The organism is Pseudoalteromonas sp. SG43-6, from assembly GCF_014164365.1.
GTDB lineage: Bacteria > Pseudomonadota > Gammaproteobacteria > Enterobacterales > Alteromonadaceae > Pseudoalteromonas > Pseudoalteromonas rhizosphaerae.
Genome location: NZ_JACJEZ010000037.1, coordinates 1 through 51,192, shown reverse-complemented (window position 1 = coordinate 51,192; position 51,192 = coordinate 1). Strand labels below are relative to the sequence as shown.

Below are 51,192 nucleotides of genomic sequence, written 5' to 3'. Positions count from 1 at the left end.
ACTGCCGCGCGCTGTATTTAGCCGCTTAGCAATATTCGTTCTGTTTTCACCCTCAAAGAATAATGAAACAGCAAGCAGGCGTATTCGCTTTCTCGCATTAGGCTCTTTACGTGATAAAGCTAAAAAGTTGCTTGGATTTTTCTAAGTTCAATTTAGTAAAAGTAGATAAGTATCAGTGTGCTAATTAGATCACATAATTTGGCAGATTGGTATAATAGAGTCGAACTACTGATCCTTGGACCGGGTGATCAAGAGTAGGTAGTGCGCTAATCAACTGAGCTAAGGTTTACGAATTGAGGATATTAGTGATTAAGATTGGTACGACTGAGTGGATTCGAACCGCTGACCTTTGGACCGGGTGATCAAGAGTAGGTAGTGCTCTAACCAGCTGAGTTGTAGTTTACTTAAGATTTATAAAGCAGGTTAGGATGATTTTTTTACTTGAATTGGTACGACTGAGTGGATTCGAACCGCTGACCTTTGGACCGGGTGATCAAGAGTGGGTAGTGCTCTAACCAGCTGAGTTGTAGTTTACTTAAGATTTATAAAGTAGGTTAGGATGATTTTTTACGTGAATTGGTACGACTGAGTGGGTTCGAACCGCTGACCTTTGGACCGGGTGATCAAGAGTAGGTAGTGCGCTAATCAACTGAGCTAAGGTTTACGAATTGAGGATTTTAGTGATTAAGATTGGTACGACTGAGTGGATTCGAACCAGCGACCTGTGGACCGGGTGATTAAGAGTAGGTAGTGCTTTTTCTTGATATAATTTCTATTTATGAATTGGTACGACTGAGTGGATTCGAACCACCGACCCCTACCATGTCAAGGTAGTGCTCTAACCAACTGAGCTACAGTCGTACAATATATTTGAATGGGACTTTTACTTAAATTTGGTACGACCGAGTGGATTCGAACTACTGGCCTCCGGACCGGGTGATCAAGAGTGGGTAGTGCTTTTTCTTACGATAGTACTTTTATTTAAAATTTCCTTAAATTTGGTACGACCGAGTGGATTCGAACCACCGACCCCTACCATGTCAAGGTAGTGCTCTAACCAACTGAGCTACGGTCGTATCATAAATTTAAGTTTTGCTAATTGCTTAACAACGGTCGCTAATATATAGCGTGCGCTGAAGTGAATCAAGCGAGAAACGCTTTTTTTAGTTCGTTTGCCGTTTTTTTATTCATATTGGGCTGATTTCACACGTTTTATAAAATTTTTGCCACCAAATAACGTGTGTTTTGGTGGAGTCTTTAAATGCTGTGAGTATATTATTTGGCTGTGTTGGGCTTAGTAATGCCGTTAGTTGCGGTTGTGTTGGGCTGGAGTCTTGCCATAATGCTTGATACAACGGCATTAGGCGCTCTAAAGCACCTGATAGTTGAGCCTGATAGGGTTGTAACTGCTGCAAGTAATATTTCTTGAATACGTTGCTGAGGATCTGTGCTTGGCGTTTATTTTTTAGCGGGTTGCATAGTGTGCTTAGCTCAATATTCGCTAAAAAGTTACTAGTACTATTATTTAGCTGTGTTTGTTGGCGTACTGCGCTTATTAAAGCTTGATTGAAGTTAAACTGGCGTAATTGCGCCAGTAGCGGGTAGAGCGCTTGAGAGTCTATTTGTGCATATTGCTGCTGTATTATTTGCTGTTTTAAATTCACTAGGCTTTGCAGCGCAAGTTCGGTTTCTACAAGGCCGGCTAAGTTTGTATCAAGTGTATAGCCGGTTAGCTGCCATGTGCGTTTTAGTTCTGGGTCTTTATAAAGTAGCTGCTTGAACTGATCTAATAACTGTTGTTTTTTATTATGTAATTCGTTACTTATGGCTTGATAACTTTTTGAATCAGGTTCTAGACTATCTAAGCACTGTGGTGCAAATTGAATAAATTGAAGCTGGTATATTAACTGGCTAGCAGGAGAGGCGAGTTTTCCTAGTTGACTATTATGTTCAGCAATAAGGGTATTGAGTTTACAGTGTGAAAGTTGTGCCAGTTGCAATATGCTCAACTGTTGTGCATTTGTTGGTTTGTTGTTGCTAGCAGCTGATAGCGCAACATTGGTAAGTTTTGCTGTATCAGGAGTTGGCTTATCTAACGCATTCGCGAGGCGCTGCTGATATTCTAAATACACATCAGCGGGTTTATCTGTGCATGCACAAAGTAGCAGTAAACAGCACAGTAAACTACAAAGGTAACCAAACTGCGACGTTTGGTTACCTTGTTGGTGCGATTTTTTAAGCGCTTTTAAGTGGTTCATGTTTGAATCTATTCGCGACAGTGAGCATTAATAGCACTGCGGCTACACTTAAGCCGACGATGATACCTACCCAAAAACCATGCGGGCCCATTGCTGGCACTATTAAATCGGTGCGTGCTAAAACAAAACCCAGTGAAAAACCAATCAACCAGTAAGATATAAAGGTTATATACGAAATCGGTGCTGTGTGTTTTAAACCCCTTAATATACCGTTGGCTGCTACTTGTAGGGAATCAGGTAGCTGATAAATACACGCTAGAATCATGATTGACGTTGCTAAGGCAATAACACGTGCATCATCTGTATAAAGTTGACTGATCACGTCACGGCCAAAGAAGGTGATGGCAGCAAGTATAACGGCAATGATCATGGCTAGAATATAGCTTGTTGAAATAGCTTTTTTAAGCTGCTCAAAATGATGTTGGCCGTATAAATTGCCAATCCGAATACTGATCGCAATAGATAAACTCAGTGGCATCATAAACAGCAAGGTTGTGACACTTGCAGCAATCTGATGGCCGGCTACCGCAACCGCACCTAAGTGCGCAATAAATAACGGAATACAGGCAAATAAAGTGACTTCAAAAAATGTAGCAAGTGAGATTGGTATGCCCACCTTAGTAATTGCCCACATGGTTGGTAATTGCGGTGCTTGAAAGTTTGCTAATAGTGTTTTGGCATCTACTTTTTTACTTAACTGGCAATAAATAACTTGTGCGATGGCCATTGCAGTAAATACCAATGCGGTGGCAATCCCACAGCCTGCACCACCGAGTGCTGGCATACCAAACATACCGTGAATAAACACATAGTTGGCTGGGATATTGATGGCTAAACCAATTAAGCTGATATAAAAAGCCGGCTTTGTCATCCCCATGCCTTCGGTAATATTACGATAAACACTGAACACTAAAAATCCAATAATGCCCCATTTTACAAAATGAATATAGTCATAGGCCATATTGGCGATAGCAGGGCTGGTATCGAGTTTGAGAATAATAATATCGGCAAAATAGGCAATAGATAAACCGATAACACTCAATACACCAGCTAGGTACAAGCCTTGTTGAAAGTAATGGCTGATGCCGGTTTTATCGTTAGCGCCGGAAAATTGCGCAATTATGCCAGTCAGGGCTAATAATATGCCTTGCAGAGCCAACATGGCGGGGTTCCATACGCCGGTTGCAATTGACAATGCTGCTAAATCGGTAGGACTCACTTGTCCTGCCATGATGGTGTCGACCACCGACATTAAAACTAAGGTTACTTGTGCTAAAAAAACGGGGATTGCCAGAGAAACTAACCGTTTGGCTTCCCAACTACAAAAAGTCATATCACTTACTACGTAAACTGAAGAGGCAGATAGTGTAATCGATAAAGCACAGAATCAAAAATTATAGCGATGAGTCAATGTTATTGGTTACAGTAATAATAACGTGGATCGGGTAAACCAAAGCGTGAAATAATATGAACAGTATCTACTTTAGGTAATAAAAGGTGAATTGATTTATGTTTACAGGAATTGTGCAAACACAAGCGACGGTGATTTCCACTAACCAGCAGCAAGGTGTGATGCGTTTAGTGCTCGCTGTAGCAAAGCAATATGTTACAAAACTTGAGTTAGGTGCCAGCGTTGCCATTAATGGTTGCTGTTTAACGGTTGTTAAAGTAGAAAATATCTCTGATCAACCGCTTGCTCAGGTTCACTATGATGTAATTGACGAAACATTACAGTTAACTAACTTAGGAAAGCTTATTGCTGGCAGTACCGTTAACTATGAGCGCTCTATGACTTTTGGTACTGAGTTAGGTGGGCATATTGTATCTGGTCACATTCACTGCACCGCCCAGATTGAAAATATTATTCATACACAAGATAATTGTAAAATACAGTTGTGCTTACCAAGTCAATGGCAAAAGTATGTGATGTATAAAGGTTTTGTATCAGTCAATGGCGCTAGTCTCACGGTAGGTGAAACCGATGAGCAGGGCTTTTGGCTGCATTTGATCCCAGAGACATTAGCTATTACCAATATTGGTAAGGCTGTAATTGGTGATGCGCTAAATATCGAAGTTGATCAACAAACTTATACTATCATCAATACGGTCGAAAACTACTTACGGCAGCAGGCTTCGTAGTCAAATATAAATGCTAGGCTAAAATATTTGTTCGTCATCGCTGTCTATATGTAACTCTACCTTACTATTTGCATAGTCAATATGCATATTAAAATGGATAGGGTTACAGCATGCTGCGCAATCTTCGAAGTAATCTTGATCGCCATCACTAGCATCAAGGGTAATATGAATATGATGGCCACAATGTGGGCAGCAGATCCGTTGTGAGAGTTGGTTTTTCATAAATGATTCAACCTTACAAAGCAGAGCAATAAAAGGTAATTATTTATCGCTGCTGATAAATGGTTATGCACCCCACAATTGAACGCTAGTGCCTGTCATTGCTGGGGTTGTTCAACATTAAGCGATACCTAAATATAGTCTGCTTTATTCATTTATGACATCTATTTGACAATAAAAACGACCTTATTTCAGTAGTAGTTCTATTTTTTGTTTAGCTTCAGTAAGATAGTGGCCGGCAAAGATATTTGCATGATTTAAAATAGGGTAAAGCTGGTAAATTAACTTACGTTGCTCATAGCCCTGTGTTAGTGGGTAATGCTTGTTATAGGCGATGTAAAAAGCGTCAGGTAAAGGAGCAAACAGCTCGCTCATGGCAATATCAACTTCCCGATCACCATAATAGCAGCTCGGATCAAATACACTCGGTACTGATTGAATAAATCCCATGTTGCCACGCCAAAAATCGCCATGCAACAATGATGGTTTTACGGTATGACCATGTAGCATGTCTTTTATCAGGGCGACAAAGTAATCTTTGTCAACGAGATCAATGCCTTTTTCATGCAGTAATTGGAGCTGCCAGCCAATGCGCTCTTCGGCAAAAAATATATTCCATTTTTTATGCCAGCGATTGGGCTGAGTTGTTGGGCCAATAAAATTATCCTGATCAAAACCAAACATGGCTTGGCGATGTTTCAGATGCAGGCTTGCAAGGTGGCTACCCATAATATGCCAGTTGGTATGAGGTTGTTGGTCAAGTTCAAGCCATTCTAAAACGATAAATGAAAACTCAATATTAGCACCTGTAGTGATACAATCTGGCACCATAAATAAGCTCTCTTTAGTGAGCAGTTGTAAATTGTGGGCTTCGTTTTCAAATCGCTCTAAGTCACTACGATGAGCTACTTTTACAAAATACTGGTGTATACCATCACTGAGTTGAAATAATTTATCGTTATTAGGGCTTTGCAGTTGGCGTTTTATAGTGTGTTTAAAGTCAAAATGCATAGCTTGGCTTATCTGTTCGTTAACCGTATTCCACATAGCATTGTTCACCTTTTATACAGATAGTTAAACTATGGCAAAAAGTAGTTAAATAAACAAACTCTTGAGAGTAAAATTAATATTTTGTAAGCGCGCGCTTAGATTTATGCAACAACCAAGTGGAGAGAATGATGAATAAAAGCCTTATTACCAATGTAATTGCCGGGATTTTAGTGGTGGCGGGTTTTCTATTTGACCAAGCAATTGTACTGTCAATCGGCTTATTTGCACTCTCAGGCGCAGTGACTAATTTACTCGCAGTGCATATGTTATTTGAAAAAGTACCTTTGTTATATGGGTCGGGCGTGATCCAGCTGAAGTTTGCAGGGTTTAAAGTGGCGATTAAAAATCTTATTTTAACCGAGTTCTTTTCAGAGCAAAAAATATCTCAATTGTTAGGCAACAAAAATATCAATGTTGATCTACAGCCAGTGATCAATGAAGTCGATTTAAATCCTGCTTTTGATAGCTTACTTGACGTTATTGAGCACTCCCAATTTGGTAGCATGTTAGCGATGTTTGGTGGTAGTGCCGCGGTTGAGCCGATGCGCGAAGCATTTATTGACAAAATGCGTGGTTCATTACTTAATATGAGCGAAACCGATGAGTTTAAAAGCTTGGTGAATGAAAAATTAACGCAATCAGGACTCGCAAGTGATTCGTTGTTTAACACGGTTTCTGGCTTAGTTGATGAGCGTTTAGACGAGCTGACACCAAAAATGGTCAAAGATATTATACAAACTATGATCCGTGAGCATTTAGGCTGGTTAGTTGTATGGGGCGGGGTATTCGGTGGTTTGTTTGGCCTGATTGCTGCAATTATATAAATTAATTTTAAGCAGGCCAACGACTCGCCTGCTTAAATTTGATATTGCTTAGCCATACTACTTAGAACCGGCAACAACCATAATTGTTTGTTGGTCTAGTTTTGCTAAATCTTGAATTGAGGTACCCGTTGTCGTTTCAAGGTTTAGATACTTTGCCGTTTTATTAAAACCGTAAGTTCCCGCAAATTTTGCGATACTCAAGTTGTTACAACGTAGTTTATTGGTTACGGTTGTTTTGCTAATACGTAAGTCTTTCATTGTTGCATAAAGTTGCAAACGTTTATTGGAGCTCACAGCCATACAAATTTGAGTGCCAGGGCTATTATCAGCTGCAACAAATTGTGCTGCTTCAGTATTGGTTGTAGTAAGTGCTGCTGAGCTTAAAAGTAACGTTGTACAAAGTGTAGTTGTTAAAGTATTCATCATCATTCTCCAGTGGTTTGGTATGTCTGCTTGTTGACGAGTTAAATATTAGCTTTATTTTTAAATAAAGCTGTAAATGAAAATCGACAAGATGTAACACCGTGTGTGGATGTGTTTTATAATAACTAACTATCTGATAGTAAATGATTTAATGTGTGTTTTTTGACATGTTTCAAACAAATTATTTTTCACTTTTTTTATTGCTTTTGGTTGTTTTTCAATCTGCTTTCATAGGTTTTACATGCTATTTACTTTAGAGTCATTGCACTTTGTTGTGCAGCATTACTGACATATTTTTCAACCCTGTTATGATCGTCTTGATTATCAAATACCTGTCTATTAGGAGACTCTGTGAGTAAAACATTGGCGAGTTATTATCAGCAAGCATACGCCTGTGAACAGCATAATTTTAACCGTTGCTTTTATTGTGGCTGTGAAGCGACTGAGCGCGATCATTGCCCGCCATTGCATATGCTACAAAGCATTATTGATTTAGGTGAAGAAGCTGAGTTTATTAGTATTCCAGCGTGCTATGAATGCTATGCAATATTGCATAACGAGCGCTTAATGACGATTGATGAACGCTTTACTAAGTTAAAAAACAAACTCGGTGCCAAATATGCTAAACCACTGCGGGTTTATAATATGTGGCATGAGAATGAACTTAGCGATATGAGTGATGAGTTTGCACATAGCATTAAAGCGGGTATGGCGTTAGGAAAAGAAGCCGCAGAGCGCTTGGCGTTTAGTGGTTTTAGTTATGCAACCGAAGAAGCCAAGGTCACAGTGCGAGAAAAAACGGCTGAGTTTGATGTCGAAGGCGCCATTTTTACTGATTTTAAAGAAGCTTTAAATTATTGTATTAGCGAATTAAAAGTACAAAAAAGTGATTTTTATAAAATTTTAGTAGAAGACTACCAAGGTGATTTTAATAAAGCCTTGAGTCAGTATCGTCATCGTCACGATAAAGTGACTGCCGCTAAAGATGGCGATTGCCTAATTAAGGATTTTTCAAAATTGCATAAACAAAATTCAGACTTCGTAACTCGAACTGTTAAGCACTTTATTAGTAAAGATCCAAGTTTGACAACAGAAGCTGCACTTGAGCAACTGTATAACAATTATATTAAGAAATAACATTCATCTTATATAAATGCAGCTCTAGCTGATTTTTTAGCTTTATGTTGTGTGTTTATATAAAGTAACAAAAAAACAACAACAGAGACTAATATGATGCAAAAATTTGCTCCTTCATTGTTGGTTGTTGCACTTGGTGTGGCGATTGCCGGCTGCCAAGACAACGGCCCACAAGACGACAAAGTAACAATCAATAAAAATCCATATCCAAGTACCTATAAGGTACTTAAATCAACCACGACGCTTATCACCAATGCAACAGTACTAACAGGTACAGGTGAGCGTTTAGAAGAAGCCGATGTATTACTTGTTGACGGAAAAGTGCAACAAGTCGGTAAAGATCTAACTGCACAAGCTGATTTGACTATTGATGCACAAGGTAAATGGGTTACACCTGGGCTTATTGATGTACATTCACATTTAGGAGCATACCCAAGCCCTTCTGTTGAATCTCATCAGGACGGCAATGAAATGACCAGCCCAAATACTGCCGAAGTGTGGGTTGAGCATTCAATTTGGCCGCAAGACCCTGGCTTTAACCGCGCGCGTGAAGGCGGTATTACCGCATTACAAATTTTACCCGGCTCAGCTAATTTATTTGGTGGTCGTGGGGTTACTTTAAAAAATGTTCCATCGCACACGATGCAGGGTATGAAGTTCCCTGACGCACCGTATGGTTTAAAAATGGCCTGTGGTGAAAACCCTAAGCGTGTTTACGGGCGTAAAGGGGTATTACCATCAACACGAATGGGCAATATGGCCGGTTATCGTGAGGCTTGGATAGGCGCCGCTGAATATAAACGCGCGTGGGATAAATACGATGCTGATTATGCAGCAGGTAAAAATCCAGAGGTGCCGCATCGTGATATTAAATACGATACATTGCGTGGTGTATTAGAAGGCGAAGTTAGGATCCACAATCATTGTTACAAAGCAGAAGAAATGGCAATGATGATTGACCTTTCAAAAGAGTTTGGTTATCACGCGGGTACTTTCCATCACGGTATTGAAGCATACAAAATTGCTGATTTACTTGCAGATAACGGCTCATGTGCTGCGCTTTGGCCTGATTGGTGGGGCTTTAAAATGGAAGCTTACGACATGGTACAAGAGAACGTAGCGATTGTTGATGCGGTTAAAAATTCTTGTGCTGTTGTTCATTCAGACTCTGACACCACTATCCAGCGCTTGAATCAAGAAGCCGGTAAAGTAATGTACCGCGCTAACGATAATGGGTTTAATATTTCAGAACAGCACGCAATTAAATGGATCACTTCGAATGCTGCAAAATCGCTAGGTATAGCTGATAAAACCGGTTCACTCGAAGCTGGCAAACAGGCTGATGTGGTAATTTGGAATCAAAGTCCGTTTAGTGTTTATGCTAAAGCTGAGCAAGTATTTGTTGATGGTGCGAAAGTGTATGATCGCTACGATGATACATTCCAAGCACAAAGCGATTTTATGTTAGGTCAAAAATAAGGAGTAACTAGGATGACAAAATTAACACATTCATTTTCACTCTCGCTAGTTGCTGCTGGTTTGTTAGCAAGTACTGCGGTGAACGCCCAATCAGTCGCGATCATCAACGCCACTGTTCATACCTCAACTGAGCAAGGTATTTTACAAGGCGCTAGCATCATCATGGATGAAGGCAAAATTATTGCTATTAATCCTGCAACAGTCGAAGCTGATACGATTATTGATGCCAAAGGGCAAATTGTTACAGCTGGCTTTATTGGCAGCATGAATCAGTTAGGTCTAGTTGAAGTGGGCGCTGTTGCTGGCTCTCGCGATGCTGGCGATGATAAAGCGGGGATCGATTTTGATCCAAGCCTAGCATTTAATGCTCACTCAAGCTTGATCCCGTATGCACGTAAAGGTGGCATCACCCGTGATGTGATCACCCCACATGGCGGAGAAAGTATTTTTGCAGGCCTTGCCAGCGTAGTTGATTTAAGCGGTGAGTTTGACAGTGTTAAGCAAACGCAAGTCGCGCTGGTAGTTAATTTAGGTGAGAAAAGCAAAGGCTCGCGCGCAATGTCGCTGAAAAACTTGATTGATAAGTTAGCAGCACATCAACAAAAAGCCAGCAAAAAAGATAAAAAAGACGATGCTGTACCAAGCACTGAAGATAAAGTGCTCGATAAAGTATTAGCGGGTGAAATGCCACTATTAGTAACGGCTTCTCGCGCCGCAGATATTATTGAGCTAATCAAAGTAAAACAACAGTTTTCACTTAATTTAGTGATTGCAGGCGCACAAGATGCCGTGGTTGTAAAAGAGCAATTAGCGCAAGCAAATGTTCCAGTCATTGTAAGTTCTATGGAGAGCTTGCCAGGCAGTTTTGATTCGCTACATGCGAGTTTAGATAATGCAGGCAAACTCGAAAAAGCAGGCGTAAAGGTGTTGTTGTCGATCGCAGGCGATGCCAGTCACAATGTTTATCAATTGCGTTTTGACGCGGGTAATGCGGTTTCTTATGGCATGACACAAGCGGGTGCATTAAAAGCGATAACAGCGAATATTGCTGATGTATTTGGAATTAATGCCGGTAGTGTGGCGGTAGGTAAAGCTGCTGACTTAGTGATGTGGAACGATGACCCATTTGATTTTACTAGTCACGTAACTAAAATGTTTATTAACGGCGAAGAAGTTTCAACTGAAGCACGCCAAGATAAACTCCGTAAGCGTTATACTACTGACTCAGATATGCCTCGCGCATATACTAAGTAACTACGTTCAGCTTAGTAACTTGAACAATTTAAAGGCTGCATTTGCGGCCTTTTTGCTTTTTGTATCAGTGAAAAATAAAACATTATTTAAAAACCACAAAAAAGGCGCTCACTTTAACAGTGAGCGCCTTTTAAATTTAAATCGATACTTATACTAGTTTAGCTAAGATATCGTTAAATGTTGTGCTAGGGCGCATTGCTTTAAATGCTGCATCATCATTTGGTTGGAAATAACCACCGATGTTTACAGCTGGGCCTTGTGCATCGTTAAGTTCGTTAACGATTTGTTCTTTGTTGGTTTCTAAATCACTGGCGATTTGTGTGAACTGTGCTTTAAGTTCACTGTCATCGTTTTGCTTGGCAAGCTCTTGCGCCCAGAATAAAGATAGGAAGAAGTGAGAACCACGGTTATCAATTTCTTTCACTTTACGAGACGGTGATTTGTTTTCAGCAAGGAAAGTACCTGTTGCTTTATCAAGTGTATCAGCTAGCACTTGTGCTTTGTTGTTACCAGTATTGACAGCTAGGTGCTCAAGTGATGCCGCAAGTGCTAAAAACTCACCTAACGAATCCCAACGTAAGTGGTTTTCTTTTTCGAATTGTTGAACGTGCTTCGGTGCTGAACCACCCGCGCCAGTTTCAAATAAACCGCCGCCATTCATAAGTGGTACGATTGAAAGCATTTTTGCACTCGTACCAAGCTCAAGAATTGGGAATAAATCAGTTAGGTAATCACGTAATACGTTACCTGTTACTGAAATAGTATCTAGGCCATCTTTAATGCGTGCAAGAGAGAATAGGGTTGCTTCAAGTGGTGCAAGTATTTGAATATCAAGGCCAGATGTATCGTGGTCTGGCAAGTATGCGTTAACTTTTTTGATTAACTGTGCATCGTGCGCACGGTTTTCGTCAAGCCAGAAAATAGCAGGGTTACCGGTAGCGCGTGCACGGTTTACAGCTAATTTAACCCAATCTTGGATTGGTGCATCTTTAACTTGGCACATGCGCCATACATCGCCTTGCTCAACAGTGTGTTGTAGCAATACGTTGTCAGCACTATCAACAACACGGATCACACCGTTTGCTGGTGCTTCAAAGGTTTTGTCGTGTGAACCATATTCTTCAGCTTTTTGTGCCATTAGGCCAACGTTAGGAACGCTACCCATAGTGGTTGGATCAAATGCACCGTGTTCTTTACAGAAATCAATTGTTGCTTGATAAACACCAGAGTAACAACGATCAGGAATGACAAAGCTAGTATCTTGTAATTTACCTTCACTGTTCCACATTTGACCGCTTGAACGAATTGCAGCAGGCATAGACGCATCGATAATCACATCACTTGGTACGTGTAAGTTAGTGATACCACGATCAGAATCAACCATCGCAATTGCAGGGCGTGTAGCGTATACAGCGTCAATATCAGCTTCGATTTCAGCGCGTTTAGCATCGTCTAATGTTTGGATTTTAGCGTAAACATCACCAAGGCCATTATTAACATCAACACCTAGCTCAGCAAATAAAGCGCCGTGCTTAGCAAAAACGTCTTTATAGAATACCTTTACCGCATGACCAAAGATGATTGGATCAGATACTTTCATCATGGTTGCTTTCATATGTAATGAAAACAGAATGCCTTTTTCTTTTGCAGCATCGATTTCAGCCGCTAAGAAAGCTTGTAGTTTCGTAATACTGATTGAAGATGCGTCAATCACTTCACCAGCAAGTAATGGCGTGCTTGCTTTAAGAACAGATACGTCGCCATTTTCAGCAACGTGCTCAATACGTACATCAGTAGCAGTATCGAGTGTTACTGATTGCTCAGAGCCAAAGAAATCGCCTTCGCTCATGCTCGCAACATTTGAAGCAGAATCTTTGCTCCATGCACCCATTGAATGTGGGTTGTTACGTGCATATTCTTTTACAGAGCCAGGAGCACGACGATCAGAGTTACCTTCACGTAATACTGGGTTTACAGCACTACCTTTGATTTTGTCGTAAGTTGCTTGAATTGCTTTTTCTTCATCTGTTTTAGGTTCAGCAGGGTAGTCTGGCAGTGCGTAACCTTTTGCTTGTAATTCTTTGATAACAGCACGTAATTGTGGAACTGATGCACTGATATTTGGTAATTTAATGATGTTTGCTTCAGGTTTTTTAGCCAGCTCGCCTAATTCAGCAAGCGCATCACCAATACGTTGTTCTTCAGTTAAATACTCAGAGAAGTTAGCAATAACACGACCTGCTAAAGAGATGTCACGTGTTTCAACTTCAACGCCTGCGGCATTAGTGTATGCTTGGATGATCGGCAGCAAAGAGTATGTTGCTAGTGCCGGAGCTTCGTCTGTTTTAGTGTAGATAATTTTTGATGTCATCATCATTCCTAGATAGTAGGCGTAAGAGCCATATTCAACAATGCAAAGAAATATCATCGCCATCATGCGTGCACGACGTGACAATGATCAGTCAGTTAGGTGTTAATACTGTTGATTAAATAATCACACCTGACGAACTGTATTTAATTTTATGTTATTTATAAACTAAGTAAATTAGCCATTAGCCTAATTATTAGTGTTTAAAGGGCCTTTTGAGGCTGCTTTTAAGCACCTAAGAGTGTAACAAGCTTGGCAACAAAGGGCTAATAACAAATATATACCCAAACCATCTCAAGATGCGAGTTTCAGTTGGAATTAAAAGCGATTTAGGCAAGGCATTGATTGCAAATAATAGTGGTTCTATTGTTAAAATCAATAACGCAGTATAAATCGCTTTTAAACCAACCCGTTGGGCGTTTCACAGGCACTTACTCTCATCGTTGTTACTTCTTAAAAGGGACTGCCATTGTTGCAAAGTAACGCCTTGATATTAAGCCCCTGTGAAACGCTGGATTCTGCATCTTGAGGTGGTTTGGGTATAACATGGGGGTATTAAAAAAGAATTTCAAGAGGAAGGACAGTTTTTGTTCATTCTGTACGTTTAATTTCTAATAGATTAAAAATGCCAGCTTTGAATCTGAATGTACAATTTAGTTGGGATTAAATAAATTTAGAGGAATTAAGCGAGGATCTTTACAGGTCGCTCGCTTTAGTCGAACGTCTAAACAACTACACTAACTCTTCGTTAGGCGCTATATTAGTCGCATGCATGCCTTTAGGGCCTTGCTGCAATTCGAATGTTACATCTTGACCAGCTTTAAGTGTTTTATAACCGTCCATTACAATCGTTGAGTAATGGGCGAATATATCATTCTCGCAGCCGTCTTCTACGATGAAACCAAAACCTTTGGCATTATTGAACCATTTGACTTTACCACAAGCCATACTTCTACATCCTTCTATAAGTTGACTAATTTAGTTATTCTAAACCGTATAGTTTGATAGACTGACTAAGGTTTAATCAATCTACAACTGACTGTAGTTTATTTCGCCGATCAGTCAAGTGTTTTAAACTATTTTTTTAACATTTAATTTATTTTTTATTCAAGTTTGCTTGAGTTCCAAAGACAAGACTATATTTAATTATGAGTGGCATGAAAGATTCAGGTGTTTTAGATACGGTTCGCGATAGTGAGAAGCAAAAACTGCAACCACCGCGAAAATACAAAGTCATTTTAAATAATGATGATTACACGCCAATGGACTTTGTGATAGAAGTACTAACGACGTTTTTTAATATGGATAGCGATAGAGCAACAGATGTGATGCTGCAAGTTCATCAAAATGGTCGCGCAATTTGCGGTGTTTATACCGCAGATGTAGCGTATACCAAAGTTGAACAAGTTAACCGTTATGCACGAGATAACGAGCATCCACTGCTATGTAGTTGTGAGCAGGAATAATACCAAGGTAGGGTGATCAAAATACCCATCACAACGGTATAAAAATATTATCTCAGTAAGGGGTTGCTAATGCTAAACAAAGATTTAGAACTAACTTTAAACGCGGCGTTTCGCGAAGCGCGTACACGTCGCCATGAATTTATGACTGTAGAGCACCTATTACTTGCCCTACTTGATAATCCATCGGCTGGAGAAGCGCTACACGCCTGCGGGATTGATATGGCAGCATTAAAAGCTGAGCTATCAGAGTTTATTAATGAGACCACTCCAGTCATTCCTGACTTAGAAGAAGAACGTGAAACTCAACCAACACTTGGTTTTCAGCGGGTATTGCAACGCGCAGTATTTCATGTGCAATCATCGGGTAAAAACGAAGTAACAGGCGTCAATGTGCTGGTTGCCATTTTTTCAGAACAAGAAAGCCAAGCGGTTTACTTGCTGAAAAAAGCTGATATTTCGCGACTAGATATTGTGAACTTTATATCTCATGGTATCTCTAAAGCAGACGATGACATGGGCGGTGAAGATGCTGATGACATCCATGAAGAAGTACAAGCCGTTCAAGGCGAAGAGCCAAGTAAATTAGAAAACTTCACGTCTAATTTGAATGTACTCGCCCGTGAAGGGAATATCGACCCATTGGTGGGCCGTGATAGTGAAGTAGAACGCACGGTGCAAGTACTGTGTCGTCGTAAAAAGAATAATCCGTTATTAGTTGGCGAAGCTGGGGTAGGTAAAACCGCTATTGCTGAAGGTCTAGCGTATCGCATAGTGCATGAACAAGTACCCGAAGTGATTGCCGATGCTGTGGTGTACTCGTTAGATATGGGGGCATTACTTGCAGGTACTAAATACCGCGGTGATTTTGAAAAGCGCTTTAAAGCATTACTAAAAGAGCTTCAGGCGAAACCAGGCGCTATTTTGTTTATTGATGAGATCCATACCATAATTGGTGCCGGCGCAGCCTCTGGTGGCGTTATGGACGCATCTAACCTGCTTAAACCACTGCTTTCGAGCGGTAAGTTACGTTGTATGGGCTCAACTACCTATAATGAGTATAAAAATATCTTTGAAAAAGACCGTGCGTTAGTGCGTCGTTTTCAGAAAATTGATGTACTTGAACCAAGTGTCGCTGATACCACTAAAATACTTAATGGTTTAAAAGAACGTTACGAAGAGCATCATGGCATTCGCTATACGCAAAAAGCGTTAAAAGCGGCGGCAGAGCTCAGTGCTAAGTACATTAATGAGCGTCACTTACCTGATAAAGCCATTGATGTTATTGATGAAGCGGGTGCTAGCCAACGATTACAACCGATCTCTAAACGCAAAAAAACCATTGGTGTGGCAGATATCGAATTGATCGTGGCAAAAATGGCGCGTATTCCGCAGCAAAGTGTGTCATCAAGCGATAAAGAGACTCTTAAAAATCTTGATCGTAACTTGAAGATGTTGGTATTTGGCCAAGATCAATCAATCGATGCACTAACCTCGGCCATTCGCTTATCACGTTCAGGCTTATCAAATGAAGATAAACCAGTCGGTTCGTTCTTGTTTGCAGGACCAACGGGTGTAGGTAAAACGGAGGTAACTAAACAGCTTGCAAAATGTATGGGTGTTGAGTTTATCCGTTTTGATATGTCTGAGTATGTTGAGCGCCACGCGGTAAGCCGTTTAATTGGTGCGCCTCCAGGCTACGTTGGTTTTGAACAAGGTGGTTTGTTAACTGAGGCTGTGATTAAAAATCCACATTCGGTTGTCTTACTGGATGAGATTGAGAAAGCTCACTCAGATATTTACAATATCTTACTGCAAGTGATGGATCATGGCACGCTGACCGATAATAACGGCCGTAAAGCTGACTTTAGAAACGTTGTGGTGGTGATGACTACCAATGCGGGCGTACAAGAAACAGTACGTAAATCAATAGGCTTTACTGATCAAGATCATTCTCATGATGCGATGAGCGAAATCAATAAAGTATTTTCGCCAGAATTTAGAAACCGCCTAGATAACATCATTTGGTTTAACCACCTTGATCGTGATGTAACTTTACTGGTTGTTGATAAATTTATTGTTGAGTTACAAGCGCAGCTGGATAAAAAGTCAGTTAATCTTGAGCTTACTAATAAAGCGCGGGAATGGTTGGCAGATAAAGGCTACGATAAAGCTATGGGCGCACGTCCAATGGGCCGCGTGATCCAAGAGCAATTGAAAAAGCCGCTGGCAAACGAGATCTTATTTGGGCAACTTATCGACGGTGGCACAGTGAAAGTGTCTATCAAAGATAAAAAATTGCGTTTTGATTATGAAACGAATTTAACACCTGCATAATTACAGCGTTAAATAGAAAACAAAAAGCCCAGCAATTGCTGGGCTTTTTGTTTATTAAATGTAATTGTTAGTTTAGCTATCAATTACATTTAATAAACGCTTCAAGCTAATGTAGAAAGTAACTAAGTTACTCAGACAACTTAGCTAAAAACTTGATATTTCGTTAACGCACTAACTTAGCGAGCACGGAATACGATGCGACCTTTTGATAAATCGTATGGGGTCATTTCTACGGTAACTTTATCGCCGGTTAAAATGCGGATATAGTTTTTACGCATTTTACCTGAAATGTGAGCCACAACTACGTGACCATTTTCAAGCTCAACTCGGAACATTGTATTTGGTAAAGTATCAAGGACCGTCCCTTGCATTTCGATTACGTCTTCTTTCGCCATGTTTAGCGTAACACCTCTTTAATAGTTAAACGATGCAGATTCTGCCGAAAATACACCAATAAGTAAAGCCGCAGTAGGCATTTTTGTAAATTAAATAGCCAGCCACTGGTCTGCAACCCTATTTTGGGCAGGTAAAAATTGGGTTTTGTAACGCATTTTTGCACATTCATCAATTTGATAACCTAAATAGACAAATTCTTTATCGTATTGTTTGGCGAATTTGAGCTGCTCTAAAATCATAATTGTGCCCACACTGAAGTGCTCATAATCAGGATCAAAAAAAGTGTAAATAGCAGAAACAGCGTTGTGCATACAATCAGTTACCGCCACTGCAACCAGTTTCTCTTGGTCCCATAATTCAATAAAAGTAATTGGTAACCAGTGACAAAATATAAAGCTGTTAAACTGACTTTGTTCTGGTGGGTACATAGAACCGTCTTGGTGACGCTCGGTAATGTATTTACTGTATAACGGAAAGTATTCAGGGCGTTGTTGGTCTGAGTATTTCACGCAAAAGGCATTTTTTGCTTTATTAAGTTTACGTTTTTGTGATTTTGTCGGTAAAAATGCCTTAGCTAATACACGCACAGACTTACATGCGCTGCAAACAGGGCAGTGTGGTCGGTAAATTTGGTCACCACTACGGCGAAAACCGAGGGCCAGTAATTGCTCAAATTTGCCCGGGGTATAACAACTTGGATCCAAAATGACTAATAATTGCTCTTGGCGATCGGCTAGGTAGCTACAATCAAATTGTTGGCTTAAACCTAAACGAGCAGGTAAGTGTTCAGTCATAAATAGCGATAAGCTCCTGAGGTTGCCACATTGTTGTTGGAATAATAAACTCTTCTGCTTGTTTTAGTTTAGTTAAAAATTCTGAGCGCGGTAGCACTTTTTCACCTAAAGTGACTAAATAAGGATTCTCAAGCTGACAGTCAATAAAATGCGCATGGTGACGTTTCAACCAATTGACCAATGCCCACATGGCTAATTTTGAACAATTAGCTTGATGATGGAACATTGATTCGCCGCAAAATACGCCATGCTGCATAATACCGTACAAGCCACCAACAAGTTTGTCGTCTGACCAGATTTCTAAACTATGCGCTAAGCCTGCTTTATGTGCATCTTTATAAGCGTTGAGCATTTTTTTTGTGATCCAGGTGCCATCGGTTTCTAATCGTTGTTGGCGACAGGCTTCAATCACCTGAGTAAATTCGGTATTAATAGTCACTTTAACCGGATTTTTTTTCAGATGCTTGCGTAAGCTTCGGCTAATATGAAATTCATCGAGTTCAATGATGCCGCGCATACTTGGCGACCACCACATAATTGGCTCGTATTCACTAAACCATGGAAAAATACCGTAGCGATAGGCATTTTTTAATCGCGTTACAGATAAGCATCCACCAATGGCAAGTAAACCATCTGGATCATCTAATGCATGGGTGGGATCAGGAAAAGCAAAGTGGCTTTTAGCGAGTTGATAAAGTTGTTTAGTCATAACACCGATTGAATAACTGAATGATCAAGATAAAGTGTAACCTGTTGCTTTAAATTCACAAACCACAAATTATTGTGTTATCCATAGCCTCGTACAGGGCTTACTTCTGATAGGCAAATTGTAGGCATAAAAAAGCGCGTTAAAAAACGCGCTTAATTGAACCATTAACTAATCGAATTAGCTAACCACTTTTACGGGTACTGCTTGACCTGCGTTGAACTTAGTTGTCATCGCTTCTTCAACAGGTACAAACGATGTAAGGTCAATACCTTCAACTGCAGACTTATACTCTTCGATAGTCGGGAAACGACCAAGAACAGAAGAAAGTACTACAACTGGCGTTGAACCCAGTAGTGACTCACCTTTTTTCTCAGATGTATCAGCTACTACACGGCCTTGGAACAGACGTGTTGACGTTGCGATAACAGTGTCACCAGGTTCAGCTTTTTCTTGGTTACCCATACATAGGTTACAACCAGGGCGTTCTAGGTATAAGATATTTTCATACTTAGTACGTGCAGCCGTTTTTGGTTTTGCATCGTCAAATTCAAAACCTGCGTATTTAGCAAGGATATCCCAATCGCCTTCCGCTTTAAGCTCATCAACAATGTTATATGTTGGTGGCGCAACGACCAATGGCGCTTTGAATGAGATAGAACCGTTTTTCTTCTCAAGGTTACGTAGCATGTGAGCAATAATTTTCATATCGCCTTTGTGCACCATACACGAACCAACAAAAGCTAAATCAACAGGTTTGTCGTTGTAAAAAGAAACAGGGCGGATCACATCGTGAGTATAACGCTTAGAAACATCATCGTTATTTACATCTGGATCGGCAATCATTGGCTCAACGATTTGGTCTAAATCAACCACAACTTCTGCGTGGTATTTAGCGTTGTCGTCTGGAGAAAGTGCTGGCTCTTCACCAGATTGAATACCTGCAATACGCTTGTCGGCTAAGTCGATTAGACCTTGTAGCGTTTGTGCTTCGTTTTCCATACCTTTGTTGATCATGATTTGGATACGTGACTTAGCAAGTTCAATTGACTTAATTAACGTTTCATCATTTGAAATACAGATTGACGCTTTCGCTTTCATCTCTGCAGTCCAGTCAGTGAAGGTAAACGCTTGGTCAGCCATAAGAGTACCAATATGCACTTCAATGATACGACCTTGGAACACGTTTTCGCCACCAAATTGCTTAAGCATTTGCGCTTGCGTTGCATGTACAACGTCGCGGAAATCCATGTGCTTAGCCATTTTGCCTTTAAACGTCACTTTAACTGAATCAGGAATTGGCATCGCTGATTCACCCGTTGCAAGTGCAACAGCAACCGTACCCGAGTCGGCACCAAAGGCAACACCTTTAGACATACGTGTATGCGAGTCACCACCGATGATGATTGCGCGGTCATCAATAGTAATGTCGTTCAATACTTTGTGAATAACGTCAGTCATTGCATGATAAACGCCTTTCGGGTCACGTGCTGTGATCAAACCAAACTTATTCATGAACGCCATTAGTTTTGGAATATTTGCTTGTGCTTTGCTATCCCATACTGATGCAGTGTGACAACCAGACTGATATGCACCATCAACAAGTGGTGAAATCGTTGAAGCAGCCATGGCTTCTAATTCTTGTGCTGTCATTGGACCCGTTGTATCTTGCGAACCAACGATGTTCACTTTAACGCGAACATTTGAGCCTGCATGAAGTGGCGTATCTGATAGTACACCTACTGCATTACGGTTAAAGATTTTTTCAACCGCTGTTAAGCCTTGGCCTTCATGTGAAATTTCTTTTGAAGGTGCATACACAAGTGGAGTTTCAATGCCGAGTGTTTCAGCAGCAAACGTTTGTAGTTTTTTACCGAATACAACAGCGTAAGAACCACCGGCTCTCATGAATTCAACTTTTTGAGGTGTGAATGCTGATGAAATATCAACAAGTTCTTTATCACCGTTATAAAGCTTTTTCTCTTTAGTATTGATTGTTAACACAGTACCTGTAGCGACAGAGTACGCTTCTTCAAGCACTGCATCACCATTGTCATCAGTCACTGTATTGCCGTTTGCGTCTACTTTTTTAACCCAGTTTTTAAGGTCAAGACCAATACCGCCAGTTACATCAACCGTTGTTAAGAAGATTGGCGCAATACCATTGGTACCTGCAACAACAGGTGCAATGTTGATGAAAGGAACGTATGGACTTGCTTGTTTACCAGCCCAAAGTGCTACGTTATTCACACCAGACATACGAGATGAACCAACGCCCATCGTGCCTTTTTCAGCAATAAGCATTACTTTAGCGTTAGGGTGTTTCTTTTGAAGCGCAACAATTTCTTGCTGTGCTTCTTCAGTGATCATGCATTTACCGTGTAGTTCACGGTCAGCACGTGAATGTGCTTGGTTACCTGGAGATAGTAAATCAGTTGAGATGTCGCCTTCACCGGCAATATAGGTTACTACATCGATTTTTTCTTCGATGTCAGGTAATTTTGTGAAGAATTCAGCTTGTGCGAAACTCTCTAGTAACTCTTTAGCAATAGCATTGCCTGCTTCGTATGCCGCTTTTATGCGCGCCATATCTGCATCGTATAAGAATACTTGAGTCTTAAGTACTTCAGCCGCTTGTGCTGCGATTGCTGCGTCATCAGCAAATACTAAATCAATTAGCATTTCAATTGACGGGCCGCCTTTCATGTGTGAAAGCAGTTCAAATGCGAATTCTGGAGTGATCTCTGCAACTTGCTCTTCACCCAAAATAATTTCTTTTAGAAACTGTGCTTTAACGCCCGCAGCACTGGTTGTTCCTGGTAATGTATTAAAGATAAAGAAATGCAGTGAATCTTTACGGTGCTCGTTATTAGTATCTTTAATTTGATTAATGATTTCTGATACTAGTTCAGCGCTATCGATTGGTTGTGGGTTTAATCCAAGCTCCGTTTTACGGGTTTGGATTTCTTCCATATATTTTGTATACAAACTCATAGAAAACTCTCGGTATTTTACTTGATATGAAGTTAAGCATTTTAACTGATTTTACAGTCTCTAGTAATGCCTAAATGAATAAAGCTTTTCTGCCTAACTATAATTATAGCTAGTTTTACTTACTATACTTTGACGATATTCATTGCTCGGACTTAGATCCTATCGCACCTAAGCCATTAATTGTATAAATATGATTGATTCCGAGTATAAGTGTGGTGAATGTTGATGCGACTGCAATGAGTACTTTTCGGTGTTGGATGAGCCTTTATAATTTTTGGCCAAAAAAAAGGGCTGAAAATTCAGCCCTTACTATATGTTGTGTAAACTTATAGGTTATCTAAGAAACGCTCAGCATCAAGTGCTGCCATACAGCCAGTACCAGCAGAAGTGATTGCTTGACGGTAGATATGATCAGACACATCACCTGCAGCAAAAACACCTGGTACACTTGTTTGTGTTGCATTGCCGTTTAGGCCTGACTCAACCACTAAGTAGCCATCTTTCATTTCAAGTTGGCCAACAAACATATCAGTATTTGGTTTATGACCAATTGCAATAAATACGCCCGCTAAATCAATTTCTTCAGTGGCTTCTGAGTTTGCATCCTTGATACGAACACCGGTAACACCCATTTGGTCGCCCAGTACTTCATCAAGCGTACGGTTATAATGCATGACTACGTTACCGTTTGCTGCTTTTTCAGCGAGGCGATCGGCTAAGATTTTTTCACTGCGGAAGCTATCACGACGGTGAATTACATGTACTTCATCAGCAATGTTCGATAAATAAAGCGCTTCTTCAACCGCGGTATTACCACCGCCAACAACCGCAACTTTTTGACCTTTATAGAAAAAACCATCACAGGTTGCACATGCTGACACACCACGGCCTTGGAAGTTAGTTTCAGACTCTAGGCCCAAGTACTTAGCAGATGCACCCGTTGCAATGATCAGCGCATCACACGTGTAAGTACCTTGGTCGCCAGTTAGCGTGAAAGGGCGCTTAGATACATCAACAGTGTGTATGTGATCAAAGACAATTTCAGTTTCAAAACGCTCGGCATGCTCTTTCATACGATCCATTAATGCTGGACCTGTTAAACCGTGAGCATCGCCCGGCCAGTTTTCAACTTCAGTCGTTGTTGTAAGTTGACCGCCTTGTTGCATACCGGTGATCAATACCGGGTTTAAATTTGCGCGTGCTGCGTAAACTGCTGCAGTGTAACCCGCAGGTCCAGATCCTAAAATTAGCAACTTACAATGTTTTACTTCACTCATGTTTTTATATCCTAAACGTTTAATAGCGTATTAATGCGCTCGATTTTAAGAGAAACAAGAGGGAAGTAAATAAAAGCGGCGATTATTTTTTTTTCTAAATCACAAAGCTGTCAAATATTGTGTACTAGAATCATGATAAGTGTACGATTTGTATGATATCTGAGCTATTAATTCAGTATTAACTCAGCATGCGACGTTAATTCATGACCAAGCTGTGTTTTTTTGATATGTTTTAACTAATTTTGATTTGTGACCCTGATTAAGGGTGACCTAAGTGAATAGGCAATTATGTTATTTTGGCAGGAAAAACCCGCGTACGGGTTGACTTCAAAAGACGTTAACGTCTTAACCAATGCACAAGAATATCGCACGCATTTACTAGCACTGATTGCGCAGGCAAAAACACGTATTTATATTACGACACTTTATCTGCAAGATGATGAAGCAGGGCGTGAAGTGTTAGCAGCGTTACATCAGGCTTCATTAGCAAACCCCGCATTAGATGTAAAAGTGTTGGTTGACTTTCATCGTGCCCAACGCGGTTTAATTGGTGCGGCAAAGTCAGATGGTAACGCCAGTTTATATTGTGAATATCAAGAAAAATATCAATCAAATGTACAAATTTTTGGCGTACCAGTAAAAGCAAAAGAACTTTTTGGGGTGCTGCATTTAAAAGGTTTTGTAATTGATGATACGCTGCTTTACAGCGGTGCGAGTTTAAATAATGTGTATTTGCAGTATCAAGAGCGCTACCGGTTAGATCGCTATTTTTTAGTCGAGCAGGCCTCACTATGTGATTCTGTGATTGACTTTATTGAACATGAATTGTTGAGTTCTGAAGCCGTTCCACGCATTGATGTGCGGCCTTTAACAAAGTTTAATGATATTAAAATCGCACAAAAACAATTGATGCGTTCATTAAAGCAAGCTAACTACGCTCACAGTGTGGAGCAAAATGAGCAAGCACTTGGCGTGCGACTATTTTTAGGACTGGGACGACGTAATAACGAGCTTAATCGTGTGATCAAATCCTTATTTGATGCCACCGAGCAAGAGTTAGTGCTGTATACCCCATACTTTAATTTTCCTGCACCGTTAATGCGTTCCTTGCGCCGCTTACTAAAACAGGGCAAGCAAGTAACAATCGTAGTAGGCGATAAAACGGCGAATGATTTTTACCTGCCACCAAGTGAACCATTTAGTAAAATAGGTGCTTTGCCATACTTGTATGAAACGATTTTGCATAAATTTTTAAAATCGCAAAAGCGCCATATTATTAACGGTAATTTAAATGTGTATTTGTGGCAGCATGAAAGTAACTCATTTCATTTGAAAGGTATTTGTGCTGATCGTAAATATCATTTATTGAGTGGCCATAATTTAAATCCTCGTGCCTGGGGATTAGATATCGAAAATGGCATTTTATTAGAAGATCCTGAGCAAAGTCTCATGCCAGCAATCGACAATGAAAGAGCCGAGATATTACAACACTGTCGTCGTTTAAACGGTGCCGAAGATTTAGAAACCATGGACGATTACCCGCCAGCGGTTAAAAAACTGCTGGGGCAAGCTAAGCGTGTCAAAGTTGATTTTATTATTAAGCGTTTTATTTAACGCAAAGTTAGAGACTAAAATGTAAGTACTATAAAAGCAGCGGTTACGCTGCTTTTTGTTGATTTAGCCTCGGAGCTGTTGCCCAATTCCGCTACAATATTTTGCAAAACTGATGATGGTTATTTTAATATTCAAAGGAACTAACAATGCTTATTAAATCCGCCGAGAAAAAAGATTACGCCTCTTTAATTGAGATCTGGGAAGCTTGCGTTTCTCATACTCATGACTTTTTAACCCAACAACACATTGATGAACTGAAACCATTGATTTTGGCACATTATTTTGATGCTGTTAGTCTTTTTTGTTGTAAAGACAACAGTGGAAAAATAATCGGGTTTATTGGCGTTGCTGGCGGCAATATTGAAATGCTGTTTGTTGAGCCGACTTTCTTTGCGAAGGGGGTTGGCACGTTATTAATTAATTACGCGATTGATAATTTAGCGGCAACTCATGTTGATGTTAACGAGCAAAACCCTAAAGCCCAAGGTTTTTATTTAAGTAGAGGGTTTGAGCAAATAGGGCGCTCTGAATTAGATGGTCAAGGAAAGCCGTTTCCGCTGCTACATATGCGTTTAGCAAAAGTAGCTGAGGCTGACTAAATGGAACTGGTGATTTCAGATTCAATAACTTTAAAGCCATTAGATATTAGTCACGCAGTTGAACTTTACCAAGTTATCGCCGATAGTCGGGAAAATCTGAGTCAATTTTTACCTTGGGTGGATGACGTAATAGATGTTAATTCAACTAAACGTTATATATATGAACGACTACATAGCGGTAAAGCAGGTTCTCAGTGGTTTGCGGTATATATAGAGGATCGCTTAAGCGGTGTATTTGGTATTAAACACATTGATCCTGACAGTAAGGGTGCTGAATGCGGTTATTGGTTAGCTGATTTTGCACGCGGGCAAAGAGCCATGAATCAAGTGCTTACTAAAATAGTGCCTTATATAAAAAATAATAGTCATGCAAAAGTGATTGAGTTTTGTTGTTTAGAGGAAAACTTAGCGAGTATAAAGGTTGTGCAACGCGCAGGCGCACAATTTAAATATTATCAAAAAGAGACATCAATCTTCCTTGCTAATCAGCAACAGCAGCGTTTAGGTGTTTATGAAATAAAGCTAACGTGATCTGTGTTCATGGTAAGTAAAAAAAGCGCAATACAATTGATATCGCGCTTTATTATTATCGCTAACTCGCTAAAACGTCCACTCAACATGAAATTGCGGTACCGACTCAGTGGTATCGGTCCCTAGCTTGTTGTGCCAATATTGCCACTCAAGGCCAAGTAGTAAGGTGTTTTCTTTCATGCTGATGGCATTACCCAAGTCCCAAGTAATGATAGGCTGCGCTAAGATCCACGCCTTAACATCTTCACCAAATTCATTTTCGCGCTCAGCAATATATTCAACATGGCCAGTTACATTAAATTTTTGTGAACCAATCGAAAACGGGTAACCCCATGCAACATCTAGCATCCAGCTGTTAGTTTCAATAGGCGCGCCGCCACGCGCAACACCCTCGTTATCATCTATATAGGCCGTAACTAGGGTTGATAAAAAACTAAATCCTGGCGCTTGCCAATTTACTTTAACACCGGGTAAATACTTCAATACTTTAGCATCACCTGCGGCGTTAAAGCCCGCTGTTAATCCAACGTCAGCAATAGCGCCAAACGAAAAGTCATTACCGGTTATTTTAGAAAGGCTAAAAGTTGAATACCATTCGCCATAAAAGTCACGGTCTTGATAGCCATCATCAACATTATCATTAATGTAATCTATGAAGAAAAAGTTATCACCATAGTCATAGCCAGAGGCGTGTTGCAGTGAAGCGATTGATGTACCTGCTTCTTGTTCAGTAAATGGGTTTTTAAAATCGCCGTAGTTTAAATGTAGTTGCGTTGTGCTCCAATTTGCAGCAAAGCTAGATGTACTAACTGCACAAAGGGCGAATAAAGATAATGTTGATTTTATATTCATAACTATATGTTTAATGGGGAGTAAAGTGCAAAGTATAGCAGATACGCCCAAACGTGAGCGCATCTGCTTAAGTATTTATGCCTTATTTCGGCGTAGGCAAATTACAGCTATAGCAGTAAATGCCAATATAAAGCAGTAGTAAGATGAGGTTGATACTTGCCACGGGCTAATTTTAAATGTTGCGCCAAGTAGTAACGCTTGTGCACCATAAGGGAGAGATCCTTGCGTAACACAGGCGAAAATATCCAGTAAGCTTGCTGAACGCTTACCGCTGATCTCACCATCATCGGCAAGTTTTTTGGCGATAGGACCGGCAACAATAATCGACACGGTATTATTCGCTATACATACGTTGCTGGTCATAACTAACGCGGCAATACCAAGTTGATCTGCCACTTTTCGGTGCCATTTTGCAATGACTTTAGTAATGGCTTGAATCTTTTGCGCGATATAATCAAGGCCACCGTTAATACGAATAAACTCTGATAAGCCACCAATAAACATCGACAGCAAGAATATTTCTTGCATATCAGTAAAGCCCTTATAAATGTCTTTTACAAAGCTGGCACCTTCATAACTGCCAGTAAAGCCCATCAGTGCCGCAAATATAATACCGCTGAACAGCACCACAAATACATTAAAGCCCATCACCGCTAGTACTAAAATAAATGCATAAGGTAGTACTAATAGAATATCGTAATCTTTAGTGTCTACTGCTTGAGCCGCAGGAGTTAAAAAGAATAATAAACCAATAGTGAGGATAGCTGCTGGCAATGCGATTTTTAAATTCTCACGGAATTTATCTTTCATCTCACAGCCTTGGGTACGCGTTGCAGCAATGGTGGTATCAGAAATAATTGATAAGTTATCGCCAAACATCGCACCTGACACAATCGTACCTGCCATTAATGCTGGATCAATGCCTGTTTTAATTGATACCGCATAAGCAATCGGGCCGATGGCCCCGATAGTCCCCATTGAGGTACCCATGGCGGTTGATACAACTGCAGCAATTAAAAATAAACCCGGTAGCAGCAAAGCAGGAGGAATAAGTGATAAACCGGCATTTACAACAGCGTCAACACCCCCTGTAGCGCCGGCAACGGCGGAGAAAGCACCTGCAAGTAAGTAAATTAAACACATGGTAATGATGTTATTGTGACCAGCACCTTTTATAAAGGTTTCTACACTGTGATTAATGGTGTTTTTATTAAGGATAAACGCCAGCATGATCGCCGGTAAAATCGCAACTGGGGCAGGGAGCTGATAAAAAGCGTAATCGACCCCTTGTGATTGCAGGTATAAACCCGCGCCTAAAAATAAGGCGACAAACGTAAGTAGCGGCAGCAAAGATAACTTTGCATTAGTTTTATTAAATGATGGCTGCATCATATTCCTCGTTAGATAACTCATAGACAACTAGTGCAGCAAAAACATCCTTCTTTTAGCAGCATTTAGTTGTGTGCTTATCAAAGTGATAAGTAACTCAACAGCGCCCGCAAGCCAAAGACCAAATCGGCGCAAAGAAAGAAGTTTAAATGTATAGATGGCTAAAGTCTATGGGTATCTGTTATTATTATTTTAAAAGGCGTACCTGACTATTACATGAGTTTTAGATAAAATCTAGCCAACATAAAAGCAAAGGTTAATTAAAATGAATCGAATTGGCGTATTTGGCGCGAACGGAAGAATGGGGTTAGCACTAGTTGAAGCCGCACATAAGAATAATCATGCCGAGCTCGGTGCAGCCTATGTACGTAGTAGTTCACCTTTATTAAATATTGCTGTTAATCAATTGAATAGTGCAGCCCCTCCGACTGTTAATTTCAGTGATGAGCGCAGCGTAGAGAACATTGACGTATTGATTGATTTTACATTGCCAGCAGGCATGCGTGAGCATCTAAAAACAGCTGTGGCACAAAATATCCCGATGGTGATTGGCACCACCGGTTTAAATGACGACGATATGCTGGCGTTACAAACGGCTGCCAAGCAGATTCCAATTGTGTTTGCGCGAAATTACAGCGTAGGCGTAAATTTACTGTTGAATTTAGTGCAAACCGCCGCCACTAAATTTGGTGATGATTTAGATATCGAAATTTTTGAAGCGCATCATCGCCATAAAATAGATGCGCCATCAGGCACTGCACTTGCCATTGGTGAGGCAATTGCCGATGCAAAAGGGTGGGTGCATGATGAGGTTGCGGTATTTGATCGCAGCCGAGTAGAAACAGAAAAATCGCAAAATGAAATTGGTTATTCGGTGCTCCGAGGCGGAGATATAGTTGGTGAACATACCGCATATTTCGCAACTTCTGGCGAAAGGCTTGAATTAACTCATAAAGCAAGTTCTCGAATGACCTTTGCATTAGGCGCAGTAAGAGCTGCGGGCTGGTTGAAAAATAAGCCTGCAGGACTTTATGACATGCAAGATGTCCTCGACTTGAAGTAGTTTAGTTACTTTTTTGGGTGTTTGGTGGCTTTTTTGGCTTATAGGGCTTATTTTTACTGATTATTGAAATAGGGTTAGACCTAAAAGGCAAATTACTATAAAATAGCGCTAATTTGCCAAAAATTCATAATTGCGTGTTTCCAATCGCTATAAACGGGTAGTAAAGCAAATGACTTTACTCCCGTTTTTTACTGTTAGGAGGTTAACTTGACTAAATCCGCTCTGTTAGTTCTAGAAGACGGCACAGTGTTTCGCGGTACTGCAATCGGCGCTGACGGCATGTCTGTCGGTGAAGTAGTATTCAATACATCAATGACTGGTTATCAGGAAATTCTGACTGACCCTTCATACGCGGAACAAATCGTAACTTTGACGTACCCACACATAGGTAATACGGGTACTAACAGCGAAGACGAAGAAGCGAGTCACATTTGGGCTAAAGGCCTAGTGATCCGTGATTTGCCACTGCTAGCAAGTAATTTCCGTAACGAGCAATCGTTAGATGATTACTTAAAAGAACGTAATATCTTAGGTATTGCAGACATAGACACCCGTAAGCTTACCCGTATTTTGCGCGATAAAGGCGCTCAAAACGGTTGTATTATTGCAGGTGACGAATTAGATGAAAACCAAGCGCTCGCAGCTGCGCAAGCCTTCCCAGGCTTAAAAGGTATGGATTTAGCGAAAGTAGTATCAACCAAGGAAAATTTCGAGTGGCGTGAATCAAGCTGGACATTAGGCGCAGGGTTCAAAACTCTAAACGCAGCCGATGAAAAGTTTCACGTTGTTGCTTATGATTTCGGTGTGAAGCGTAATATTCTCCGTATGCTTGTAGACCGTGGTTGTAAATTAACCGTTGTACCTGCACAAACCTCGGCAGCTGACGTGTTAGCACTTAACCCAGATGGTATCTTCTTATCGAATGGCCCGGGCGATCCAGAACCGTGTACTTACGCCATTGAAGCAATTAAAGCCTTTTTAGAAACTGAAATTCCTATTTTTGGTATCTGTTTAGGTCACCAATTGTTAGCCCTTGCCTCGGGTGCAAAAACAGTGAAAATGAAGTTTGGTCATCACGGTGGTAACCACCCAGTGAAAGATTTAGACCGTAACGTAGTAATGATCACTGCGCAAAACCATGGTTTTGCTGCCGATGAAACAACGTTACCAGATAACCTTCGTGCTACGCATAAATCGTTATTTGACGGAACGTTGCAAGGTATTCACCGCACCGACAAACCTGCTTTTAGCTTCCAAGGTCACCCTGAAGCAAGCCCAGGTCCACACGATGCAGCCCCATTATTTGACCACTTCATCGATTTGATGCAAGCGCGTAACAACTAATTAAACCGGAGTAACAATGCCAAAACGTACCGACATAAAAAGCATTCTTATCCTAGGCGCAGGCCCGATTGTAATCGGCCAAGCCTGTGAATTTGACTACTCTGGTGCTCAAGCGTGTAAAGCACTTAGAGAAGAAGGCTATCGAGTTATTTTAGTTAACTCAAACCCTGCAACAATTATGACCGATCCTGATATGGCTGATGCGACCTACATCGAGCCAATTCATTGGGAAGTGGTAGAAAAAATTATTGAAAAAGAAAAGCCAGATGCAGTGCTACCTACAATGGGTGGTCAAACCGCATTAAACTGTGCGCTAGAACTAGACAAGCACGGTGTATTGGCAAAGCATGGTGTTGAGCTAATTGGCGCAACAGCTGATGCAATCGATAAAGCAGAAAACCGCGAACGTTTCGATATCGCAATGAGAAATATCGGTTTAGAATGCCCGCGTGCTGAAATTGCTCATTCAATGGATGAAGCAAAAGACATCATCAAACGCATTGGTTTACCGTGTATTATTCGACCTTCTTTCACTATGGGCGGCACCGGCGGCGGTGTGGCGTATAACTTAGAAGAGTTTGAAGAAATTTGTGAACGCGGTTTAGACCTTTCTCCAACCAGCGAGCTATTGATTGATGAATCATTGATCGGTTGGAAAGAGTACGAAATGGAAGTTGTGCGTGACAAAAACGACAACTGCATTATCGTTTGTGCAATTGAAAACTTTGACCCAATGGGTGTTCATACTGGCGATTCAATCACCGTTGCTCCTGCGCAAACATTAACTGACAAAGAATACCAATTAATGCGTAATGCCTCTATGGCAGTACTGCGTGAAATTGGTGTTGAAACAGGTGGCTCAAACGTACAGTTTGGTGTTAATCCTGATGACGGCCGTATGGTTATTATCGAGATGAACCCACGTGTATCACGTTCATCAGCACTTGCTTCAAAAGCAACCGGTTTCCCGATTGCTAAAATCGCGGCTAAGCTAGCGGTAGGCTACACACTTGATGAACTACAAAACGACATCACCGGTGGTAAAACACCTGCGTCGTTCGAGCCATCAATCGACTATGTAGTAACAAAAATTCCTCGCTTTAACTTTGAAAAATTTGCTGGTGCAAACGACCGTTTAACCACGCAAATGAAATCTGTAGGCGAAGTAATGGCGATTGGTCGTAACCAACAAGAGTCGTTACAAAAAGCATTACGTGGTCTGGAAGTTGGCGCAACGGGTTTCAACCCAATCGTGGCACTTGACGATCCGAAAGCGAAAGAGAAAATCATCCGTGAATTACGTGAGCCAGGCGCTGAGCGTATTTGGTATATTGCTGATGCAATGCGTCACGGTATGAGCGTTGAAGAAGTGTTTCAGTTAACCAAAGTTGACCGTTGGTACTTAGTACAGATTGAAGATATCTTAAAAGACGAAGCTAAAATTGCCGAAGTGGGCATGGCTGGCTTAAGCGCTGATTTCCTTCGTAAGTTAAAACGTAAAGGTTTTGCTGATCCTCGTATCGCTGAAATTGCCGGTGTGTCTGAAGCTGAAATTCGTAAAAAGCGTCATTTATTAAACATCGTGCCAGTATACAAGCGCGTTGATACGTGCGCTGCAGAATTTAGCTCTGATACTGCATACATGTACTCAACGTACGATGAAGAGTGTGAAGCTAACCCATCTGATCGTGATAAAATCATGGTTATTGGTGGCGGTCCTAACCGTATCGGTCAAGGTATTGAATTTGATTACTGTTGTGTTCACGCAGCCCTTGCACTACGTGAAGACGGTTACGAAACTATCATGGTTAACTGTAACCCTGAAACGGTTTCTACCGACTACGATACGTCAGACCGTTTATACTTTGAACCAATTACCCTTGAAGACGTACTTGAAATCGTACGTGTAGAAAAGCCTGTTGGTGTAATCGTGCAATACGGTGGTCAAACACCACTTAAACTTGCCCGTGAACTTGAAGCTAACGGCGTGCCAGTAATTGGTACTTCACCAGATGCGATTGACCGTGCAGAAGACCGTGAGCGTTTCCAACAACTTGTTGAGCGTTTAAACCTGCTTCAGCCTGAAAATGCCACTGTGACTTCAACTGAAGAAGCGATTTTAAAATCAGCTGAAATTGGTTTCCCACTGGTTGTACGTCCTTCGTATGTACTAGGTGGTCGCGCAATGGAAATTGTGTATGACGAGCAAGACTTACGTCGTTACATGACCGAAGCCGTATCTGCATCAAATGAAGCACCAGTACTACTTGACCGTTTCTTAGATAATGCGATTGAAGTTGACGTTGACGCAATTTGCGACGGCGAGCAAGTGATCATCGGCGGCATCATGGAACACATTGAACAAGCGGGTGTTCACTCAGGTGACTCAGCCTGTTCATTACCAGCCCATTCGTTATCACAAGAAGTGCAAGACGTAATGCGCAAGCAAGTAACTGACATGGCACTGGAGCTTGGCGTGGTTGGTTTGATGAATACACAGTTTGCTGTTAAAGATGGCAAAGTGTACTTAATCGAAGTAAACCCACGTGCAGCGCGTACGGTACCGTTCGTATCAAAAGCGACCGGTGTGGCACTTGCAAAAGTAGCGGCACGTTGTATGGCGGGTCAATCTTTAGCAAGCCAAGGCATTACTAAAGAAGTGATACCACCTTACTACAGCGTAAAAGAAGTGGTATTGCCATTTGCTAAGTTCCAAGGTGTGGATCCTATCCGTGGCCCTGAAATGCGCTCTACTGGTGAAGTAATGGGTGTCGGTGATACATTCGCCGAAGCCTTTGCAAAAGCACAATTAGGTGCAAGCAACACTTTACCACGCGGTGGCCGCGCGTTACTATCTGTGCGTAATAGCGATAAGCCACGTATTGTTGAACTAGCTAAAACCATGACAGACCTAGGTTTTGAACTAGATGCAACAGGTGGCACAGCCGCTGCACTTGAAGATGCTGGTATTGCAGTACGTCGTGTAAACAAAGTATTTGAAGGTCGCCCGCACATTCTTGATAGAATCAAAAATGGCGAGTATAGCTATATCGTTAATACTACCGAAGGTCGCCAAGCGATCGAAGATTCGAAGGTGTTACGTCGTGGTGCATTGCAACACAAAACTAACTATACAACGACCTTGAATGCGGCATTTGCTAACTGTACTGCTAACCAAGCAGACGACCGCAGCAAAGTGACGTCAGTTCAAGAACTACACCTGCGATTGAACTAAGGAAATGTGCCAAGGCCGTTTATCGGCCTTGGGATTAAGTGAGAAAAGTATGCAAACAATTCCGATGACAGTTCGTGGCGCAGATTTAATGCGCAAAGAACTTAACGAATTAAAAACAGTTACCCGTCCAAAAATTGTATCTGATATTGCAGTTGCACGTGAACATGGTGACTTAAAAGAAAACGCTGAATATCACGCAGCGCGTGAGCAACAGGGTTTTTGCGAAGGCCGTATTCAAGAAATTGAAGCTAAGCTTTCAAATGTACAAATCATTGATGTGACTAAACTACCAAATACGGGTAAAGTTATTTTTGGTACCACAGTAACAATCGTTAATGTTGAGACTGATGCTGAAGTTAAATACCAAATTGTTGGTGATGATGAAGCAAGTATTAAAGATAACCGTATTTCGGTTAATTCACCGATTGCCCGTGGTTTAATTGGTAAACAAGCAGATGATGCTGTGATCATTAAAACCCCGAAAGGCGACGTGGAATACGAAATCATTGAGGTTGAGTACATTTAATTACTTTACTCATTTTCACGTTTTTAAAAACCGATGCTTGCATCGGTTTTTTTATGCCATAAACAATCTCGACATTTCTTAATAAATTGGGTACGTTAAGCTAACGTATTGATAATTTGCAGATGTTGATGACAGCAATTACTTTTCCTGACGCATTAAAAAACGGCGATAAAATTGCCATTTGCGCATTTTCATCCGGTGTTGAGAGTATCTTTCACCCACGCCTGGAACGCGTACTTTCTGGCTTAACACGCCGTGGCTACCTAGTAGTCGAGGGTAAATGCTTAAGACAACAAAGTAGCCCAGCAAAACAACGCGCTGATGAGCTAATGGCGTTCTTACTAGATGACAGCATTGCCGCAATTATGCCGCCGTGGGGTGGTGAGCTTGCCATGGAAGTACTTCAGTATATTGATTTTAATGCGGTTAAGTCTGCCAAGCCAAAGTGGTTAGTAGGTTTTTCAGATGTGAGCACGTTTGCCTGTATGCTTACAGTGCGATGTGGTTGGGTAACACTTCATGCTGCAAATCTAATGCAATTACATCCTAACGAGAAAGACAATTACTGCTTGCAAGTTTTTGATGTTCTGGCGCTTGAGAAAAATGGCTATTTCGAACAGGTGCCTGCCAAGTATTATCAGACTAAAGTGATTGATTACGCAAAAGAGCCAGATGCATTATTTGATTATACTCAGCCGAGTCAATGGCGCTGCCTAAACTATCAAGACTCAAGGCAAGTAGAGCTGACGGGGCGGTTATTTGGTGGCTGTTTAGACTCACTTAACGTGTTACTGGCTTCTCCATATCTTGATCTGCATAACTTTAAGCAAACATATGCGCCAGAAGGTTTACTACTTTATTTAGAAAATGCAGAGCTTTCACCTACAGCAGTGGCCCGTACTTTAATGGCGTTGCGGTTAAATGGTGTGTTTGCTGATATTAACGGTATTATTCTGGGGCGTAGTGCTTTGCTTAGCTCTCCAGAGCAAGACATTGATTATTACCAAGCCCTTGAGCTTGCGTTAGGTAATTGTTTATTCCCAGTTATCATCGACGCTGATATCGGACATGTTGCACCCAATTTATGTTTAGTGAATGGCGCGTTTTGCAGTTTTAAAGCCACTATAGATAAAGGCTTAGTTTACAATGCGAGCCTAGTGACCACTTTGCAATAGAACTTCGTACCTAATTGGTGATAAAAATGCATATTAAGGCAATGGCGTTAATATGCATTTTTCGCGATACGTAATTATTTTGAATCAGATAACCTTTCGACTAACTCAACACGTCGATTCAGCTCTCGACCTAATTCGTTTTTGTTAGTGGCTGCGGGAGCATAGGGGCCAACACCTTGAGGTATTAACCTTGTTTTAGCGATACCATAGTCAGCAATTAAAGCTTTAACGACCGCATCAGCCCGACGTTTAGAAAGGTCTAAATTATATTCTGCAGAGCCTTTATCATCTGTGTGACCAACCACATACAAACTCAATGCCTTATTTTTTTCTAAAACTTGCGCAATGACATCCAATGATTGTTTAGATTCAGGCTTTATGACCGCTTTATCGTAGTCAAATAACACCCCATAGATTGAGGCTTTACCTTTTTGCTTAAGTTGCTCTAACACTTTATCGCTATTTGTCTCTATTAACCCAGTTAATAATGGCTCGCTCCGCATCACTACAAGCTGAATACGAGAATCGCCTTCATAGTTACCGATGAAAAAAGCTACATAGGTAGTTTGGCCCTCAACAGTACTTTTCATAACTTGGTATCGAGGTTGGCGCCAGTAATTATAAGCTTGTTTTACAGCGAGTTTATCCCCTAACTTTTGTAAATCCTCACGGATTAACCTATCTCTGGTATTACCACTGCATGAATCTTTTTGACAAGAGAATACCGTTTCAAACCCTGCTTTTACTAAAGCACTTAGATAATTATGATAAATTTTTAGCGTTGACACCCTGTTTACGACATAAGTAATTTGGGTTAAGTCTCCGGTAACGTCTAGCATTGGCAGTGTCTTTGTTTTTGTATCAACAATACCAACAGGAATGCTGAATTCTTCATAATCAACCTGTTTGTAATCTTCAATATAACTGCCTGGGTAGCGACTTATTAATGGATGGTCTGCCGAGCCCCCTTTATCTTTACGTGGTGCCTTGGTTATCTGTTTATTATTGTGTTTGGTAAATGCGTCAAAATTGGCAGTGACAAGTCCTGATTCAATGTCTTTTATATCCACTGTAGTTAATAATACTCGCGTCGTATTTTTATACTGACCAACAAATAACGAAATAGCAGCATCGAGGGACTCATCCCCTTTTGTGGCGAAAATATAGTGAGGTTGTTGGAATTGATTACTAGGGTTAAAGTAGCTAGACTTTTCAGCTAATAATTTTCTTTGTTCACGTTTATCTCCTGAATAACAATCACTTAAAGAACATGTATAAACCACTTTAAAACCAGCATCACTTAACGCACTTTCATAATTTTTTGTTACCTTTAACGAAGCAACATTTTTTATCGTATAAGCGTAATGGCCTGTATCACCAATGAATTTTTTATACTCAAATTGTTGAGACTTTTCAGCTGTAGCAACAAACTTTGTAACAAGGCGAGTTTCTTCACCCGCTAAAATAACGGAGTTCTCCAGCTTGGCACTTGGATAGGGGGAAAGCAAAGGCTCTGCGTGTAGGTTAAATACACATATTAGGGGGGCGATACAAAATATAAGTACCTTGGTTATTTTGTTATTCATTGAAATTCCTTTTATTAATGAAGGTAAACATTGTATTTAAAAAATAAGTTGGCCTAATTAAACTTTATAAAAAAGAATAAATCGCAATTTTTTAACGCTTACAAATTTTGCTGGCGTTGATAGTAACTTTACAGGCTTGCTGATCAGTTGATTGCCAATGTTGGATATCAGATTGCGCAGTACAACCAGCATCTTCAATAAGTAAAATGTCATCCTCACACAGTAATAAAATGGCATTTTTATCTTGAATGAAAACTTTTAACTGATAGTCCTCAAAAGGGGTGAGTTTGTTTTTATTGCTGTTGATAGCAGCCATTAGTAATGCTTGCGGATCAGTATAGGTTTTGGTGCTGAACTTTAATGTGCCATCAACCGCGGCTGAAATATCTTTTAGTTGTGATGCAAGATCAGCCATCTTTTCTGGATCATGTGCATTAGCTAGGCTAGAGCAGCCCACAGATAAAACAATTACTAAGATTAGAGTTAAGTATTTCATTTTAAATATTCCACGCGGTTAAGTTGCCATTTTCGTCTTTACCGTTGTCTAAATTCCAATTACAAATTTGCCAGCACTCTCCATCATTAAAAATAGCATTAGCAATAATCGATATGAAATACTGTATATTTTCAACCGCTAAATTAAAAATGTCGTCGTAGTGCATTGGGCCATTTGGAGTATTAAGCTGCTCAATGTAAGTGTAATCAATCTCATCTTGGCGAGGGTAGAGTAGCCCATTGTTTGCCGCAACATGCCTTGCCCATGGGAAGAGTCGATATCCTTCTTCAGCATGATCAACAACCAGTTGAAAGCCTGAATGCCACGCATCAAAGTCAGGAGCTGCTGATTGTGTGTAATCTGGGTGGATATGCGATAAAACATGCTGCCACAGTTGTTTAATATCTTCATCAAGGCAGTTATTTTGGCTGCTACATGAGCCGATATTAAGCCGAAAGCGATCAGCAAGGCCAATTTCACCCAAGTTTAACCTTGGCCAAATGTAAGCGTCTTGATTCATTTCACAAGTGCGGTGGTCAGTTTGGTTTTGCTCATACGGGCCCACTTTAAGCTCGACCACCGGATGAATGGTGATATCAGCTGCAACATGCGACATATAACCACACAGCCAAGCAAAGCATTTCTCTTGCGCTGATCCCTCTAGATTTTTGCAATACTTTACTGCTTCTTTAATTACATCACCGGTATTGTGATAATGCATTAAATCAGCCCATTTATTTTGCTCTGAATTACCCACAGCTAAATAAGGGTAGTCAGGCGATACACAGCCTAACTCAAGGTATTTTTGATTTTGACTTAAGATCAGCTTTGCTTTGGTAGGAATATTCATTCCAATCAGGGCGTTATTCTCAGTAGCTAAGTTAGCCGCAGTAATGTGTGCAAAGGCACCTGGCATCAGTAAATCCTTCTACTTAGTAGTTTTGTTAATATATTTGCAATTGATCCAAGTTGCAATGGTTAAGTAATTAGTCAAATAGGCTTATTAGTTAGCTTTAAAATGGACTGCGTAATTTTAGTTATCAATAAACGTAACTTGAGCTTAAATCCATCGAGCTCACAGGCTACTGCCAAGCTCTAAAATGGCTATCTATTTTAGTAGGAGTTTAGTTGCCAAGAAGCGGAGACAAAACTAGCTGAGTTGGGCATAACTCAAGCATATCTTTTAGAGGAATCGGCTTATGGTGAGTGTTGACTCGTTTATTCACAGGGTAAAGGAGTTTATGATGGAGCTAAAAAAGACAGTGAGCGGGTCAGCGGCACGAGCTAAGCGTGCCGCATCAGTTGTTACTCAACGATAAATGTAATGCGTTTATGACTCGAATAAGGAGCTATATCATCTTTTGCATAAACAAGCACTTGATAGTTACCTGAGGAAACTAAAGGCAATATTGCTGTATCACTTGTTTCGTTACCAATAGATGCAGCCCTGCCATTTGGCAATAATACGAGCCATGTGTAGGTAATGGGATCTGTTTCTTTGTCATAGGCGTGTGCTTTGAGTGTTAAATTACTGCCTTTGATTTTATTCCCGAACATCTCAACATCGATAATGGTCGGCGCGGAGTTATCGGGATCTTCTACTTTGATTGCGACAAACCTGTTCGTGGTGTTTTCTCCGTCAGAGGCGGCGACTTGTAAAATGTAAAAGCCAGCAACATCAAAACGAACTCTAGCGCGGCTACCTGTTTCAGCAATAATATCTGCTTGGCTATTCGCTGGCCTATTTAGCCACTTCCAGCTCAACTCTACTTGCGCGCCCTCAGGATCTTGTACTTCAGCGTAGAATAATTGCTCTGATAGGGTAAAGGTATTAAGCAATGGGCTTGGCAAGACGTTAAGTGCTGGTGGTGCATTTTGGTCGGAACTAAATGAAATTGCTGTTTTACCAGCATCGCTCTGTTTCTCTGAGACCGTTATCGTTTTTACGACTGATTCCGTACGGTCACTATTTCTATCTTTGAGTGTAAAACGAACCTTGTATTCACCGGCAACATCTGGAATAAAGAAGGAGATATACGACATAGTATAAGCTAATGTTACCTTGCTGGTAGCAGGAACACTGTCGAAGCTAAACATAGGAGTCGCAAAATTGTATTGCATGCTGTCTTTTGCATCAAGGTTAATAAACTCGTTCACTTCAGCGGTTTCAGGTGCGTCAAATGATGCTATGAGCTCTGGTCTATCATCATATACTTCTATCTGTTTAGTTACCGTTTCTGAATAGGCTTTACCATCATGTACCGTTAAGCTGATCGTGAATATGCCATAGTCTCTTCCTTCAAAACTAGCACTTTGTCCTTCAGGGTTGGTGAGAAAGAAGTCTAATGCATTGTTAGCACTGGTAACTTGCCACTTATAATAAATATTATCGCCATCAGCATCTGAGCTATTTTTTCCACTTAGTGTTACTTGCTTATTTTTACCCGCTTTTTCCTCAAAAGGAGTAATAACAGCTGTTGGGGCATGATTTTTTGGCTCAATCGGTTTATCTGAAATGCTCACTGACGCTGTAGCAATAGACTCTGTTGAACCTGACTTAATGATTAGCTGAATTTGATATGTACCAGCTATATCGGCAACAAACTCGCTCATTAGGCTGCTATTATTTGCTATTTTTGCAGAGCTATTATCAGGCTTTTCAATAATTGACCAATCCACGCTTGAAATGGCAGGAACAATGCTACTTGTTCCTACTAATCTGACCGTTGAACCGGTGTATACCGATTGGATCGGATTGATTTTAGCAGTAATGGCACCTGAGCCGGTTGAACTATCGGTAGATGTATCGCTATCGCTATCACTGAGATTATTATTTTCTACTTGTGGCTTAGTTGAACTACCTGAACCGCCGCACGCGGTTAGTGTTACCCCAAGAAATAAAGCCAATAATATTAATTTTTTATTCATTTTAATGTCCCTATACTTTATCCTGGCAAACAAAATACATGCTTTAGAATATTTAATCTAGTTAAAATTTGTTCAGCACAAAGGTCAGCTTGTGCAAATATAGAAGTTAAGTTAAAAGCCCTCAGTAAAAAGTTAAAACTGCAATTGTGCAGTCATTTTCGTGCGCGCAATTTAGGTTTAAGCGGATTAATAACTTATTAAATAGAAAAAATGAAAGTAACCTTGTAGTAAAAGATTAACTCTTAATCTAAAAAGTAAGTGTGGTGGAACAGCATTGTTTGTTCAATTAGAGTGGCTGTCTAGTTTTATAATTTCGCATTCAAGATATATAGGCTTTGCGAAAGCACCTATAGAAAATAAAAGTGTTTTAATAACAATATATTAAAGAGGTATTTTAACTTCTTTGAATAGAATTTTGATATGGCTTTTCGGGCAGTATAGAGCACATATAATATATTTAATTCTCGATAATTACAGCTGTGCCCGAAGCAACGATAAATAACATACCTGATTTACCACCGCCTGATATCTCACTGTAGTCTAGATCAATACCTATTACGGCATTAGCACCAACAGAGATAGCCTCTTTCCTGAGTTCAGTTAGTGCTGTTTGACGGGCATCTCTAAGCGTGTTTTGTATGCTGTTACTTCGACCTCCAAAAGTATCACTAAAACTTGCAAAAATATCTTTAAAAATGTTCATGCCATAAGCGCATTCGGCAGTAATAACATCAATACGTTTTGTAATATTTAAGTTTAGAGCTGTTTCGGTTGTCAGTAGTACGTCTTTTGCTTCAACTTTGTTTAGTTTACTTGCAATAGCGTGTTCTATTTTCTGTTTATCATAGTCTTGTTTGGCTTTACTGCCATTAACACCATATTTTCTGGTTAGGTGGATATCTTTAGCTTTCTCTATTGTGTTAGCTACAGACTCAGAAATTTGTGTTAAGTATTTACCATAATAGAGCACATCGTAATGGTTTTGGTTTTGCTGGGTTCTGATTCCCGCTAATCCAAATTCTTTGTTCATGAATTTAAGGTAAGGCAAAGATATTTCTATTTCATTGCTGTTTAGGTCAGCTAGGTTTGTATCGTCGAAGCCTTCTATGAAAGCATCGCATTCTTTCACACCATGATTTTTATAAATACCAGATTGACTGTAGAGCGTTGTTAAGTTGCATAAAAATTGGCCTTTATACCAAATGGCTGCAATAGCATTATGCCCGTCTTTCTTTAATGCGTATGCTAAGTCTGATGTATTATATGTGTTACCAGTTATATTATTTATTAGCTCTTTATCTTTTAAGCTCCAGTCAGGCTTAGTATTTGATGGTGTTGATTTATCACTTTTAGAAAAAAACATATCTCTCCTTAGAAACTTTAATTGTAAAAAGTAGCTTGATTGTAGAATTGAACTTCAAGCATATGCTGATAGCTATACAAACATGCTTTAACTCTGCCAAGCAAACATTAGCATATAAAAGGGTATAATATGACTTAATAAAGGGGAGTTATGCAAAATTCACATCGAATAGAAAACGATAAACTAATTTTTAAAGCGCTGGTGGAATTGCTCAATCAATCTAGCCGATACAAAAATCCTAGTTATTATGCTTTAGTAAATCACCTTAATAATAAAGGTATTAAGACAAGCTGGGGGAACAATTGGACTCGGAAAAGCTTATTTAGGTATCTACAAAGAAACGGCTTTCTGGTGTGTGGGGCTTACGCAATAGCTTAGATCAATATACGAAACTAGCCAAGTTTATTTAGGGTATTTTCAGACATCGTAAAACGGGAGTTTCGCAACCAGTACGCACGAACAGCTAAATGAAGTAAGCTTTATTTCCCAGCTATAAAATGAGTAGAGTGGCTACAGATTGGCTACACGAAAGGTTTTTAAAGAAAACAACTTATATATAAATGAGGTTAAGTTGTTGAATTAAATGGTCGGTATGGAGAGATTCGAACTCTCGACCCCTGCCACCCCATGACAGTGCGCTACCAAGCTGCGCTACATACCGACGTTGCAAGCAATAGTACGTATATTTTTTCAAAAATCAATAAGCTTTTGTTTGTTTGAACATTTATTGCACGTACTGAGTGAAATAAATCATTTTATGAGGATGTTTAGTTATTTATCCACTCATTGATCGATTTATACATCACATCTCGTAGTATAGGTTGAGCAGTTTTGTTAGGGTGTATGTTGTCGTTTTGCATCAGGCTATTATCAGCAGCGACATTCAAGATAAAAAATGGCATTAAATGGCTGTTTGTGGCACCAGCAACCTCAGCAAAACTAGCGGTAAATAATCCGGTATAACGTGGCCCATAGTTAGGCGGGATGTGTACTTCCATAATCGCTACTTTGGCATCAGCTTGTTTGCTCTTGCTCACTAAACTGGCTAGGTTTTCTTTTAGGCGTTTAATTGGAAAGCCACGCAGGCCGTCGTTACCACCAAGCTCTATAAGTACATGGCTCGGTTGAAACTCATTAAGTAGGGCGTCTAAACGACGCAGTGCGCCACCGGTGGTTTCGCCACTGATACTGGCATTGATAAGTTGGATCGGCGCTTGCTCGTTGTCGTACTTATCTTGTAACAGTTTAACCCAGCCTTGCTCTTGTTTTAAGCCGTAGGCGGCGCTTAAACTATCACCTAAAATTAAAATTGTGTTGTCAGCTGCCGCACTAAGTGGTTTGATTACTAATAGTAAAACGAAAATAAAACGTAGGATTGAATACATCATATGTCAGCGCTATCTCAATTAAATATCATTCAGGTTAAAGGTCTTTCTAAAACGGTTAATACCCTTGAAGGGGATTTGCCCATCCTCAGTGACATCACCTTTAATGTCAAGTCTGGAGACTCAGTTGCTGTAGTTGGTACCTCAGGTTCAGGTAAATCAACTTTATTAAGTTTGCTCGCAGGACTTGACCAATCGACTCAGGGATCAATCTATTTAGATGGTGAGCCACTGCATGAACTTGATGAAGAAGCGCGTGCGGCATTAAGAGCTGCAAAAGTCGGTTTTGTATTTCAATCATTTATGTTGGTACAGAGTTTAACAGCACTAGAGAATGTGATGTTACCGGCAGAGCTCGCTGGTGAAAAAAATGCCAAGCAACAAGCACTCGATCTACTGGAAAAAGTAGGTTTAAGTCATCGAATTGAGCATTATCCGTCGCAATTGTCTGGTGGTGAGCAGCAGCGTGTAGCGATTGCTCGCGCATTTATTGGCACACCAAAGATTTTATTCGCCGATGAGCCATCAGCAAATCTTGATAGCAAAAATGGTAAGTTAATTGAGTCACTGTTATTCGAGCTTAATCAGCTTCATGGCACGACGTTGATTTTAGTCACACATGATGAGGCGTTAGCAGCAAAGTGTCAGCATGTGTTACAAATTGAAGCGGGTCAATTAGTTAAAAATACCAATGAGGCTGTGGCGAATGTGGGTTAAATTAGCATTAAAATTATTTAGCCGTGAATTTCGCCGTGGTGAACTCACGGTGATTTGTGCGGCCATAGCGTTGGCGGTATTGACGGTTTTAACGCTTTCTATGGTGACTGATCGCATAGGGCAAAGCATCGCACAAAAAAGCAGTGCCTTTATTGCCGCTGATCGCGTACTGGCAAGCAACCATGAATTACCGGGTGAATATTTAACAACAGCAAGCGAATACAACTTACAAACCGCACAGCTCACTTACTTTGATACTATGTTGTTTGCTAATGACGAAATGCAATTAAGCTCAGTAAAGGCGGTGTCGGAGCATTATCCACTTAAGGGCGAACTAAAAGTTAAAAGCAGTTTAACCGGTGATGTTGAAGTGGCCACGCAAGGGCCAACTGTTGGTAATGTGTGGTTTAGTGAATCGGTATTTTATGCACTAAATGTAAAAGTAGGTGATACGGTTGAGCTAGGCGCTGCGCAATTTAATATTGAAAAAGTATTGGTGGAAGAGCCAGATGCGCCATTTAATATTTTTTCAAGTAGTCGTCGTGTGTTGTTAAATAACCAAGATGTAGACAAAACTGAAGTGATCCAGCCGGGCAGCCGTGTTTTTTACCGCCAGTTGTATGCAGGGGATGAGAGTAACCTTACTGACTTTTATAGCTGGTTAAAACCACAAATGAAAGAAAATCAGCAATGGTATGGTGTTAAAGACAGACAATCGCCGATTGCAAATAGCTTAAACCGCGCTGAAAGCTTTTTATTATTAGCGGGATTATTGGGCATTATTTTAGCGGCGGTGGCGATTGCCGTGTCTGCAAAGCGTTATTGCGAACGCCAATATGACCCAGTTGCGATGATGAAAACCTTAGGTGGTAGCCGATCGACAATTCGCAAAATTTACTTACTGCATTTATCACTGGTGTGTGCTTTGTCGGTCATACTTGGCTTAGCCATTGGCTATGGTTTACAAGAGATAGCCACTAGTTATTTAGCTAAATCAATGAACAATACTCTTCCTGCAGCGGGTATAAAACCGTGGTTTGTGGCGATTAGTACTGGCGTTATCTGTGCCGTGATGTTTTCAATCAAGCCATTATTAGATTTATTTGATATTCCACCGCTTAGGGTATTACGCCGTAACTTAGGCGATAAGCTACTAGTAAGTAAAGTGCATTTAGCGATGTCGGGCTTAACAGTCTTTTTATTAATGTGGTTGTTTAGTAATAACCTTAAAATTACCGCTATTTTGTTTGTCTCTACTTTAATTTTGATTGCAATACTGTTTGTATTATCTCGGTTAATTTTTGGCAGCGGACGTAAACTAGGATTGCGCCCGGGGAATAGTTGGTCATTAGCGATTGCTTCGTTGCAAAAACGTGCCAATGCTAATGCGGTACAGTTGATCAGTTTTTCGTTGGCAATAAAGCTATTGTTATTTTTAGTGGTGCTGAAAAACGATATGATCGCAGATTGGCAATCGCAACTTCCAAGCGACGCGCCGAATGCTTTTTTAGTAAATATAACCGAAACTGAATTGCCAGACGTAACAAGCTTTTTAGAGCAAAAAAATATTCAAGTATCTGAGTTCTATCCGACTATTCGTGGTCGCGTAAACGCTGTTAATGGTGAATTAGTTGCTCGCGAAGTCTCATTACAAGATAACGAGAAGAAAGACGAAGAAGCACGCGCAGGTATTGGCCGAGAGCTAAACCTTACATGGTTAGAGCAAGTCCCTGTGCAAAATGAGATCATAGACGGGCAGTGGTTTGGCGACAATGCCACCGCTGAAGCATCGATCGAAGAATCTATGCTAGAACGCTTAGATGTGAAACTGGGTGATACGCTAACATTTTTGATTGGCGCCCAGTCATTTGATGCCAAAATCACCAGTGTTCGTAAAGTTAATTGGGCTACTTTGAAGCCTAATTTCTTTATTATATTAAGCCCTGATGTATTGGCTGATTTTCCTGCGACGTATATTTCATCGGTGCGTATCGAAGCCGATCAAAAACGCGATTTTAGTGAGCTACTACGTGCCTACCCGACAATCAACGCCATCGACGTTGACAGCTTTGTCAAACAAATACGCTCTACTATTTCGCAAGTGTCATTAGCAATTGGATTTGTACTGGCGATAGTGGTGATGTGTGGTGGCTTGGTTTTAATTTCGCAAGTGCAAGCAAGCCTTGGTGAACGGATGCAGGAAATTGTCATATTGCGTACCTTAGGCGCCAAAGGGCGGCTAATAAAAAATGCCACTTTATATGAGTTTTTACTGTTGGGCAGCGCTGCTGGTTTTGTCGCTGCACTGGTTAGTGATGTGGCTTTATTAATAGTGCAACGTGAGATGTTTGATTTAGCTGGTAAGTTACACCCACACATTTGGTTAATAGGGCCATTAGTGGGTGGTGTGTTTGTGGCGTCACTGGGCTACTTTATGATAGCTAGAACCATGCGTAAAAATACCCAAGGGTTACTGCGCTCTTTAGCCTAAAAGGTTAGCAATTAAACAAGCCCGTTTTTACGGGCTTTTTTATGCCAACAATGCACTGGTAATTTATACAGTGCTCTGGCATTATTAGCGTACTTAACTATTTACACTGATTGGGCAAGTATTGGCTATTATTTTAGGGATTGATCCTGGCTCACGATTAACCGGTTATGGGGTGATTGCCCATCAAGGTGCTAAATTTACTTATTTAGGAAGCGGTTGTATAAAACTAGCCGATCACGAGTTTCCTATTCGATTAAAAATGATTTATCAAGGGATCAGTCAACTAATCGAACAATTCTCTCCCGATCATTTTGCCATTGAAAAAGTATTTATGGCGCATAATCCTGATTCAGCTCTTAAATTAGGCCAAGCCAGAGGGGCTGCAATTGTTGGTGCGGCAATGGCTGAGTTACCGGTGTTTGAATACTCGGCGCGGCAAATTAAACAAGCGGTGGTAGGGCACGGTGGTGCCGATAAATCGCAAGTGCAGCATATGGTTAAAAATATTTTAAAATTACCAGGCACACCGCAAGCGGATGCAGCCGATGCATTAGCCATTGCGATATGCCATGCTCATTCCGATCAAAATTTAATAAAACTAGCGGGCAGTGCCAGTAAAACCGTTAGAGGACGATTAAGGAAATAACATGATAGGTCGCTTAAATGGCATCTTAGTAGAAAAACAACCGCCAGAAATTTTGCTTGAAGTAAGCGGTGTTGGTTACGAAGTTAACATGCCGATGACGTGTTTTTATGATTTACCAAACATTGGCGAAAATGCCATTGTGTATACACATTTTGTAGTAAGAGAAGACGCCCAGTTATTATTTGGCTTTAATAATAAAATAGAGCGAGCATTATTTAGAGAGCTATTAAAAGCCAATGGCGTTGGGCCAAAGCTCGGATTAGCAATACTTTCAGGGATGTCGGCTAAGCAATTTGTTAGCTGTGTGAATAACGAAGATGCCACCAGTTTAGTGAAACTGCCAGGTGTAGGTAAAAAAACCGCAGAGCGCCTGGTACTTGAAATGAAAGACCGATTAAAAGATTGGGGTAATGACTTATTCACGCCATTTAGTGATAATGCAGTTATAGAGCCCGCATCTGACGCACTTATTGCTAATAATGCGGCAGATGATGCAATCTCTGCGTTAGTGTCATTAGGTTATAAATTGGCGCAAGCACAAAAAACAGTAAAATCAGTGGCCAAGCCTGGTATGTCTACAGAGGTTCTGATCAAAGAATCTCTAAAATCAATGTTGTGAGTAAACCATGATTGAAGCGGATCGTTTAATAGATGCGACTGAACAAAGTAATGAAGATGTAGTCGATCGCGCGATTAGACCAAAACTATTAGCCGATTATACTGGTCAGCCCCATGTTAAACAGCAAATGGAAATATTTATAGAAGCTGCACGGAGTCGGGGTGAAGCGCTTGATCATTTATTAATATTTGGTCCGCCGGGTTTGGGTAAAACCACACTAGCAAACATTGTTGCGAATGAGCTGAATGTCAGTATTAAAACAACCTCGGGCCCAGTGCTTGAAAAAGCCGGTGATTTAGCCGCACTACTGACCAATTTAGAAGAAGGCGATGTACTTTTTATTGATGAAATACATAGGCTAAGCCCGCAAGTTGAAGAAATACTCTATCCTGCAATGGAAGATTATCAACTCGATTTAATGATTGGTGAAGGGCCAGCAGCTCGTTCCATTAAGCTCGATTTACCCGCTTTTACCTTAATTGGCGCAACCACTCGCGCAGGCTCGTTAACTTCACCACTTAGAGACCGTTTTGGTATTGTGCAGCGTTTAGAGTTTTATTCGGTGGCAGATTTATCAACTATAGTGGGGCGATCTGCTCATTATTTAAATTTAGCCATGTGTGATGAAGGTGCCATTGAAATTGCTAAACGCTCTCGTGGTACGCCACGTATCGCTAATCGATTATTACGCCGGGTACGAGATTACACGCAAGTTAAATCAGACGGTACTGTAAATGCCGAAGTGGCAGAGCTGGCACTTAATATGATTGATGTCGATAAAAGCGGCTTTGATTATATGGACCGTAAATATTTACTCGCGATCATTGAAAAGTTTATGGGGGGGCCGGTAGGGTTAGACAACTTAGCCGCCGCCATCGGTGAAGAAAAAGAAACCATTGAAGATGTGATCGAGCCTTACCTCATCCAGCAAGGATTTATCCAACGTACGCCAAGAGGGCGTATTGTGTCTGATAACGCCTATCATCACTTTGGCTTATTACCCAAACAAGAATAAAGTACATTTATTGTAGCTGTATGCGTGCGTATGGCTGCAAACCCACCTCATACATCTTCTATACTGTTCTTTTAGCCACTATTCAAATGTCTATTTTGCTGTGTTTAAGTTAATCGCGTGATTAGCATATTACTTAAAGTTTAGATTATTTAGTTATTTGGGCTAATGCAATTCACATACTGTTAAGTTTGTAAACGATATTGTATGCGCCATAGCGAGGTAGTGCTGTGCGTGATTTGCAGGCAAAAAAAAGCCCGCATAAAATGCGGGCAAACAACAAGTTGAAGGAAGTAATCTAAGTAACACTGCTTAAATTCATCAAGTTTTATCAAGAAGACTTTAAGCGTAGCAATACGAAAAATCAGAATCATATTGCAAAGAACTGGGCTGAATGAAGTATTCATTGCTGCGCTAGCTCGGTATGGGAGAATAATACGCAATAGTTGGTTTTTGTTCAAACTAGAAAAATTTAATTTTCAGATAAAAAAAACTAATAGCAAGATTTTTATGAGCGCTTTATTTTTGTTCATAAAATTCACGGCCGTATATTAATCTATTGAATTTGTGATGTTTTATTTGTTTGAATGATTTTTTTATAGATTAGTTAAACTGTTGCAATGACTATGCTTATAGTCAATTATGCTTGTTTATTCATTAAGAGTGAATAAAGAGGGTGTTTTACACAGTTTTTGTTTATAAATAAGCACCCCAGCATGTATTTACCTCGGCAGTACAATCTTAAATTGTTGCGTCAAGATTGCCGAACAAGGCTATAAAACTGGAGTCAGCCTGCTCTTCAACGTTTTTTGTTGCTAATTCACAGCAATAGCGTTGTCAGTACTGAGCTGAATAGATACACTAGTTGCAACTTTTGGCCATTTTTTCGGTCATATACCTAGCGTATAATGAAATGTTATTTATACAAGAAATCTTATTAGGAGTTTAATGTGGGTTCAGGGCTTAATTTTTTAGATTTAATTCTAGAAGCAAGTTTTCTTGTGCAATTAGTTATGCTGGCATTATTAGCTATGTCAGTGATGTCATGGGCAATTATTTTTCAGCGTAAAAAAGCAATTTCGGATGCATTATCCAATACTAAGCGATTTGAGCAAAAATTTTGGTCAGGCATTGATTTAAGTAAACTCTACAATGAGATCTCATCGCGTAGCGGTAGCTCAACCGGCGTTGAAGCATTATTTATAGCAGGCTTTAAAGAGTTTGCTCGTCATAAGAAAAACTCTTTTCAAAGTGCTAGCATTGTAATGGAAGGGACGCATCGTTCAATGCGAGTTGCGTTATCTCGCGAAATCGAAAAATTAGAATCAAGTTTATCGTTTTTAGCAACAGTGGGGTCTATCAGTCCTTACATTGGTTTGTTTGGTACTGTATGGGGCATTATGAATGCTTTTATTGCGTTAGGCGAAGTTAAGCAAGCAACCTTACAAATGGTTGCCCCAGGTATAGCTGAAGCGCTTATTGCAACAGCTATGGGTTTATTCGCTGCTATTCCAGCGGTTATTGCATACAACCGTTTTGCTAATAGAGTTGAAAAGCTAGAATCTAACTACATTAACTTTATGGAAGAGTTTGCAAATATTTTACACCGTCAAGCAGCTACCCAAATAGAGGCAAAAGCGAATGTATCAGCGTAAGAAGCGTCGTCCTGTTGCAGAGATAAACGTAGTTCCTTACATTGATGTAATGCTGGTGCTACTGATTATTTTTATGGCCACTGCGCCTTTGATCACTCATGGCGTTAAAGTTGATTTGCCAAAAATGGAAGAATCAGATTTAGTTGATACTAAAGATACGCCACCGATCATTGCTTCAATTGATGCACAAGGTAAGTACTATGTCAGTATCGGTACTGATCCAGAAGAACCGATGGAAGCATTAGATGTTGCCGCTGTTATCAAGTTGCAACTGATGAAAAACCCAGAAACCCCAGTGATGATCAAAGGCTCAGGTAAAGTATCGTATCAAGAAGTACTATTATTGATGGATTTCTTAAAAAATGCCGGTGTACCTTCAGTTGGATTAATGACTGAATCGTTTGAAGGGAATAAAAGCTAATATGGGTCCTTCAGTATTAAAATCAGTGCTATTGCACCTCGCTATAGTTGGCGTTTTGATTGGAACCGCGAGTTTTCATACTTCACCGCCTACAGTAATGGAAGTTACCTTGAACAAGGCTATGCCTGATGCTGAAAATGCTGTTTCAGCGGTGACTGTTGACCAGAAAATGGTTGAACAAAAAATTGCTGAGTTGAAACGCAAAGAAGATGATAAAAAACGTGCTGAAGATAAGCGCATTCGTGATTTAGAGCGCCGAGCATCTGATGCACGTAAACAGCGTGAATCTGAAGACCGCCGGATCAAAAAGTTAGAGCAAGAGCGTCGCGCGAAAGAGAAAGAAACCGCACAAGCCCAAGCTCAAGCTAAAAAAGCGCGTGAAATAGAGCAAAAAGAACGTGAAAAAGCGAAGCAGGCTGAAAAGCAA

General features: G+C 40.5%; 43 protein-coding genes and 3 tRNA genes. 23 read left to right on the top strand and 23 right to left on the bottom strand.

The window, feature by feature from the left end; genetic code table 11:
* Window positions 1-784 precede the first annotated feature (784 nt).
* The 4 genes from H5201_RS15575 to H5201_RS15560 all read right to left on the bottom strand — a co-directional run bounded on the left by H5201_RS15575 (window position 785) and on the right by H5201_RS15560 (window position 3,591).
* Window positions 785-861 (bottom strand) — tRNA-Val (locus H5201_RS15575).
* A 138-nt stretch (window positions 862-999) separates the two neighbouring features.
* Window positions 1,000-1,076: transfer RNA gene (locus H5201_RS15570), tRNA-Val, on the bottom strand.
* A gap of 111 nt (window positions 1,077-1,187) precedes the next feature.
* Window positions 1,188-2,258, bottom strand: a complete 1,071-nt coding sequence (locus H5201_RS15565) for a DUF3080 family protein (RefSeq protein WP_182785040.1) — start codon at window positions 2,256-2,258, stop codon at window positions 1,188-1,190.
* Window positions 2,236-3,591 carry an MATE family efflux transporter gene (locus H5201_RS15560; protein WP_149982349.1) on the bottom strand — a complete coding sequence of 452 codons (1,356 nt, stop codon included), beginning with the start codon at window positions 3,589-3,591 and terminating at the stop codon, window positions 2,236-2,238. Before H5201_RS15560 ends, H5201_RS15565 begins: the two co-directional genes overlap by 23 nt.
* A gap of 176 nt (window positions 3,592-3,767) precedes the next feature.
* Here H5201_RS15560 and H5201_RS15555 point away from each other — a divergent pair, with 176 nt between their 5' ends.
* Window positions 3,768-4,397 carry a riboflavin synthase subunit alpha gene (locus H5201_RS15555; RefSeq protein ID WP_182785039.1) on the top strand — a complete coding sequence of 210 codons (630 nt, stop codon included), beginning with the start codon at window positions 3,768-3,770 and terminating at the stop codon, window positions 4,395-4,397.
* An 18-nt stretch (window positions 4,398-4,415) separates the two neighbouring features.
* On the opposite strand, the gene H5201_RS15550 is transcribed toward H5201_RS15555, so the two are convergent.
* Complete coding sequence (locus tag H5201_RS15550) at window positions 4,416-4,619, bottom strand: CPXCG motif-containing cysteine-rich protein (protein WP_145233067.1); 204 nt, start codon at window positions 4,617-4,619, stop codon at window positions 4,416-4,418.
* Window positions 4,620-4,802: 183 nt separating this feature from the next.
* Window positions 4,803-5,663 carry a fructosamine kinase family protein gene (locus H5201_RS15545; protein WP_182739765.1) on the bottom strand — a complete coding sequence of 287 codons (861 nt, stop codon included), beginning with the start codon at window positions 5,661-5,663 and terminating at the stop codon, window positions 4,803-4,805.
* 131 nt (window positions 5,664-5,794) lie between these two features.
* Here H5201_RS15545 and H5201_RS15540 point away from each other — a divergent pair, with 131 nt between their 5' ends.
* Entirely contained in the window at window positions 5,795-6,490 is a 696-nt protein-coding gene (locus H5201_RS15540) for a DUF445 domain-containing protein (protein ID WP_182717355.1), read from the top strand.
* Between the two features lie 57 nt (window positions 6,491-6,547).
* Here the strand turns inward: H5201_RS15540 and H5201_RS15535 are convergent, their stop codons facing one another.
* Complete coding sequence (locus tag H5201_RS15535) at window positions 6,548-6,913, bottom strand: DUF3718 domain-containing protein (protein WP_149982345.1); 366 nt, start codon at window positions 6,911-6,913, stop codon at window positions 6,548-6,550.
* 351 nt (window positions 6,914-7,264) lie between these two features.
* Between H5201_RS15535 and H5201_RS15530 the strand changes: the two genes are divergently transcribed.
* From H5201_RS15530 to H5201_RS15520, 3 genes are all read left to right on the top strand, one after another.
* A complete protein-coding gene (locus tag H5201_RS15530; RefSeq protein WP_145233071.1) occupies window positions 7,265-8,050 on the top strand; it encodes a hypothetical protein in 786 nt (261 codons plus the stop codon).
* Between the two features lie 96 nt (window positions 8,051-8,146).
* The gene (locus H5201_RS15525) at window positions 8,147-9,529 is read left to right on the top strand and encodes an amidohydrolase (protein ID WP_182739777.1); all 1,383 of its coding nucleotides are present in this window, start codon (window positions 8,147-8,149) and stop codon (window positions 9,527-9,529) included.
* A 12-nt stretch (window positions 9,530-9,541) separates the two neighbouring features.
* Window positions 9,542-10,783, top strand: coding sequence for an amidohydrolase family protein (locus H5201_RS15520; RefSeq protein ID WP_182767554.1), 1,242 nt, complete (start codon window positions 9,542-9,544; stop codon window positions 10,781-10,783).
* Window positions 10,784-10,931: 148 nt separating this feature from the next.
* Here H5201_RS15520 and H5201_RS15515 read toward each other — a convergent pair whose 3' ends face one another.
* Both H5201_RS15515 and cspD read right to left on the bottom strand, forming a co-directional pair.
* The gene (locus H5201_RS15515) at window positions 10,932-13,154 is read right to left on the bottom strand and encodes an NADP-dependent isocitrate dehydrogenase (RefSeq protein ID WP_145233392.1); all 2,223 of its coding nucleotides are present in this window, start codon (window positions 13,152-13,154) and stop codon (window positions 10,932-10,934) included.
* Between the two features lie 729 nt (window positions 13,155-13,883).
* Window positions 13,884-14,099, bottom strand: a complete 216-nt coding sequence (cspD, locus tag H5201_RS15510; RefSeq protein WP_054204685.1) for a cold shock domain-containing protein CspD — start codon at window positions 14,097-14,099, stop codon at window positions 13,884-13,886.
* A gap of 209 nt (window positions 14,100-14,308) precedes the next feature.
* Between cspD and clpS the strand changes: the two genes are divergently transcribed.
* The gene (gene clpS / locus H5201_RS15505) at window positions 14,309-14,617 is read left to right on the top strand and encodes an ATP-dependent Clp protease adapter ClpS (protein ID WP_179959204.1); all 309 of its coding nucleotides are present in this window, start codon (window positions 14,309-14,311) and stop codon (window positions 14,615-14,617) included.
* A gap of 69 nt (window positions 14,618-14,686) precedes the next feature.
* Window positions 14,687-16,951 carry an ATP-dependent Clp protease ATP-binding subunit ClpA gene (gene clpA, locus H5201_RS15500; RefSeq protein WP_145233074.1) on the top strand — a complete coding sequence of 755 codons (2,265 nt, stop codon included), beginning with the start codon at window positions 14,687-14,689 and terminating at the stop codon, window positions 16,949-16,951.
* A gap of 176 nt (window positions 16,952-17,127) precedes the next feature.
* Here the strand turns inward: clpA and infA are convergent, their stop codons facing one another.
* The 5 genes from infA to trxB all read right to left on the bottom strand — a co-directional run bounded on the left by infA (window position 17,128) and on the right by trxB (window position 23,118).
* Window positions 17,128-17,346, bottom strand: a complete 219-nt coding sequence (gene infA, locus H5201_RS15495; protein WP_002962494.1) for a translation initiation factor IF-1 — start codon at window positions 17,344-17,346, stop codon at window positions 17,128-17,130.
* Between the two features lie 90 nt (window positions 17,347-17,436).
* A complete protein-coding gene (locus H5201_RS15490; RefSeq protein WP_182717359.1) occupies window positions 17,437-18,141 on the bottom strand; it encodes an arginyltransferase in 705 nt (234 codons plus the stop codon).
* On the bottom strand, window positions 18,134-18,850 hold the full coding sequence (gene aat, locus H5201_RS15485; RefSeq protein ID WP_145233076.1) for a leucyl/phenylalanyl-tRNA--protein transferase: 717 nt from the start codon (window positions 18,848-18,850) through the stop codon (window positions 18,134-18,136). The genes H5201_RS15490 and aat overlap by 8 nt, the downstream gene beginning before the upstream one ends.
* A 177-nt stretch (window positions 18,851-19,027) precedes the next feature.
* Entirely contained in the window at window positions 19,028-21,841 is a 2,814-nt protein-coding gene (locus H5201_RS15480) for a bifunctional aconitate hydratase 2/2-methylisocitrate dehydratase (protein WP_182785038.1), read from the bottom strand.
* Between the two features lie 326 nt (window positions 21,842-22,167).
* A complete protein-coding gene (trxB, locus tag H5201_RS15475) occupies window positions 22,168-23,118 on the bottom strand; it encodes a thioredoxin-disulfide reductase (protein ID WP_138562378.1) in 951 nt (316 codons plus the stop codon).
* Between the two features lie 288 nt (window positions 23,119-23,406).
* Here trxB and pssA point away from each other — a divergent pair, with 288 nt between their 5' ends.
* The 3 genes from pssA (at window position 23,407) to H5201_RS15460 (ending at window position 25,862) form a co-directional block, all read left to right on the top strand.
* Entirely contained in the window at window positions 23,407-24,732 is a 1,326-nt protein-coding gene (gene pssA, locus H5201_RS15470; protein WP_149982341.1) for a CDP-diacylglycerol--serine O-phosphatidyltransferase, read from the top strand.
* 146 nt (window positions 24,733-24,878) lie between these two features.
* Window positions 24,879-25,331: a GNAT family N-acetyltransferase gene (locus tag H5201_RS15465; protein ID WP_182785037.1), complete on the top strand. Its 453-nt coding sequence runs from the start codon at window positions 24,879-24,881 to the stop codon at window positions 25,329-25,331.
* Window positions 25,332-25,862 (top strand): GNAT family N-acetyltransferase, encoded by a 531-nt coding sequence (locus tag H5201_RS15460; RefSeq protein WP_182731288.1) that lies wholly within the window; start codon window positions 25,332-25,334, stop codon window positions 25,860-25,862. It abuts the gene before it with no gap.
* A gap of 69 nt (window positions 25,863-25,931) precedes the next feature.
* Here the strand turns inward: H5201_RS15460 and H5201_RS15455 are convergent, their stop codons facing one another.
* A complete protein-coding gene (locus tag H5201_RS15455; RefSeq protein WP_182785036.1) occupies window positions 25,932-26,714 on the bottom strand; it encodes a nucleoside-binding protein in 783 nt (260 codons plus the stop codon).
* A 75-nt stretch (window positions 26,715-26,789) separates the two neighbouring features.
* Window positions 26,790-28,103: a Na+/H+ antiporter NhaC family protein gene (locus H5201_RS15450; protein WP_182785041.1), complete on the bottom strand. Its 1,314-nt coding sequence runs from the start codon at window positions 28,101-28,103 to the stop codon at window positions 26,790-26,792.
* A gap of 265 nt (window positions 28,104-28,368) precedes the next feature.
* Between H5201_RS15450 and dapB the strand changes: the two genes are divergently transcribed.
* The 5 genes from dapB (at window position 28,369) to H5201_RS15425 (ending at window position 35,446) form a co-directional block, all read left to right on the top strand.
* A complete protein-coding gene (gene dapB / locus H5201_RS15445; RefSeq protein ID WP_182785035.1) occupies window positions 28,369-29,166 on the top strand; it encodes a 4-hydroxy-tetrahydrodipicolinate reductase in 798 nt (265 codons plus the stop codon).
* Between the two features lie 207 nt (window positions 29,167-29,373).
* Window positions 29,374-30,510: a glutamine-hydrolyzing carbamoyl-phosphate synthase small subunit gene (gene carA / locus H5201_RS15440; RefSeq protein WP_145233083.1), complete on the top strand. Its 1,137-nt coding sequence runs from the start codon at window positions 29,374-29,376 to the stop codon at window positions 30,508-30,510.
* Between the two features lie 16 nt (window positions 30,511-30,526).
* The gene (carB, locus tag H5201_RS15435; RefSeq protein ID WP_149982336.1) at window positions 30,527-33,745 is read left to right on the top strand and encodes a carbamoyl-phosphate synthase large subunit; all 3,219 of its coding nucleotides are present in this window, start codon (window positions 30,527-30,529) and stop codon (window positions 33,743-33,745) included.
* Window positions 33,746-33,794: 49 nt separating this feature from the next.
* A complete protein-coding gene (gene greA, locus H5201_RS15430) occupies window positions 33,795-34,271 on the top strand; it encodes a transcription elongation factor GreA (RefSeq protein ID WP_145233085.1) in 477 nt (158 codons plus the stop codon).
* A gap of 128 nt (window positions 34,272-34,399) precedes the next feature.
* Window positions 34,400-35,446: a S66 peptidase family protein gene (locus H5201_RS15425; protein ID WP_182717366.1), complete on the top strand. Its 1,047-nt coding sequence runs from the start codon at window positions 34,400-34,402 to the stop codon at window positions 35,444-35,446.
* Between the two features lie 74 nt (window positions 35,447-35,520).
* On the opposite strand, the gene H5201_RS15420 is transcribed toward H5201_RS15425, so the two are convergent.
* The 7 genes from H5201_RS15420 to H5201_RS15390 form a co-directional block, all read right to left on the bottom strand.
* Complete coding sequence (locus H5201_RS15420; RefSeq protein ID WP_182717367.1) at window positions 35,521-37,032, bottom strand: OmpA family protein; 1,512 nt, start codon at window positions 37,030-37,032, stop codon at window positions 35,521-35,523.
* A 91-nt stretch (window positions 37,033-37,123) separates the two neighbouring features.
* A complete protein-coding gene (locus tag H5201_RS15415; RefSeq protein WP_182785034.1) occupies window positions 37,124-37,528 on the bottom strand; it encodes a hypothetical protein in 405 nt (134 codons plus the stop codon).
* Window position 37,529: 1 nt separating this feature from the next.
* Window positions 37,530-38,444, bottom strand: coding sequence for a zinc dependent phospholipase C family protein (locus tag H5201_RS15410; protein WP_182717368.1), 915 nt, complete (start codon window positions 38,442-38,444; stop codon window positions 37,530-37,532).
* Between the two features lie 389 nt (window positions 38,445-38,833).
* Window positions 38,834-40,456: a PKD domain-containing protein gene (locus H5201_RS15405; RefSeq protein ID WP_182785033.1), complete on the bottom strand. Its 1,623-nt coding sequence runs from the start codon at window positions 40,454-40,456 to the stop codon at window positions 38,834-38,836.
* Window positions 40,457-40,913: 457 nt separating this feature from the next.
* Window positions 40,914-41,819, bottom strand: coding sequence for a YbjQ family protein (locus tag H5201_RS23240; protein WP_259399708.1), 906 nt, complete (start codon window positions 41,817-41,819; stop codon window positions 40,914-40,916).
* Window positions 41,820-42,403: 584 nt separating this feature from the next.
* A tRNA-Pro gene (locus H5201_RS15395) sits at window positions 42,404-42,480 on the bottom strand.
* 106 nt (window positions 42,481-42,586) lie between these two features.
* Window positions 42,587-43,207, bottom strand: coding sequence for an arylesterase (locus H5201_RS15390; RefSeq protein ID WP_182739772.1), 621 nt, complete (start codon window positions 43,205-43,207; stop codon window positions 42,587-42,589).
* Here H5201_RS15390 and H5201_RS15385 point away from each other — a divergent pair, their 5' ends adjacent.
* From H5201_RS15385 to tolA, 8 genes are all read left to right on the top strand, one after another.
* A complete protein-coding gene (locus tag H5201_RS15385; RefSeq protein WP_145233088.1) occupies window positions 43,208-43,921 on the top strand; it encodes an ABC transporter ATP-binding protein in 714 nt (237 codons plus the stop codon).
* Window positions 43,911-46,412: an ABC transporter permease gene (locus H5201_RS15380; protein WP_182767626.1), complete on the top strand. Its 2,502-nt coding sequence runs from the start codon at window positions 43,911-43,913 to the stop codon at window positions 46,410-46,412. Before H5201_RS15385 ends, H5201_RS15380 begins: the two co-directional genes overlap by 11 nt.
* A 121-nt stretch (window positions 46,413-46,533) precedes the next feature.
* Window positions 46,534-47,058: a crossover junction endodeoxyribonuclease RuvC gene (gene ruvC / locus H5201_RS15375; RefSeq protein WP_145233090.1), complete on the top strand. Its 525-nt coding sequence runs from the start codon at window positions 46,534-46,536 to the stop codon at window positions 47,056-47,058.
* Between the two features lies 1 nt (window position 47,059).
* Window positions 47,060-47,677, top strand: coding sequence for a Holliday junction branch migration protein RuvA (ruvA, locus tag H5201_RS15370; RefSeq protein ID WP_145233091.1), 618 nt, complete (start codon window positions 47,060-47,062; stop codon window positions 47,675-47,677).
* A gap of 7 nt (window positions 47,678-47,684) precedes the next feature.
* Complete coding sequence (gene ruvB, locus H5201_RS15365) at window positions 47,685-48,692, top strand: Holliday junction branch migration DNA helicase RuvB (protein WP_145233092.1); 1,008 nt, start codon at window positions 47,685-47,687, stop codon at window positions 48,690-48,692.
* A gap of 947 nt (window positions 48,693-49,639) precedes the next feature.
* Window positions 49,640-50,344: a protein TolQ gene (gene tolQ / locus H5201_RS15360; protein WP_149982328.1), complete on the top strand. Its 705-nt coding sequence runs from the start codon at window positions 49,640-49,642 to the stop codon at window positions 50,342-50,344.
* Window positions 50,331-50,765 carry a protein TolR gene (tolR, locus tag H5201_RS15355; RefSeq protein WP_149982327.1) on the top strand — a complete coding sequence of 145 codons (435 nt, stop codon included), beginning with the start codon at window positions 50,331-50,333 and terminating at the stop codon, window positions 50,763-50,765. Before tolQ ends, tolR begins: the two co-directional genes overlap by 14 nt.
* A gap of 1 nt (window position 50,766) precedes the next feature.
* The coding region (tolA, locus tag H5201_RS15350) for a cell envelope integrity protein TolA (RefSeq protein ID WP_182785032.1) at window positions 50,767-51,192 on the top strand (426 nt) is incomplete at its 3' end.

Bases quoted from the DNA above. Each gene is read 5' to 3' on its own strand.
- H5201_RS15565 (WP_182785040.1), bottom strand. From the start codon at position 2,258: ATGAACCACTTAAAAGCGCTTAAAAAATCGCACCAACAAGGTAACCAA.
- H5201_RS15560 (WP_149982349.1), bottom strand. From the start codon at position 3,591: ATGACTTTTTGTAGTTGGGAAGCCAAACGGTTAGTTTCTCTGGCAATC.
- H5201_RS15555 (WP_182785039.1), top strand. From the start codon at position 3,768: ATGTTTACAGGAATTGTGCAAACACAAGCGACGGTGATTTCCACTAAC.
- H5201_RS15550 (WP_145233067.1), bottom strand. From the start codon at position 4,619: ATGAAAAACCAACTCTCACAACGGATCTGCTGCCCACATTGTGGCCAT.
- H5201_RS15545 (WP_182739765.1), bottom strand. From the start codon at position 5,663: ATGTGGAATACGGTTAACGAACAGATAAGCCAAGCTATGCATTTTGAC.
- H5201_RS15540 (WP_182717355.1), top strand. From the start codon at position 5,795: ATGAATAAAAGCCTTATTACCAATGTAATTGCCGGGATTTTAGTGGTG.
- H5201_RS15535 (WP_149982345.1), bottom strand. From the start codon at position 6,913: ATGAATACTTTAACAACTACACTTTGTACAACGTTACTTTTAAGCTCA.
- H5201_RS15525 (WP_182739777.1), top strand. From the start codon at position 8,147: ATGCAAAAATTTGCTCCTTCATTGTTGGTTGTTGCACTTGGTGTGGCG.
- H5201_RS15520 (WP_182767554.1), top strand. From the start codon at position 9,542: ATGACAAAATTAACACATTCATTTTCACTCTCGCTAGTTGCTGCTGGT.
- H5201_RS15515 (WP_145233392.1), bottom strand. From the start codon at position 13,154: ATGACATCAAAAATTATCTACACTAAAACAGACGAAGCTCCGGCACTA.
- cspD (WP_054204685.1), bottom strand. From the start codon at position 14,099: ATGGCTTGTGGTAAAGTCAAATGGTTCAATAATGCCAAAGGTTTTGGT.
- clpS (WP_179959204.1), top strand. From the start codon at position 14,309: ATGAAAGATTCAGGTGTTTTAGATACGGTTCGCGATAGTGAGAAGCAA.
- clpA (WP_145233074.1), top strand. From the start codon at position 14,687: ATGCTAAACAAAGATTTAGAACTAACTTTAAACGCGGCGTTTCGCGAA.
- infA (WP_002962494.1), bottom strand. From the start codon at position 17,346: ATGGCGAAAGAAGACGTAATCGAAATGCAAGGGACGGTCCTTGATACT.
- H5201_RS15490 (WP_182717359.1), bottom strand. From the start codon at position 18,141: ATGACTGAACACTTACCTGCTCGTTTAGGTTTAAGCCAACAATTTGAT.
- aat (WP_145233076.1), bottom strand. From the start codon at position 18,850: ATGACTAAACAACTTTATCAACTCGCTAAAAGCCACTTTGCTTTTCCT.
- H5201_RS15480 (WP_182785038.1), bottom strand. From the start codon at position 21,841: ATGAGTTTGTATACAAAATATATGGAAGAAATCCAAACCCGTAAAACG.
- trxB (WP_138562378.1), bottom strand. From the start codon at position 23,118: ATGAGTGAAGTAAAACATTGTAAGTTGCTAATTTTAGGATCTGGACCT.
- pssA (WP_149982341.1), top strand. From the start codon at position 23,407: ATGTTATTTTGGCAGGAAAAACCCGCGTACGGGTTGACTTCAAAAGAC.
- H5201_RS15465 (WP_182785037.1), top strand. From the start codon at position 24,879: ATGCTTATTAAATCCGCCGAGAAAAAAGATTACGCCTCTTTAATTGAG.
- H5201_RS15460 (WP_182731288.1), top strand. From the start codon at position 25,332: ATGGAACTGGTGATTTCAGATTCAATAACTTTAAAGCCATTAGATATT.
- H5201_RS15455 (WP_182785036.1), bottom strand. From the start codon at position 26,714: ATGAATATAAAATCAACATTATCTTTATTCGCCCTTTGTGCAGTTAGT.
- H5201_RS15450 (WP_182785041.1), bottom strand. From the start codon at position 28,103: ATGCAGCCATCATTTAATAAAACTAATGCAAAGTTATCTTTGCTGCCG.
- dapB (WP_182785035.1), top strand. From the start codon at position 28,369: ATGAATCGAATTGGCGTATTTGGCGCGAACGGAAGAATGGGGTTAGCA.
- carB (WP_149982336.1), top strand. From the start codon at position 30,527: ATGCCAAAACGTACCGACATAAAAAGCATTCTTATCCTAGGCGCAGGC.
- greA (WP_145233085.1), top strand. From the start codon at position 33,795: ATGCAAACAATTCCGATGACAGTTCGTGGCGCAGATTTAATGCGCAAA.
- H5201_RS15425 (WP_182717366.1), top strand. From the start codon at position 34,400: ATGACAGCAATTACTTTTCCTGACGCATTAAAAAACGGCGATAAAATT.
- H5201_RS15420 (WP_182717367.1), bottom strand. From the start codon at position 37,032: ATGAATAACAAAATAACCAAGGTACTTATATTTTGTATCGCCCCCCTA.
- H5201_RS15415 (WP_182785034.1), bottom strand. From the start codon at position 37,528: ATGAAATACTTAACTCTAATCTTAGTAATTGTTTTATCTGTGGGCTGC.
- H5201_RS15410 (WP_182717368.1), bottom strand. From the start codon at position 38,444: ATGCCAGGTGCCTTTGCACACATTACTGCGGCTAACTTAGCTACTGAG.
- H5201_RS15405 (WP_182785033.1), bottom strand. From the start codon at position 40,456: ATGAATAAAAAATTAATATTATTGGCTTTATTTCTTGGGGTAACACTA.
- H5201_RS23240 (WP_259399708.1), bottom strand. From the start codon at position 41,819: ATGTTTTTTTCTAAAAGTGATAAATCAACACCATCAAATACTAAGCCT.
- H5201_RS15390 (WP_182739772.1), bottom strand. From the start codon at position 43,207: ATGATGTATTCAATCCTACGTTTTATTTTCGTTTTACTATTAGTAATC.
- H5201_RS15385 (WP_145233088.1), top strand. From the start codon at position 43,208: ATGTCAGCGCTATCTCAATTAAATATCATTCAGGTTAAAGGTCTTTCT.
- H5201_RS15380 (WP_182767626.1), top strand. From the start codon at position 43,911: ATGTGGGTTAAATTAGCATTAAAATTATTTAGCCGTGAATTTCGCCGT.
- ruvA (WP_145233091.1), top strand. From the start codon at position 47,060: ATGATAGGTCGCTTAAATGGCATCTTAGTAGAAAAACAACCGCCAGAA.
- ruvB (WP_145233092.1), top strand. From the start codon at position 47,685: ATGATTGAAGCGGATCGTTTAATAGATGCGACTGAACAAAGTAATGAA.
- tolR (WP_149982327.1), top strand. From the start codon at position 50,331: ATGTATCAGCGTAAGAAGCGTCGTCCTGTTGCAGAGATAAACGTAGTT.